General features: G+C 58.4%; 44 protein-coding genes (1 of these 44 cut by a window edge). 21 read left to right on the top strand and 23 right to left on the bottom strand.

Features of this window, described 5'->3' with window-relative positions:
- Nucleotide 1 precedes the first annotated feature (1 nt).
- Together DNI29_RS07300 and DNI29_RS07295 are read right to left on the bottom strand one after the other, a co-directional pair.
- Nucleotides 2-979: an electron transfer flavoprotein subunit alpha/FixB family protein gene (locus DNI29_RS07300; protein WP_110977443.1), complete on the bottom strand. Its 978-nt coding sequence runs from the start codon at nt 977-979 to the stop codon at nt 2-4.
- A 129-nt stretch (nt 980-1,108) separates the two neighbouring features.
- On the bottom strand, nt 1,109-1,846 hold the full coding sequence (locus DNI29_RS07295) for an electron transfer flavoprotein subunit beta/FixA family protein (RefSeq protein ID WP_110977442.1): 738 nt from the start codon (nt 1,844-1,846) through the stop codon (nt 1,109-1,111).
- 74 nt (nt 1,847-1,920) lie between these two features.
- Here DNI29_RS07295 and DNI29_RS07290 point away from each other — a divergent pair, with 74 nt between their 5' ends.
- The 8 genes from DNI29_RS07290 to DNI29_RS07255 all read left to right on the top strand — a co-directional run bounded on the left by DNI29_RS07290 (nt 1,921) and on the right by DNI29_RS07255 (nt 14,435).
- Entirely contained in the window at nt 1,921-2,262 is a 342-nt protein-coding gene (locus DNI29_RS07290) for a tetratricopeptide repeat protein (RefSeq protein WP_110977441.1), read from the top strand.
- 105 nt (nt 2,263-2,367) lie between these two features.
- Nucleotides 2,368-3,045, top strand: coding sequence for a response regulator (locus DNI29_RS07285; protein ID WP_110977440.1), 678 nt, complete (start codon nt 2,368-2,370; stop codon nt 3,043-3,045).
- 82 nt (nt 3,046-3,127) lie between these two features.
- The gene (locus DNI29_RS07280; RefSeq protein WP_110977439.1) at nt 3,128-4,477 is read left to right on the top strand and encodes a HAMP domain-containing sensor histidine kinase; all 1,350 of its coding nucleotides are present in this window, start codon (nt 3,128-3,130) and stop codon (nt 4,475-4,477) included.
- Nucleotides 4,478-5,001: 524 nt separating this feature from the next.
- Entirely contained in the window at nt 5,002-6,288 is a 1,287-nt protein-coding gene (locus DNI29_RS07275) for a TolC family protein (protein ID WP_110977438.1), read from the top strand.
- A gap of 122 nt (nt 6,289-6,410) precedes the next feature.
- Nucleotides 6,411-7,505, top strand: coding sequence for an efflux RND transporter periplasmic adaptor subunit (locus tag DNI29_RS07270; protein ID WP_110977437.1), 1,095 nt, complete (start codon nt 6,411-6,413; stop codon nt 7,503-7,505).
- A gap of 66 nt (nt 7,506-7,571) precedes the next feature.
- Nucleotides 7,572-10,736: an efflux RND transporter permease subunit gene (locus DNI29_RS07265; protein WP_110977436.1), complete on the top strand. Its 3,165-nt coding sequence runs from the start codon at nt 7,572-7,574 to the stop codon at nt 10,734-10,736.
- Between the two features lie 184 nt (nt 10,737-10,920).
- Nucleotides 10,921-13,392 carry a M1 family aminopeptidase gene (locus DNI29_RS07260; protein WP_110977435.1) on the top strand — a complete coding sequence of 824 codons (2,472 nt, stop codon included), beginning with the start codon at nt 10,921-10,923 and terminating at the stop codon, nt 13,390-13,392.
- A 197-nt stretch (nt 13,393-13,589) separates the two neighbouring features.
- Nucleotides 13,590-14,435: a transporter gene (locus DNI29_RS07255; RefSeq protein WP_162303541.1), complete on the top strand. Its 846-nt coding sequence runs from the start codon at nt 13,590-13,592 to the stop codon at nt 14,433-14,435.
- 190 nt (nt 14,436-14,625) lie between these two features.
- On the opposite strand, the gene DNI29_RS07250 is transcribed toward DNI29_RS07255, so the two are convergent.
- The gene (locus DNI29_RS07250; protein ID WP_162303540.1) at nt 14,626-15,909 is read right to left on the bottom strand and encodes a M20/M25/M40 family metallo-hydrolase; all 1,284 of its coding nucleotides are present in this window, start codon (nt 15,907-15,909) and stop codon (nt 14,626-14,628) included.
- A gap of 200 nt (nt 15,910-16,109) precedes the next feature.
- Between DNI29_RS07250 and DNI29_RS07245 the strand changes: the two genes are divergently transcribed.
- Nucleotides 16,110-16,514, top strand: coding sequence for an META domain-containing protein (locus DNI29_RS07245; RefSeq protein ID WP_162303539.1), 405 nt, complete (start codon nt 16,110-16,112; stop codon nt 16,512-16,514).
- A 65-nt stretch (nt 16,515-16,579) separates the two neighbouring features.
- Here DNI29_RS07245 and DNI29_RS07240 read toward each other — a convergent pair whose 3' ends face one another.
- A complete protein-coding gene (locus DNI29_RS07240) occupies nt 16,580-17,323 on the bottom strand; it encodes a hypothetical protein (RefSeq protein ID WP_123823109.1) in 744 nt (247 codons plus the stop codon).
- A 58-nt stretch (nt 17,324-17,381) separates the two neighbouring features.
- Nucleotides 17,382-20,831: a pyruvate carboxylase gene (locus DNI29_RS07235; RefSeq protein WP_110977430.1), complete on the bottom strand. Its 3,450-nt coding sequence runs from the start codon at nt 20,829-20,831 to the stop codon at nt 17,382-17,384.
- Nucleotides 20,832-21,032: 201 nt separating this feature from the next.
- Here DNI29_RS07235 and DNI29_RS07230 point away from each other — a divergent pair, with 201 nt between their 5' ends.
- Together DNI29_RS07230 and DNI29_RS07225 are read left to right on the top strand one after the other, a co-directional pair.
- Entirely contained in the window at nt 21,033-21,746 is a 714-nt protein-coding gene (locus DNI29_RS07230; protein WP_110977429.1) for an SDR family NAD(P)-dependent oxidoreductase, read from the top strand.
- 99 nt (nt 21,747-21,845) lie between these two features.
- Nucleotides 21,846-23,171, top strand: a complete 1,326-nt coding sequence (locus tag DNI29_RS07225) for a cryptochrome/photolyase family protein (RefSeq protein ID WP_110977428.1) — start codon at nt 21,846-21,848, stop codon at nt 23,169-23,171.
- Nucleotides 23,172-23,304: 133 nt separating this feature from the next.
- On the opposite strand, the gene DNI29_RS07220 is transcribed toward DNI29_RS07225, so the two are convergent.
- Complete coding sequence (locus DNI29_RS07220) at nt 23,305-25,398, bottom strand: DUF8696 domain-containing protein (protein WP_162303538.1); 2,094 nt, start codon at nt 25,396-25,398, stop codon at nt 23,305-23,307.
- Between the two features lie 209 nt (nt 25,399-25,607).
- Here DNI29_RS07220 and DNI29_RS07215 point away from each other — a divergent pair, with 209 nt between their 5' ends.
- From DNI29_RS07215 to DNI29_RS07200, 4 genes are all read left to right on the top strand, one after another.
- On the top strand, nt 25,608-26,243 hold the full coding sequence (locus DNI29_RS07215) for a TetR/AcrR family transcriptional regulator (protein WP_110977426.1): 636 nt from the start codon (nt 25,608-25,610) through the stop codon (nt 26,241-26,243).
- Nucleotides 26,244-26,378: 135 nt separating this feature from the next.
- A complete protein-coding gene (locus DNI29_RS07210; protein ID WP_110977425.1) occupies nt 26,379-27,692 on the top strand; it encodes an ABC1 kinase family protein in 1,314 nt (437 codons plus the stop codon).
- A 133-nt stretch (nt 27,693-27,825) separates the two neighbouring features.
- Nucleotides 27,826-28,686, top strand: coding sequence for a dienelactone hydrolase family protein (locus DNI29_RS07205; RefSeq protein ID WP_238388036.1), 861 nt, complete (start codon nt 27,826-27,828; stop codon nt 28,684-28,686).
- A gap of 219 nt (nt 28,687-28,905) precedes the next feature.
- Nucleotides 28,906-29,391: an Mpo1 family 2-hydroxy fatty acid dioxygenase gene (locus DNI29_RS07200; RefSeq protein ID WP_110977423.1), complete on the top strand. Its 486-nt coding sequence runs from the start codon at nt 28,906-28,908 to the stop codon at nt 29,389-29,391.
- A gap of 183 nt (nt 29,392-29,574) precedes the next feature.
- Here the strand turns inward: DNI29_RS07200 and phhA are convergent, their stop codons facing one another.
- From phhA to DNI29_RS07180, 4 genes are all read right to left on the bottom strand, one after another.
- Entirely contained in the window at nt 29,575-30,333 is a 759-nt protein-coding gene (phhA, locus tag DNI29_RS07195; RefSeq protein WP_238388035.1) for a phenylalanine 4-monooxygenase, read from the bottom strand.
- A 323-nt stretch (nt 30,334-30,656) separates the two neighbouring features.
- Nucleotides 30,657-31,391 (bottom strand): phenylalanine 4-monooxygenase, encoded by a 735-nt coding sequence (locus DNI29_RS07190; protein WP_110977422.1) that lies wholly within the window; start codon nt 31,389-31,391, stop codon nt 30,657-30,659.
- A 242-nt stretch (nt 31,392-31,633) separates the two neighbouring features.
- A complete protein-coding gene (locus tag DNI29_RS07185; RefSeq protein ID WP_110977421.1) occupies nt 31,634-32,953 on the bottom strand; it encodes a gluconate:H+ symporter in 1,320 nt (439 codons plus the stop codon).
- 18 nt (nt 32,954-32,971) lie between these two features.
- A complete protein-coding gene (locus DNI29_RS07180; RefSeq protein ID WP_110977420.1) occupies nt 32,972-33,481 on the bottom strand; it encodes a gluconokinase in 510 nt (169 codons plus the stop codon).
- A gap of 517 nt (nt 33,482-33,998) precedes the next feature.
- Between DNI29_RS07180 and gnd the strand changes: the two genes are divergently transcribed.
- The 4 genes from gnd to pgl all read left to right on the top strand — a co-directional run bounded on the left by gnd (nt 33,999) and on the right by pgl (nt 38,417).
- A complete protein-coding gene (gene gnd, locus DNI29_RS07175; RefSeq protein ID WP_110977419.1) occupies nt 33,999-35,498 on the top strand; it encodes an NADP-dependent phosphogluconate dehydrogenase in 1,500 nt (499 codons plus the stop codon).
- Nucleotides 35,499-35,600: 102 nt separating this feature from the next.
- The gene (gene uraH, locus DNI29_RS07170; protein ID WP_110977418.1) at nt 35,601-36,014 is read left to right on the top strand and encodes a hydroxyisourate hydrolase; all 414 of its coding nucleotides are present in this window, start codon (nt 35,601-35,603) and stop codon (nt 36,012-36,014) included.
- A gap of 149 nt (nt 36,015-36,163) precedes the next feature.
- On the top strand, nt 36,164-37,678 hold the full coding sequence (gene zwf / locus DNI29_RS07165) for a glucose-6-phosphate dehydrogenase (RefSeq protein WP_110977417.1): 1,515 nt from the start codon (nt 36,164-36,166) through the stop codon (nt 37,676-37,678).
- Nucleotides 37,665-38,417 (top strand): 6-phosphogluconolactonase, encoded by a 753-nt coding sequence (pgl, locus tag DNI29_RS07160; RefSeq protein ID WP_110977416.1) that lies wholly within the window; start codon nt 37,665-37,667, stop codon nt 38,415-38,417. The genes zwf and pgl overlap by 14 nt, the downstream gene beginning before the upstream one ends.
- Nucleotides 38,418-38,591: 174 nt before the next feature.
- On the opposite strand, the gene rpiA is transcribed toward pgl, so the two are convergent.
- The 13 genes from rpiA to DNI29_RS07095 all read right to left on the bottom strand — a co-directional run bounded on the left by rpiA (nt 38,592) and on the right by DNI29_RS07095 (nt 52,137).
- A complete protein-coding gene (rpiA, locus tag DNI29_RS07155) occupies nt 38,592-39,341 on the bottom strand; it encodes a ribose-5-phosphate isomerase RpiA (RefSeq protein WP_110977415.1) in 750 nt (249 codons plus the stop codon).
- Between the two features lie 475 nt (nt 39,342-39,816).
- Nucleotides 39,817-40,035 carry a hypothetical protein gene (locus DNI29_RS24085; RefSeq protein WP_123823107.1) on the bottom strand — a complete coding sequence of 73 codons (219 nt, stop codon included), beginning with the start codon at nt 40,033-40,035 and terminating at the stop codon, nt 39,817-39,819.
- 330 nt (nt 40,036-40,365) lie between these two features.
- Nucleotides 40,366-40,776, bottom strand: a complete 411-nt coding sequence (locus tag DNI29_RS07145; RefSeq protein ID WP_123823105.1) for a hypothetical protein — start codon at nt 40,774-40,776, stop codon at nt 40,366-40,368.
- Nucleotides 40,777-40,897: 121 nt separating this feature from the next.
- Nucleotides 40,898-42,148, bottom strand: a complete 1,251-nt coding sequence (locus DNI29_RS07140) for a helix-turn-helix domain-containing protein (RefSeq protein ID WP_110977412.1) — start codon at nt 42,146-42,148, stop codon at nt 40,898-40,900.
- A gap of 89 nt (nt 42,149-42,237) precedes the next feature.
- Entirely contained in the window at nt 42,238-43,251 is a 1,014-nt protein-coding gene (gene aroF / locus DNI29_RS07135; RefSeq protein WP_110977411.1) for a 3-deoxy-7-phosphoheptulonate synthase, read from the bottom strand.
- A 152-nt stretch (nt 43,252-43,403) separates the two neighbouring features.
- Nucleotides 43,404-44,183, bottom strand: coding sequence for a tryptophan synthase subunit alpha (trpA, locus tag DNI29_RS07130; RefSeq protein ID WP_110977410.1), 780 nt, complete (start codon nt 44,181-44,183; stop codon nt 43,404-43,406).
- 121 nt (nt 44,184-44,304) lie between these two features.
- Nucleotides 44,305-45,501 (bottom strand): tryptophan synthase subunit beta, encoded by a 1,197-nt coding sequence (gene trpB / locus DNI29_RS07125; protein WP_110977409.1) that lies wholly within the window; start codon nt 45,499-45,501, stop codon nt 44,305-44,307.
- A gap of 104 nt (nt 45,502-45,605) precedes the next feature.
- Nucleotides 45,606-46,235, bottom strand: coding sequence for a phosphoribosylanthranilate isomerase (locus DNI29_RS07120; RefSeq protein WP_110977408.1), 630 nt, complete (start codon nt 46,233-46,235; stop codon nt 45,606-45,608).
- Nucleotides 46,235-47,050 (bottom strand): indole-3-glycerol phosphate synthase TrpC, encoded by an 816-nt coding sequence (trpC, locus tag DNI29_RS07115; protein WP_110977407.1) that lies wholly within the window; start codon nt 47,048-47,050, stop codon nt 46,235-46,237. The genes DNI29_RS07120 and trpC overlap by 1 nt, the downstream gene beginning before the upstream one ends.
- Nucleotides 47,051-47,191: 141 nt before the next feature.
- Entirely contained in the window at nt 47,192-48,205 is a 1,014-nt protein-coding gene (trpD, locus tag DNI29_RS07110) for an anthranilate phosphoribosyltransferase (RefSeq protein ID WP_110977765.1), read from the bottom strand.
- 98 nt (nt 48,206-48,303) lie between these two features.
- A complete protein-coding gene (locus DNI29_RS07105; protein ID WP_110977406.1) occupies nt 48,304-48,870 on the bottom strand; it encodes an anthranilate synthase component II in 567 nt (188 codons plus the stop codon).
- 155 nt (nt 48,871-49,025) lie between these two features.
- Nucleotides 49,026-50,441 (bottom strand): anthranilate synthase component I family protein, encoded by a 1,416-nt coding sequence (locus tag DNI29_RS07100; protein WP_110977405.1) that lies wholly within the window; start codon nt 50,439-50,441, stop codon nt 49,026-49,028.
- A 286-nt stretch (nt 50,442-50,727) separates the two neighbouring features.
- Nucleotides 50,728-52,137 (bottom strand): alpha/beta hydrolase-fold protein, encoded by a 1,410-nt coding sequence (locus DNI29_RS07095; protein WP_162303537.1) that lies wholly within the window; start codon nt 52,135-52,137, stop codon nt 50,728-50,730.
- 699 nt (nt 52,138-52,836) lie between these two features.
- Here DNI29_RS07095 and DNI29_RS07090 point away from each other — a divergent pair.
- Together DNI29_RS07090 and DNI29_RS07085 are read left to right on the top strand one after the other, a co-directional pair.
- Nucleotides 52,837-55,437, top strand: a complete 2,601-nt coding sequence (locus DNI29_RS07090) for a cellulase family glycosylhydrolase (protein ID WP_110977403.1) — start codon at nt 52,837-52,839, stop codon at nt 55,435-55,437.
- A 3-nt stretch (nt 55,438-55,440) separates the two neighbouring features.
- Nucleotides 55,441-57,671, top strand: the 5' portion of a protein-coding gene (locus DNI29_RS07085) for a glycoside hydrolase family 2 protein (RefSeq protein ID WP_202910391.1). The gene runs 181 nt beyond the window's last position; only the first 2,231 of its 2,412 coding nucleotides appear in the window; it begins with the start codon at nt 55,441-55,443; the stop codon falls past the right edge of the window.

Genomic DNA, 57,671 nt, shown 5'->3' with positions numbered 1-57,671 from the left:
TCTAGCTGAGTTCTTTAACTGCTTGGGTCAGCTTGGGCAGCACATCAAATACGTCGCCCACAATGCCGTAATCAGCAGCCTTGAAGAAGGGAGCCTCCGGATCTTTGTTAATGACCACAATCACCTTCGAGGAGTTCACGCCAGCCAGGTGCTGGATAGCGCCCGAAATACCGCAGGCAATGTAGAGGTTCGGCGAAACGGTGATGCCCGTCTGGCCTACGTGCTCGTGGTGAGGGCGCCAGTCTACGTCCGATACAGGCTTGGAGCAGGCCGTAGCCGCGCCCAGGGCCTGAGCTAGGTCCTCGATGAGGTTCCAGTTTTCAGGACCTTTCATGCCACGGCCACCCGATACTACCTTGTCGGCCTCGGGCAGCAGAATACCGCCCGCCTGATCCTGCATTACTACCTGCTTGGGAGCGTCAGCAAAGTCAGCGTCGGTCAGCTGGGCCGAGAATGATACCACCTCGGCGGTTTTGCCGGCCTCGTGCAGCGCCTCAATAGAGTTCTTTTTAACGGCAATGATTTTCCGCTCGCCGTCCAGCTTCACGTCGGCAAAAGCCTTGCCCGAGAAAGCGCCACGCTTCACCGTGAAGGAACCGCCTTCCGTTTTGGGCAGCTCTACCACGTTGGTAGCCAAGCTGGCCTGCAGGCGCACCGACAGGCGCGAACCTACGGCGGCGCCAATGTTGGAGTTAGCCAGCACAATTACCTTGGCGTCTTCCTGCTGAGCAGCCGCAGCAATCAGCTTGGTGTAGGCACCGTTCACGAAATCTTTCAGACGGGGCTCATTGTCGTAGAGCACTTTGGCAATGCCCTGCTCACCCAGCTTGGCCAGGTTGGCTTCGGTAGCCTCGCCCACAGCCACAGCCGTAGCCGACGTGCCGAGCAGTTGCGCTACCTGGCTGCCGTAGGAAGCTACTTCCAGCGAGGATTTTTTCACCTCGCCACCATCACATTCAACAACTATTAATACAGACATTTCTTCTTTTAGAACTTAGAGGTGAGAGCGTAGAGCTTAGAGTATTTCACGTTGAGAACAAATAGCGTAGCACTGCCATTCCATTGGTAAGCGGCTAAGCGTTGAGTTCTAGTGCCTAAGCTCTCCAGACTAGATAACCTTGGCTTCGTTGCGGAGCAGCTTGATCAGCTCGCCGGCGTTTTCGGCCGGAATGAGCTTCACACCTTGCTTGGCGGGGGGCAGCGCGTAAGCAGCTACCTCCGTGCGGGCACCTTCGCCGGTGGGCTCTACCACTTTCAGGGGTTTGGTGCGGGCCGTCATAATACCGCGCATGTTCGGGATGCGGGGCTCACACATGGGCTGCTGGCACGAAGCCACGAAGGGCGTGCTTACTTCCACGATTTCCTTGCCGCCCTCAATTTCACGCTCCAGGGTAGCAGTGTTGCCGCTCATGTCCAGTTTCATAGCCGGGGCTACCGTCGGGATGCCGAGCAACTCGCCTACCATGCCGTGCACCTGGAAACCGTTGTAGTCGATGCTCTCCTTGCCCATCAGAATCACGTCGTAGCCGCCATCTTTAGCAATGGCTGCAATCTGCTGCGCCACGAAGAAAGCATCCTTCGGGAAGGCGTTAACCCGGATGGCATCATCGGCGCCAATGGCCAAAGCCTTGCGGATGTTGGGTTCGGTATCGGCCTCGCCTACGTTCAGCACCGTCACGGTACCGCCCTGGGCTTCCTTTAATTCGATGGCGCGAGTGAGTGCATACTCATCCCAAGGATTAATCACGAACTGAACACCTGCCTTGTTAAACTCCTTATTATCAGGAGTAAAGGTGATTTTAGTGGTCGTGTCGGGCACGTTACTTATGCAAACGAGAAACTTCATCTACGGCTACTTATATGAGAAGAACACGGGGAAAGTCCCAAATTTGGGGCGAAGATACTTAAATATGCCGCCCCATGGAAACGACACCAAGCCGCTTACAGCAACTCCTAGCCTTCTACCAGGATGATCCAACGGATCCGTTCACGATTTACGCCTTAGCCACCGAATACCGGACCACGGAACCGCTGCGGGCCATGGAGTACTACCAAAAGCTGCTGGATGAGCATCCGGAGTACGTGGGTACGTACTACCACGCCGGTAAGATGCTGCAGCAGCTTGAAAAGCCCGAAGAAGCTGAAAAGGTTTACCGCACCGGCCTTACCGTAGCCCGCCGAGCTGGCCAGCTGCATGCCGCCAGCGAGATTCAGCAGGCTCTCAACCAGTTACTCGGCCTCGACTACGAGGATGAAGACTAAGATGGGGGTAGTACGATAAAAGTACTACCCCTTCTTTTCGGGCTAACCTCGGCTAAGTAATTAATCACCCGCCTCGCACTGCTTACTCTTGCGTCACTTTCGGTTATGAAAATATTGCTGGTAGAAGATGAGCCGAAGGTGTCCGCATTTATTCGGCGTGGGCTGGAGGAAGAAGGCTTTGAGGTAGAAGTAGCCTACGATGGGCGCTTTGGCCGACAACTCGCCCTGGCTCACGCCTACGACCTGATTATTCTGGACGTTATTCTACCCTACTTCAGCGGCCTGGAAGTACTGGAAGCCCTTCGGGCTCAGGACCAGGAAACGCCGGTGCTCATGCTCACAGCCCTTGGCACCACCCAAGATAAGCTTCTGGGCTTTGGCAGCGGGGCCGATGACTACCTAGTTAAGCCCTTCGATTTTCCGGAGCTGGTGGCTCGGGTGCGCGCCCTCACCCGCCGCCGGGGCCAACAGACCAAAGGGGCCGTGCTTTCGTTCGAAGACCTAACCCTGGATACCGCCGCCAAAACCGTAACCCGCGCTGGTCAGCCTGTGAAGCTTACGGCCCGGGAGTTTGGCCTGCTGGAGCTGCTGATGCGCCACCCAGGCCGGGTACTTAGCCGCGCCGAGCTGGCCGCTGATGTATGGGAAGACTCCTTTGATGCTGGCTCCAACGTGGTAGACGTGTACATCAACTACCTGCGCAACAAGGTGGACAAGGCCTTCCCGCAGAAACTGATTCATACCGTAGTCGGGATGGGCTACGTGCTACGGGTGCAAGAGTGAACTTGTGGAAGGTGAAGTTGTGAGCCGGATACTCTACTTCGCCTAAAAGCCTTTTATTATTTCACTCACCACTTCATTATACATGACCATCCGCAACCGTCTGACGTGGCTTTTTCTGGGGCTGGTGGCCGTGATTTTGCTCGCGGCCATGACGACGGTGTACATTCTGCAGACCGACTACACCCACGAGGAATTCCGGCAGCGCCTACGCGACCGGGCCGAGGTGACAGGCTACGTATTTCTGGAGCAGGACGAGCTGCGGGCCGAAGCGTTCCGCGACTTCCAGCGCCGCTATATGCGTACCCTCACGGAGGAAGTACTGCAGATTTATGACAGCAACCTGCAGCCCCGCTTTATTGAGCAGGACGTGCGGGTGCGAATTTCGGACCGCATTCTGGCCCGGATTCTACTGGAAAAGGAGGTGTACTTCGAGATTGGGTCGCGCCAGGCCGTAGGTATTTTCTACAGCGACAACCAGGGCAAGTTCATTATTGTGGCGGCCGCTCAAAATCGCTCAGGGGCAGCCCGCCTGGAATATCTGGGCCTGATTCTGGTCTGCATTTTTGTGGGAAGCTTGGTGCTGATTTATGTGGCAGGGCGCGTATTTGCTGGCAAAGCCCTGGCGCCCATTGCCGCCGTGAACGACCAGGTGGACCGCATTACGGCTCAGGACCTGCACCTGCGCGTAAACGAAGGCATCAGCCACGAGCAGGACGAAATAACCCGCCTAGCCCGCACCTTCAACCGCATGCTGGAGCGCCTGGAAGATGGCTTCGAAACCCAGCGCACCTTCGTCAGCCATGCCTCCCATGAGCTACGCACGCCCCTCACGGCCACCATCGGCGAGCTGCAGGTGCTGCTGAACCGGGAGCGGGACCCGGCGGCCTACCGCGAGGGGGTAGCCTCGGTGCTGCACGAGCTGCAACAGCTCAAGCTCCTGATCAATAACCTCCTGGAGCTAACCCAAACCAACCCCGGCGCTACCGACGACGTTCGGCTGGATGAGTTGCTGTGGGAGGCCCGCGAAGCTGTTGCGCCCGCCCAGCGGCCCCGCCTGCACATTACGTTGGGCAACCTACCCGAGGAGGCGGAGCAGTTGGAAATCAGGGGTAACCGCCAGCTACTCAGCCGGGCCCTGACCAATCTGCTGGATAACGCCTTGAAATACTCTGCCCCCGAGCAACCTGTAGAAGTACGCCTGGATTATGATGAAGGCCGCCGCCTCATACAGGTGCAAGACCATGGCATTGGCATCAGCGACAAAGCGCTACCCCATATTTTTCAGCCTTTCTTCCGCGCCGATAATGCCCGCGACGTGGTAGGTCACGGCGTTGGGCTGCCGCTGGCCCGCAAAATTATTCAGCTGCACGGCGGTCAGCTACACATTTCCTCTCAGTTGGGGCAAGGCACCTTGGCCAAGGTTATCTTATAAATAAGTACCCGTACCCCCTTAGGGGTTCAAGCAGTAAGCAGGGGTAGGCAGAAGTGGTACCGGGACTTCTCGGTGGATTTATGAGCCGTAGCAAAGGCTATGTATGATGTATTGGTAAGAAACTCATCTTTCTAATGCGTTTCTAATGGGGCTCTAACCGGGCTCTAATAGCAAGGACGTAGGCTTGCAGAATACCCTGCCTACTTGCAGTATCGGCAGGTTCATTGTCGGGCGGCAGAAGCCATTTGGCAAACGCTCGCAGCAACTTACTCTACCATGCCCTGCCCTACCCCTACTACTTGCCACTGGATGTACCTGGCTATGACTACCTCTGTGCGCGAACTGCAACTACCGGCGGCATCTGGCCCAAACTCGCGACCCAGCCGGACCACAGACAGAGGACGCTCGGGGCCGCAACGGGCTTTTTTAGAGAAATATTTCTGCTCTAATCCGTTTCTAATCTACCTCTAATTCAGGCCTAATATGGGGGGCGTACTCTTGCATATCCTTACCCCTCACCGGATATGCAACGTCCTTTTTTCCTGCTGCTGGCCGCCTGGCTGCTCAGCTTTTCCGCTCATACCACTTCGGCCGCCCCGCTTGGCGCCGATACGGTACGCCTAACGCTTTCGGAAGCCGAACAGCGCTTCGTCAGTAACAACCTAAGCTTGCTGGCTCAGCGCTACAACGTATCGGCAGCGGAAGCCCAGATTACCCAGGCCCGCCTCTGGGACAACCCTACCATTTCGCTGGAGCAGAACGCCTATAACCAGTACACACGCAAGGTGCTGGATGTGACAAAAACCGGCAACTCCATTGTGCAGGTAGAGCAGCTGTTTGCCCTGGCTGGTCGCCGCAAAGCGGCTACCAACGCGGCCCGGCAGAATGCGCTGGTAGAGCAGTTTACCTTCGAGGACATGCTGCGCACCCTGCGCTTTCAGCTGCGCACCACGTTCTACGACCTCTACTTCAAGCAGCAGAGCGTGGGCGTGTACGATATGGAAGTAGCCAGCTTTCAGCGCACCGTAAACTTATACCAGGGCCAGTACCAGCGCGGCAATATTGCATTAAAGGAAGTAGTCCGGCTGAAGGCGTTTCTGTTTCAGTTGCGCAACGAGCGCCAGGCCCTGCTCAGCGACATTGCCGCTGAGCAAACCGATTTGCGCACGCTGATGCGCGACACCACCGGCACCTACTACCTGCCCACCGCCGACCCTAACCGACTCCGCGCCCTAAACCTGAGTGGCCGCACCGAGCAGCAGCTGGTTGACTCAGCCCAGACCAACCGCGCCGACCTGAAGGCCCGCCAGGCCGCCGTGCAGGCACAAGCCCAGAACCTGCGGCTGCAGCGGACCCTAGCTACCCCCGACCTGGCCGTGGGCTACACCTACGACCGCGCCGGCAACTACATCCAGAACTATAACGCCGTCACGCTGGGCATTGCCGTGCCCATTTTCAACCGCAACCAAGGCAACATTCGCACGGCCCAGAACCAGGTGGAAGTCAGCAAGGCACTACTGGGCCAGCAGCGGCTACAGGTGCAAAACGACGTGCAGGAAGCCTGGCGCCTGGCTGGCCAGACGGATGCGCTTTACCAAAGCACCGACCACGGCACCTCCGACTTCGACCGCCTGATGCAAGGCATTGATGAAAGCTACGCCAAGCGCAACCTCACGGTAGTGGAGTTCCTGGATTTCTACGAGAGCTACAAAAACAACCTCGTGCAGCTCAACAGCCTTCGGGCCAGCCGCTTGCGCGCCTTTGAGCAGCTCAATTACGCTGTAGGCCGCCCGGTGTTCAACGCCGAATAGGTCATCTGCTACCCCTGCTGCCGGGCTGAAGCCTGCCGCACCCCAAAGCCCCCTGCCTTACCTAATACGCTAGCCTTGGCCTGCTGCCTGGGCCTCCGCAAGCCTTTACGCACTCAACCAATATGAACCGCATTGCCGCTTTCCTACCCCTGGCCCTGAGCGCAACCCTGCTGGGCTGCTCGAAATCAGAAGATGCCGCTGAACCCCAGCAAGCCAAAGCCAGCTTTTCGCTTTCCGATCAGATGCTGCGGGAGCTGAAAATTGACACGGTACGCAATGAGCCCGTGCGCAACGAGCTGACTCTTTCGGGCCAGATTGCCACCAACGGCGACAAAACCGTGAAGGTGTACCCGCTGGTGGGCGGCGTGGTGGAACAGCTCACGGTAGAGCTTGGTGACCACGTTACCAAAGGCCAAGTGCTGGCCGTGATACGAAGCGGGGAAATTGCCGACCTGCAAAACCAGAACAGTACCGCTGGCACCGACCTTGATATTGCTCGCAAGAACCTGCAGGTGCTGGAAGAACAATACGCCGCGGGGCTGGCCTCAGAGCGCGATGTAACCTTGGCCCGCAAGGAGCTGCAAAAAGCCGCCGGCAACGTGGGCAAAACCCGCAAGCAGATGAACGTGTACGGCGTATCGGCTGATGGCACCTACACGTTGCGCGCTCCTATTTCGGGCTTTATCACGGAAAAAAACGTGACCGACCACATGCAGTTCAATGCCGATAATGTGGGCAACCTGTTCACCGTGTCAAACCTCGAAGATGTGTGGATTATGGCCAACGTGTTCGAGTCGGATATCAGCAAAGTAAAGGAAGGCTACGCCGCCGACGTAACGACCCTCTCCTACCCCGACAAGCACTTCCAAGGCCGCATCGACAAGATCTTCAACGTGCTCGACCCCGAAAGCCGGGTGATGAAAGTAAGGGTGCGCCTGCCTAATCCGGGTTACCAGCTAAAGCCCGAGATGTACGCCCAAATCAAAATCAGGAACACTGAAGACCAAAAGATGCTGGCCGTACCCGCCAAAAGCGTGGTGTTTGCCAAAGACCGGCACTTTGTAATGATTTTCAAGGACCGCCAGCACATTGAAACCCGCGAGGTGCAGGTGGCCAAAACCGTCGGCGACGTGAGCTACGTGGCCTCGGGCCTGCGCGACGGGGAGCGTATCATCTCCCGAAACCAACTGCTGGTGTACGACGAGCTGAACGATTAGCGCCAGCGCTAGCTCTCCTTGTCAAAATCCAGCTTCTAGCTACTGCTTCCCAGCTTTTCCAAAGCCATGAATAAATTCATCCAGGGCATTATTGCCTTTTCGCTCAAGAACCGGGGCTTTGTGTTCCTGATGACGTTGGTCGTGATTGTGGCCGGGGTCATGAGCTACCGGAACACGCCCATCGAAGCCTTTCCCGACGTCACGAACACCGAAATCACCATCATCACGCAGTGGCCCGGCCGCTCGGCCGAGGAGATTGAGAAGTTCGTGACGGCTCCCATTGAAATTGCCCTGAACCCGGTTCAGAAGAAAACCAGCATCCGGAGCACTACCCTTTTCGGGCTGTCGGTAGTGAAGGTAATTTTCGATGACGGCGTGGACGATGCTTTTGCCCGCGTACAGGTCAACAATTTGCTTGACCAGGCCGACCTGCCCGAGGGTGCCGACCCCGATGTGCAGCCGCCCTACGGCCCCACCGGCGAGATTTTCCGCTATACCCTCAAAAGCAAGAACAAAACCACCCGCGAGCTGAAAACCCTGCAGGATTGGGTGGTGGAGCGCAACCTGAAAGCAGTGCCCGGCGTGGCCGACGTAAATAGCTTCGGGGGCGAGGTGAAGGACTACGAAATATCGGTAAACCCTGGCAAGCTCCAGGCCCTGAGCCTTACCCCCCTGGACCTGTACAATGCCATTCAGCGCAGCAACATCAACGTGGGCGGCGACGTGATAAACGCGGGTCAGCAGAACTATGTGGTGCGCGGCATCGGCCTGCTCAACAACATCGGCGACATCAACAACACGGTCATCAAGAACGTGAACGGCGCCCCCATTCTGGTGAAGGATGTGGCCTTGGTGCATGAGTCGGCATTGCCGCGCCTGGGCAAGGTAGGGCGGGGCCTGAACGACGACGTGCTGGAAGGCATTGTGGTGATGCGCAAGGGCGAAAACCCCTCGGAAGTTATTGCCCGCCTCCAGGAGAAAGTGGCTCTGCTCAACGACAAGATTCTGCCTTCTGATGTGAAAATTCAGAGCTTCTACGACCGGCAGCAGCTTATCGACTTCTCCACCGAAACCGTCATTCACAACCTGCTGGAAGGCATAATCCTGGTGACGGTTATCGTGTTCGTGTTCATGGCCGACTGGCGCACCACGGTTATTGTGTCGGTGATTATTCCGCTGGCCTTGCTCTTTGCCTTCATCTGTCTGCGCCTCAAGGGCATGTCGGCCAACCTGCTCAGCATGGGCGCCATCGACTTCGGCATCATCATCGACGGGGCCGTGGTGATGGTGGAAGGGCTGTTCGTGGCCCTCGACCACAAGGCCCACCGCCTGGGCATGGAGAAGTTCAACAAGCTCGCCAAGCTGGGCCTGATCAAGAAAACCGGCCGCGAAATGGGCAAGGCCATCTTCTTCTCCAAAGCCATCATCATCACGGCCCTGCTACCCATCTTCTCCTTTGAAAAGGTAGAGGGCAAGGTGTTCTCGCCCCTGGCTTGGACGCTGGGTTTTGCCTTGCTGGGGGCGCTCATCTTCACGCTTACGCTGGTACCGGTGCTCACGAGCATTCTGCTGAAGAAGAACGTGGTGGAGAAGGATAACTTCTTTGTGCGCGGCATCAATCGGGGCTCCGAGCGGTTCTTTTCCTTTACCTACGCCCGCAAAACGGCCAGCCTGCTGTTTGCTACCGTCACGGTAGTGCTGGGGCTGGGCTGCTTCCACTTCCTGGGCTCCGAGTTCCTGCCCGAGCTGAACGAAGGCTCCATTTACGTGCGGGCCCAGCTGCCGCTAAGCATTTCCCTGGATGAAAGCAACAAGCTCTGCAACGAGATGCGCCGGGTGTTCCTGTCGTTTCCGCAGGTAGGCGACGTAGTAAGCCAGACCGGCCGCCCCAACGACGGCACCGACCCCACCGGCTTCTATAACAACGAGTTTCTGGTGCAGCTCAAGCACACGCCCGAGGTGCAGGCCGAAATGAAGCACAAAGAGAAGCGCACGGCCCTGATTGAGCATATGAAGGAAAAGCTGGCCCGCTTCCCCGGCGTAAATTTCAACTTCTCCCAGCCCATCACCGATAACGTGGAGGAAGCCGCCTCGGGCGTGAAAGGCTCCATTGCGGTGAAAATCTACGGGACTGACCTGAAGCTGATGGAAGAAAAGGCCCGGCAGGTGTACGGGGTGCTACGGAACATCAAAGGCATCGACGACCTGGGCGTGCTGCGCAACATTGGCCAGCCGGAGCTGCATGTAGAGCTGGATGAGCAGCGCATGGCCAGCTACGGCGTAAGCAAAGCCGACGCTAACGCGGTGCTGGAAATGGCTGTGGGTGGCAAGCAGGCCTCCCAGATGTACGAAGGCGAGCGGAAATTCCCCATTCGGGTGCGCTACCAGGAGCAGTTCCGCCAAACCCCGGAGCGCATTGCAGCCCTAATGGTACCTACCCAAAGCGGCAAAACCATTCCGCTCTCCGAAATTGCTACCATCGGCACCGTAAACGGCCCCAGCCTTATCTACCGCGACGACAACCAGCGCTTTGCCGCCGTGAAGTTTAGCATCCGGGGCCGCGACATGGGTAGCACCATCGAAGAAGCCCAGAAAAAGGTGGAACAAGTGGTTAGCCTACCCAAAGGCTACAGCATGAAATGGACCGGCGACTTTGAAAACCAGCGCCGCGCTACGGAGCGCCTGGCCCAGGTAGTGCCCGTATCCCTGGCCCTGATTTTCTTTATCCTGTTCATATTGTTCGGCAACCTGAAAGATGCGGGGCTGGTGCTGCTGAACGTGCCGTTTGCCATTATTGGCGGCATAGCGGCCCTGCTGCTCACGCACACCAACTTCAGCATCTCGGCCGGTATTGGGTTTATTGCCTTGTTTGGCATCTGTATTCAGAACGGGGTAATTCTAATTTCGGTGTTCAAGCAGAACATGGCCCGCAAGCTCAGCCTCGACCGGAGCATCCACGAGGGTGTCACCAGCCGCGTCCGCCCCGTAGTGATGACGGCCCTGATGGCAACCATCGGGCTGCTGCCCGCGGCCCTGAGCACCGGCATTGGCTCCGAAACCTCCAAGCCCTTGGCTATTGTGGTCATTGGCGGCCTGATTACCGGCACCATGCTGACCCTGTTCATCTTCCCGCTCATCTTCGAGAAAGCCTACCGCGCCGAGCATTCTCGGTACGCCGACGACCTTACGCTCCACCCCGAGCGGCACCAGCCAGCAGTGCTGGTGCATTAAGGGGTAATTGGTTTAGTGGATAAACAAGAGTCGGCTTTTGGCCGGCTTTTGTTTGTTTAGGGGGGTAGGAGTCTTTTTCGTCTAAAGCATCTGACAAGCTTTGCCGGCGTGCAACTAAGCCGATTTCCGGCGCATCTGTGCTGAAAAGTTTGCAACTAGCAGCCCAATCCTTGCTTCTTATTTCATGACGAAAGCTTTCCTGCTGAGCCTCGGCCTGCTGGGCGCCCTTCCTGCCCTGGCCCAGTCGCCCACGGCCCGGCCCGACTCCGCCGCTACCCTCCCCTACCGCGAAACTGTCCGCAAAGTCAACGCCCTGGTGCACACCAAGCTAGATGTGCGCTTCGACTACGCCAAGCGCCAACTGTTGGGCCGCGAATGGGTGACCTTGCAGCCCGTAGCCTACGCTACGGACTCCCTACGCCTCGATGCGAAGGGCATGGACATCAAATCGGTGACCATGGTGAACGGCACCGACACCAAAACGCTGAAGTTTGATTACAACCAGGAGCAAATGCTGGTGCACCTGGATAAGCTCTACACGCCGGGCCAGCAGTACACCGTATACATTGAGTATGTGGCCAAGCCCGACGAGCTGAAAACCAAAGGCAGCGAGGCCATTACCGACGCCAAGGGTCTGTACTTCATCAACCCCGACAGCACCGAAGCCGGCAAGCCCCGCCAGATCTGGACCCAGGGCGAGACGGAAGCCTCCTCGGCGTGGTTTCCTACCATCGACAAGCCCAACCAGAAAACGACGGCCGAAATCAGCATGACGGTGCCGGCCCGCTACGTTACGCTCAGCAACGGCGCCCTGACTAGCCAGAAAAACAACCCCGACGGCACCCGCACCGACACCTGGAAGCAGGAGCTGCCCCACTCGCCCTACCTGTTCATGATGGCCGTGGGCGACTTCAAGATTACCAAAGACACTTGGCGGGGCAAGGAAGTAAGCTACTACCTCGAACCCAAGTACGCGCCCTTCGCCAAGCAGATTTTCGGCAACACGCCCGAAATGCTGGAGTTTTTCTCCCAGCGCCTGGGCGTAGACTACGCCTGGAATAAGTACGCTCAGGTAGTGGTGCGCGACTACGTGAGCGGCGCCATGGAAAACACCTCAGCCACCTTGCACGGCGAATTCCTACAGAAAGACGCCCGCGGATTGCTGGATGCGGAGTACGCCAACGGCGAGTCGGTTATTGCCCACGAGCTGTTCCACCAGTGGTTCGGCGACCTGGTAACGGCCGAAAGCTGGAGCAACCTGACCGTGAACGAGTCGTTTGCCGACTTCAGCGAAGCGCTGTGGGCTGAGTACAAGTACGGCCAGGACGCCGGCGACGCCCACGCCTATATGAACATGCGCAACTACCTGCGCAGCCCCGCCGATGCCCAGAAGCACCTCGTGCGCTTCCACTACGCCGACAAGGAGGACATGTTTGACTTGGTGAGCTACCAGAAGGGCGGCCAGATCCTGAACATGCTGCGCAACTACCTCACCGACGACGTGTTCTTCGCCGGCCTGAAAAAGTACCTCACCGACAACAAGTTCGGCAACGGCGAAGCGCATCAGCTGCGCCTGGCCCTGGAAGCTGTGTCGGGCCAGGATCTGAACTGGTTTTTCAATCAGTGGTACTTCAACTCCGGCCACCCGGTAGTTACCATCGACTACGCCTACGATGCCGGCCGCAAGGAACAAGCGGTTACCATCAAGCAAACCCAACCCGGCCAGGTGTTTCAGCTGCCCATGGCCGTAGATGTGTACGTGAACGGCAAGGCCCAGCGCCACCAGGTAGTGATGCGCCAGGCCACTCAAACGTTCCGCTTCCCGGCCGCCAGCAAGCCCAATTTGGTGAACGTGGATGCCGATAAGGTGCTGCTGTGGCAGAAAACCGATAACAAGCCCTTCGCCGAATACGCCTACCAGTACAAGAACGCGCCCCGTTTCGTAGACCGCCGCGAGGCCGTAGCGGCCGCTGCCCAGCTACCCCCCACCGATGCCGCCGCCCGTCAGCTCCTGCTCTCCGCCCTCAGCGACAAGTACGCTGGCCTGCGCCTCTCGGCCCTCTCGGGTCTGAAGCTGGATGAAAAAGCTGTGCAGAAAGCAGCCGCGCCCGCCATCCGCAAGCAACTGGCCCAGGAAAAGAACACCAACAACCAAGCGGCTATGCTGCTGGCCCTGGGCGAGCTAGGCGACAAAAAGGATACGAAAGCCTTCACGCAGGCGCTCAACAGCCAGTCGTACGCGGTGCAGGGCGCGGCACTGCAGGGCCTGGCTTCTGTTCAGCCTAAGCAGGCTCTGGCGAAAGCGCAGGCGCTCCAGAAAGATGCAAATGGTACCGTTGCTGCTGCCGTAGCAGCCGTGTACGCTGAGCACGGCGACGCCAGCACCTGGGCCTACGTCCGCGACCAGTTTGATGCAGCTGGCCCCCAGGGCAAGTTTCAGATGTTGGAAAGCCTGGTAGGCTTCATGTCGCGCCTGAACGACGCTACCGTGCTGAACGAAGGCGTAGACCGCCTGCAGAAGCTAGCCGTGCAGTACAAAAAGTACGGGGTAGATGAGCCCATCCTGGCCATGCTGGACAAGGTGCAGCAAAACAAACCCGCCGACCAGAAAGCCAAAGTGCAGGCCGCCATGCAGGCTATTAAGCAGGCGCAGTAAGCCCCTGATTTTTCTTGATTTTTTCAAAAAGGCCGGAACAATATTCCGGCCTTTTTATTGACCACTTTTCTCAGAATAGTGCTTCTACGAGGCTGTTTTCAGGGTAGCGGGTTATCACGTAAATAACCCAACAGAGTTACATCATCTTTGTAAAATCGAACTATTCTGGCGTGGCTGGCGTCGGAGTAAGCATGCGAATGACCACTCTGCTGACCGCTGGCACGCTGCTGCTTGCCGGCCCGGCCTGCACCCTGGCCCAAACCACTGACCCCAACCTCGGCAATGAGGAGTCGCCGTTTGTGCGCCTCATCCGCCCCGACCGGCCGGGTCAAACCATCACCACCAACATGCTCTACCCGGGCCAGTTCCAGCTCGAAACTGGCCTTACCCGCTACGATGGGGGTAGCAGCGTGGGCTACGCCGGGCGCACGGCATGGGGTAGCACCTTGCGGGTAGGTTTTTTCAACCACATTGAGCTGCGCGCCACCCAGAATTATCTGCTTACGCCCACTACGCGCCCCCTCACTGTAGAGGGTGCCCCTACTCCATTTGCCGGACCAGTCGGCTTTGCTCCGCTGAACTTAGGTGCTAAGTTTCTGGCTTCCACGGTGCAGAATGCCCGCTCCCAGGTAGTCGTGCTCTTCGATATGAACCTGCGCAACGGCGACGCTTCGTTTCAAAACAAGCAATTTGAGCCCGGCGCTCGCCTGTTGGTGTCGCAGCAGTTGGGGCGGCGGTTTGGGCTGGAAGGCAATCTGGGCTTCCGGCAGCAGGGTTTCAAAGCCGAAGGCACCAAGCAGGGCCAGTACCTGACGACCCTGGCCCTCAACGGCCCGATTTCGGCTAATAACCACATAGGCTTTTTCGCGGAAACCTACGCCACCTGGCAGCGGCAACAGGGTTGGCGGCCGGGCCTCACCTCGGGCCTGTTCTTCCGCCCTACCCCCGGTCTGCGCCTGGATGTCACGGCGGCCCACGGCCTGACGCCGGCCGCGGGCGGCTTCAACGTAGGCGCCGGCCTGAGCATGCGCTTGGGGAAATAAGTTAGTAAATGAGGAAAAACGCCTTAGCAGAATTGCTTGGCGCCACTTTTTTTGCTCTCTTCCTAAAGCCGTAAAACAGGCAAGCCCTTACCTCTATGTTGGAGGTAAGGGCTTGCTTTATTTCTGGGGGTAGGGCGCAGGTAACCAAGGAAGGCGGCTCCTATCTCGCCCCACTACCTCACTCGCTCATCTATTGCTTTACCGATTCTGGGGCGATGCGCGAAGGAGTTTGCTGGCCGCTGATGATGCCGGCAGCGCTGCGGCCGATAGCCGAAATAACGTTGGTCATGTTTACCAGGTCCAGGCTTTCCACTTCATCGTCCACGCTGTGGTAGCGCTTGTCGTCCGGAATCTGGTCGGTGCTGATGGTGTGGGCGGGCACGCCTAGGCGGGCCAAGGTGGCATTGTCAGAACGGTAAAACAGGTTTTGCTCGGGGTACGGGTCGGGCTCGAAGCGGAAGGTAGTGCCCTTGGCCCCCTCCTGCAGTAGCTTGCCGAAGTCCGACTTATCAAAGCCCGTGATAAAGGCTGAGTTGGGGCCGAACTTCGCTTCCTTGCCAATCATTTCAATATTGAACATGGCCACTACCTGCTTAGGATCAAGCTGCCGGGAAAAATAGCGTGCCCCAAAGCCCCCAATTTCCTCGGCCACAAAAGCCACGAAAACAAGGGAACGGGCATTGTCGTTTTTCTTTTTGAAGTACTCGGCAAGGGCTACCACAGCCGAAGTGCCGCTGGCGTCGTCGTCGGCGCCATTGGCGATAGAGTCGCCCTGCACGGCAGGCAGAATCCCGATGTGGTCGTAGTGGCCGCTGAAGACTACCTGCTCGGCAGCGCGGGCATTGTTTTTACCTGGCAGCATGCCCACAATGTTGCGTAGCTCCACTGTTCGGATGGTAGTAGTGGCCGCCACCCGGAACTTCAGGGGCGAAGGCGGGGTAGCGCCCAGCACAAACAGGGTGGTAAATGGAGCGGGTTTGTCGGGGCGCAGGCCGCCGCGCTGCAGGTAGCCGGCAAGGCGCGTGAAGGCAGTAGCCTGGGCAGGGTCAACAAAAACGATGGTATTCTCGCGGGGCTCCAGCAACGGGCGCGCTTCGCGCAGCAGGTTGCCATCGGCCCCTACGGTTACAATGCGCGGCGCGGGCTCGTCGGCCTCGGTCCAGTTCAGGTGCTCCTGGCCCGATACCAGCAGCATCTTATCGGGGCTGATGTTGGTGCCGTTGATGGAAACAAAAGCTGCCGCTGTGCGCACCTCATAGGTAGGGAAGCTTTGCTCGTAGCTTTTCAGCCCCGGCAGAGGCTGCAGCCCGATGCGCTGAAACTCGGCGGCCAGAAATTGGGCCGCTTTTTGCCCACCAGGTTTACCAGAGGCCCGTCCCTGCATGTCATCGGCAGCCAGGGCGCGCACCACGCGCTCTACCGTAGCAGCAGATACGCTAGCTTTCTGATTAGAAGCCAGCTTCTTCTGCCCCATTGCGGTGTGGGCGCAATAGAATAAAAGGGAGATTAAAAGAAAATTTCTCATGGCCCAAAGTAGCCATTTTTGCTTCAACCACCGTTACCCCTTCACCACCTACTCTTCAGCTTCTCATTAAAATATTCATGCGTAGTTCAGTTGTATGTATTGCCCTGCTTGGTAGCTTCAGCCTGCTGCTGCCTTCCTGCCAATCCAAAATGTCACCCACTTCGCCTACCCCCGCCGCAACGGCCAACCCTAGCGGCACTTCTATAGCTGCATTGCGCGGCACGCACTGGAATCTGCTTCAGCTTGAAGGCCAGCCTATTGCAGCAACCCCAGAAAAGCAGATCTATCTGCAGTTGAACCCCACGGAAGATTCGGCGGAGGGCCAGGCTGGCTGTAATCGTTTCCGCGGTAGCTTCACGTTGTCCGGCGCAGACCAACTGCAGTTTGGGGCGCTGCTTTCAACCAGAATGGCCTGCCCCGATTTAACCACCGAAACGGCTTTCCTCTCGGCCCTTCGTAACTCCCGCCGTTACCGCATCAGCGCCGACACCCTGTATCTACAAGGAGAATCGACGGCTACCCCTCTGGCCACTTTGCAAGCCCAGAAGCAATAAAAAAGCCTTTGAGGGCTGCCGCAGCAGTTGCGGCAGCCCTCAAAGGCTTTGCTTTTACCCAAAGGCTATTTATCAGCCGCCGCGAAAACGGCTCCCCACTCGGCATCGGTTTTTGCCGAAGAAGACTTGGGAGCAGCTTTCAGGGCGCTGGCTAGTTCGGGAGCCGCCGCCTGCAAGGCCTTAAGCGTCAGCTTTACAGGCTCCACGGAACCATTGGGGCGGCGCAGATAGTACGTGGGCTTGTCCTCTATTTCATCGTAGCGCCGGTCGGTGCTATAGGCACCCTGGAAATCGGCTTTGCGCAAGGACTTGGCGTAGCGCTTCAGCAGCGCGTATTTGCCTTCATGCAGCACCTCTACATACTCAGCCCGTTGCGTTGGCACGGGCGCTTCATTGAAGCGACGAAATACTCGTTTGCGGGTACCCGTGGCCGTAAGGGCAGGCTCCTCTAGTTCAAAACCGGCCAGCAGACGGTCGTTTAGCTGCAACGAATCGTTGGGGCGGTTAATGGGGCGCATGAGCAGGCGCTGGTTGAGCACGTCATACTTCAGCGGCACGGGTGCCAGCGGCACATTGTTGGTCATGCGCAGCCGGGCCGGAAGCCAGCGGTTATCAGCATACGGCGAGCCTTTGGTGGGCTCCAACGAGCCACGCGGCACCACGGTAGGCGAGCCATTGACCAGGGCATTGAGGTTAGCCTGAGCCGCAGCTCCTACCTGCTCAATATGAGGTTGTTGGGCATATGCCGTTTCAACGGCGGCCATGGGCAATGCCAGCGCCAGCAATATTGTAGAAAAGCGAAAGGACATGGATGAAATAAGAGAATAAATTCTTTCCTCCAATCTACTGATTTTCTGTAACCTCCCTCTACCCCAGGGTCAGCACCAAATCGTCGGCATTCACCAGGGTACCTTCGGGGAGGTTTACGGCCTGCACGGTGGTGTCATCCTGGGCCGTGATAGTGGTTTCCATCTTCATGGCTTCGATGATGAACAAGGGCGAGTTCTTGCGCACCTCCTGCCCCGACTCGACCAGCACCTTGGAGAGCAGGCCTTGCAAAGGAGCCCCGATCTGCTTCTGGTTGGCCTTGTCGATTTTCGGGTTCTGCACCTTCTTCACCTCTACCGAGCTGTCGCGGATTTCCAGGTTGCGGCCCTGGCCGTTGAGGGTAAAAAACAGGGTGCGGCAGCCGTCTTCGTTTACCGGCCCCACGCTCTGCAACCCCACAATAATGCTCTTGCCGCGGGCAATGTTGATGATGGTTTCCTCGCCCAGCTGCAGGCCGTAGAAGAACACCGGGGTAGGCACCACCGATACGTCGCCGTACTGCTGCTGGTGCTGCCAGTATTGCTCGAACACCTTGGGGTAGAGGAGCCAGGAAAGCACATCGGTGAACTTGCCGCGCTGCCCGAATTTCTCCTCGAACCGCTGCCATTCCTGGTCGAAGTTGATTGGTGCGAGGTGCTCGTTGGGCCGGTCAGTAAAGGGCTGCTCGTCTTTCAGAATGGCCTTCTGCACCTCTTGGGGCCAGCCACCTTCGGGCTGCCCAATGTCGCCGCGGAACAGTTCCCGCACCGATTCGGGGAAGTTCAGCGTGGGGCCTTTTTCCAGCACATCGGCCGTGGTCAGGTTGTTGGAGACTAGGAACAGGGCCATGTCGCCGACCACCTTCGAAGAAGGCGTCACCTTCACAATGTCGCCGAAGAGCTGGTTGACATCAGCAAACGTGTGCTTGATGGTTTCGAACTTATCCAGCAAGCCCAGGGCCGCCGCCTGGGGCCGCAGGTTGGAGTATTGCCCGCCCGGAATTTCGTGCTGAAACACCTCCGAGGTTCCCGCCTTCAGGCCCGATTCGAAGGGGTAGTACTGTTCGCGCACCGTGTCCCAGTAGTTGCTGAACTCGTTGAGCGACTCCTGCTCAAACTCGCGGTGGCTCTCCTGCCCCCGCAGCATTTCCACGATGGAGTTGAAATTGGGCTGGGACGTGAGGCCCGAGAGGCTGCCCAGGGCCACGTCAATCACATCCACACCGGCTTCCACGGCTTTCAGGTAGGTAGCAGCCTGCAAGCTGCTGGTGTCGTGGGTATGCAGGTGAATGGGCAGGCTGATGGTGTCGCGCAGGGCGGTAATCAGCTCGGTAGCGGCGTAGGGCTTCAGCAGGCCCGCCATGTCCTTGATGCAGAGGATGTGGGCGCCAGCGTCCTCGATTTGCTTGGCCAAGCGCAGGTAGTAGTCCAGGTTGTACTTCTGGTTGCGCTTGGGGTCCAGAATGTCGCCGGTGTAGCAGATGGCGGCTTCGGCCAGGCGGTCCGTCTTGTTGCGCACGAAGCCGATGCAGGCTTCCATACCGGGCATCCAGTTCAGGGAGTCGAATACGCGGAACACATCGATGCCGGTTTCGGCGGCCTGCTGCACGAAGCGTTCGGTGAGGTTGTCGGGGTAGGCTTTGTAGCCCACGCCGTTGGCCCCCCGAATCAGCATCTGGAGCAAGATATTGGGCACGGCGGCGCGCAGCTTGGCCAGCCGCTCCCAGGGGTCTTCGTGCAGGAAGCGCAGGGCCACGTCGAAGGTAGCACCGCCCCAGCACTCCAGGGAGAAGGTTTGCGGATGCTGGCGGGCGTAGCGGTCGGCCACTTTCAGCATGTCGTAGGTACGCATGCGGGTAGCCAGCAGGCTCTGGTGGGCGTCGCGCAGGGTGGTGTCGGTGTAGTGAATCTGCTTGTCCTGGCGCAACCACTGAGCAAAGCCGTCGGGGCCGAGTTCCGTGAGCTTTTGCTTGGTGCCGGGGGGCGGCGGTGTTGTCAGGTCGGCTTCCGGCAGCAGGGGCTTGCGCAGCTCGCGCTTGGGGTCCACGTGGCCCTTCACATCGGGGTTGCCGTTCACGATGACGTTGCCGAGGAAGTTAAGGACTTTGGTGGCGCGGTCCTGGCGGGTTTTGAACTTGAACAGCTCGGGGTGGTCCTTGATGAAGTCCACGTTGGCCTCGCCGGCCATGAACACGGGGTGGGCAATGATGTTCTGCAGGAACTGGATGTTGGTGCTCACCCCGCGCACCCGGAACTCATCCAGCGTACGGGCCATCTTGGTGGCGGCACCTTCCAGGGTAGGCGCCTGAGTCGACACCTTCACCAGCAGGGAATCAAAAAACGGTGAAATCCGCACCCCCGTGTACACCGAGCCTTGGTCCAGCCGAATCCCGAAGCCGCCGGCCGAGCGGTAGGCCGTGATGGTGCCGTAGTCAGGCTTGAAGTCCTGCTCGGGGTCTTCGGTAGTAATGCGGCACTGAATGGCTACCCCTATTTTGGGCGGCTTTACGTCGGGTCCCAGCCCAATTTCGGGGTCGGTGAGGCGGCGGCCATCGGCTACGTGGAGTTGGGTTTTAATCAAATCCACGCCGGTAATCATTTCCGTTACCGTGTGCTCCACCTGAATGCGCGGGTTCACCTCGATAAAGTAAATCCGGTCGTGCTCGGGGTTCACCAGAAATTCCACGGTGCCCACGTTGTTGTAATTCACGGCCCGGCCCAGACGTAGGGCGTACTCATACAGGAGGTGGCGCATGTGGTCGGGCAGGTTAAGCGAGGGCGCTACCTCCACTACCTTCTGGTACCGCCGCTGCACCGAGCAGTCCCGCTCGTAGAGATGGGTGAGCCCCCCGTAGTTGTCGGCCACCAGCTGCACCTCAATGTGCTTGGGCTGCTCCACAAACTTCTCCAAAAACACTGTATCGTCGCCGAAGGCTTTTAGGGCTTCGTTGCGGGCTTCGAAGAAGCCTTTTTCCAGCTGCTCATCATCCCGAATCACGCGCATGCCCCTACCCCCTCCGCCGGCCGCAGCCTTCAGCATCACGGGGTAGCCAATGCGGTGGGCTTCCGTGCGGGCCACCTCAAAGTCGGTAAGGTCTTGCTGGCTGCTTTCAATAATGGGCACCTGGCACTCCACGGCCACTTTCTTGGCCGCCACCTTATCACCGAGGGCTTCCATGACTTCCGGCCGCGGCCCCACGAAGATGATGCCTTCCTCGCGGCAGCGCCGGGCCAGGGTAGCATTTTCCGAGAGGAAGCCATAGCCGGGGTGAATGGCATCGACGCCGTTTTCCTTAGCCGTGCGAATTAGCCCTTCGATGTCGAGGTAGGGCTTCAGCGGCTCATCATCGCGCCCAATCTGGTAGGCTTCATCGGCTTTGTAGCGGTGCAGGGAGTACCGGTCTTCGTAAGTGTAAACAGCAACCGTTGTAATGCCCAACTCGGTAGCGGCGCGCATAACGCGAATGGCAATTTCGCCCCGGTTGGCGACCAGCAGTTTGCGGATGTTCATCGTGGAAAGCGGTGTAAGGAGTAGAAGTGGAAGGCGTGGTGCAAGCTACGGAACGAACACTGGAATATTCAGCGAATTTTTGCTAAAAGTAAAATTTTCGCTGTCATGCACTTTTGTGGCTGTCGCCATAAGAAAGGAAAATATTCCTAAACCTTCATGCCACAGTTCAGTTCTGCTACAACATCTACTCCCTACCTGCGCATGGAATTTGCGAACAAAAACATCCTCCTCGTGGGGGCTTCCTCCGGTATCGGGCTGGCTACGGCTCAGTTGCTTCAAAAGCTGAACGCCAGCCTGTTCACGGCCTCGCGGCACCTGTCTCCGGAGCTTGCTGAGCTGAACACTACCTTCTTAGAGCTGGATGTAACCCAGCCCTTAGGCACTGCCCTCGATGGCTTGCCTGAGGTATTGCACGGGGTAGTGTACTGCCCCGGCAGCATCAAACTGCGTCCCTTCGAACGGATTCCGGCTGATGACTTTCGGGCCGACTTTGAGCTGAACGTACTGGGAGCAGTGCAAATCCTGCAGGCTACCATGAAGCGGCTAAAAAAGGCCAATGGCGCCTCCGTGGTGCTGTTTAGCACCGTGGCCGCCGAAACCGGCATGGCCTTCCATGCTAGCATTGCCACGGCAAAAGCGGCCGTGGAGGGCCTCACCCGCGCCCTAGCTGCCGAGTACGCCGCCAGTGGCATTCGGGTCAATGCCGTGGCTCCTTCCCTGACCAACACGCCCTTGGCATCAGCCCTGCTCAGCACACCCGAAAAAGTAGAAGCCGGGGCTAAGCGCCACCCCCTGCAGCGCATCGGCGAGCCGCAGGACCTGGCTTATATGACGAGCTTCCTACTCTCCGACCACAGCTCCTTTATCACCGGGCAAGTGCACGCCGTAGATGGCGGCATGGGGCGGTTGAAATAAATTTCTGGAATAGCCCAGAATGTTATTTCTACCGGCGCTTCCTACCCGTGCTCTGGGCCACAAACCGGCGCTTTAACTTCTACTATCACGCTCAACGCTATGCCGATTACCTTGTTCTGGCACCGGCGCGACCTGCGCCAGCACGATAATGCCGGCCTCGCGGCGGCCCTGCAAAGCGGGCATCCGGTGGTGTCCTTGTTCATCTACGACCGAGAAATTCTGGATTTGCTGCCCTCCCGCCGCGACGCCCGCGTAACCTTTATTTATGATGAGGTAGAGCGTCTGGCCCGGCAGACTGAGCAGCAGGGCGGCACTTTTCTCGCGTTTTTCGGGCGGCCGATGGAGGTTTTCGAGCAGTTGCTGACCCAGCACGAGGTAGCGGCCATCTACACCAACGAGGACTACGAGCCCTACGCTACCGAGCGGGACACGGCCGTGGCCGCGTTGGCGGCCCGCCACGGGGTAGCGTTTCATGCGCTCAAGGACCAGGTCATTTTCGCTAAGAATGAGCTATTAGGCAAGTCGGGGAAGCCGGCGCGGGTGTTTGGGGCTTACCGCAAGGCTTGGCTAGAAGCTCTGCGCGACGAGGACCTACAGCCCTACCCCTCCGCCGAGCTATATACCGCCCCGCACCTGGCCCAGTTGCCCCAGGCCCCGCCGCGCCCGAACCTGACGAGCATGGGGTTCCAGGAGTTTCGGCAGGAAGTACCGGCCAACGAGCTGCCGCCCGAGGAGTTGGTGCGCAACTACCACCTTACCCGCGACTCGCCGGGCCGGGTGGACAGCAGCACCCGCCGCTCGGTGCACCTTCGCTTCGGCACCCTGAGCGTGCGGGAGCTGATGCGCCAGGCCCGCGACCTGAACCCCAAGCTGCTGGCCGAGCTCATCTGGCGCGACTACTTCATGATGCTGCTCTGGCACTACCCCTCCACAGCCACCGAAAGCTTCGAGCCGCGCCTGCGCCAAGTGCTCTACCGCAACAACGAGGCAGAATTTCAGGCCTGGTGCGAAGGCCGTACGGGCTACCCCCTGGTAGATGCCGGCATGCGCGAGCTAAACCAAACGGGCTACATGCCCAACCGGGCCCGTATTGCCGCCGCGGGCTTTCTGGTGAAGCACCTGCTCATCGACTGGCGCTGGGGCGACCGGTATTTTGCCGATAAGCTGCTCGACTACGACATGGCCCAGAACGTGGGCAACTGGCAGTGGATGGCCGGTACCGGGGTAGTGGCCGCCCCCTGGTTTCGGGTGTACAGCCCCCAGAGCCAACAAGAGCAGTACGACCCTACCTTCGCCTACGTGTGGCAATGGGTACCCGAGTTCGGCACCTGCGACTACCCCAAACCCATCGTCGACCACAAGTTTGCCCGGGAGCGGGCCATCGAAACGCTGCGCACTGCCTATCGGGCGGCGGGTACATTATAAAAGGGCATGAATTTGAGCAGATGCGCGGCAGGAACGCAAACTAATTTTCGTAACAACTGTGCTTTAACATAATCCCCTCCCAGACTGTGTGCAGAAAGGGCATTATGTTAAAGCACCTGCTGCATATAGTTGGCTATTCCTTAACCAGACGCTTTGTGAAGTGCTGTCCGTTTACTTCAACCTGTACAGAATACACACCTGCGACCAGTCGGCGAATATCCACTTCCGCACTTAAATCACTATGCTTGACTGCTTTGTTGCAGTTTATCACTACCTGCCCCAGCGCGTTACGCACCTCCACGCGAAGGGCTTTGGCCGCTGAGCCAGAAGGAAGAGCAAGCTGGAAACTCTGATGAGCAGGATTTGGGTAAAGCACTAGGTGAGTAGCCGCTTCAACTGCCTGAGTAGCTGTGACCAACTGAATAGCTATGACAACAGAGTTGCTGATATTCAGTTGCTGGCAGGCTCCGGAGGTCACTAGCCGCCGGTAATAGGTTGTCTGACTCAGCACCGGCGGATCATAGCTTTGCTCCGTAGCTCCGTTGATACTGGAGAAGGTAGTGTTGTTCAGAGAGCTTTGCCACTGGTAGCTGTAGGAGTTGCTGCCTCCGGTAGGCTGGCTACCGATGATTATGCCAGGGTCAGCGGCGGCAGTGAAGACAGCCGGAACAGGCGCAACCAGAGTATTGCCGGCCACTGCCGTCTGTACAGCCAGGGTCACTGTGTTGCTGGTAGCCACTTGGCCAGCTGAGGTAACCAGCCGCCGGTAGTGCGTGGTCTGGCTGATAACCGGCGGGTCATAGCTTTGTCCGGTTGCCCCGATAACAGGGGTGAAGGTGATGTTGTCTGGTGAGCTTTGCCACTGATAGGTGAAGGTGCCGTCGCCACCCGTAGGCTGTTGCCCGGTTATGATACCTGGGTTGTCACTGCCGCAAAACTCGCTAGGGGTTGGGCCGCTGATGCTGTTGTTGGCAATAGCCGCTACGGTAACGGTGAAGTTAGTCGGGGACGTAGCCGTGCCATTGGGTGTGGTTACGCTCACGGGGCCCGTGGTAGCTCCTACCGGCACTACTGCCGTTATAGTAGTTGCTGATGCAACCGTGAAGGAGCTAGCAGCTACCCCATTGAAGCGCACCGCAGTAGCCCCCGTAAATCCGGTACCGGTAATGCTCACGCTGGTGCCAACACTGCCGTTATCAGGCGTCAGGGCAGTTATGCTGGCTGAGTTTGCGTTCTGGTAGCGGTACACCTGCAAGAATCTACCGTCAACGAGCACGTACGCGTAGCCATCGGTGGCCACTAGGTCGTAGCATATTTCAGTTATTGAAACAGTACCCCGCAGCACCGGGGCCGCAGGGTTGCTGGTATCAACTACATGCAAGGTACTGGTGGTAGTAGAGCCCGTGCCGGTGTACAACACATACACCACTCCCGGGCCAGCAGCCAACAGCGCCGACCCAGCTCCTGCCGATAGTTGAAGGGAGCTTAACAGCACGGGCTCCTCGGGGGTGCTTAAATCATACACCTGCACCCCTCCGTTCTTCGTTCCATAGCCCGTTGCGCCGCTAATAGCGCTGATGGAGGTGGTAGTGCTGGTATGGCGCAACGCCGGCTGGCGCGGGTTGCTCACGTCAAATACCTTCAGGGCACTCCCATCTTGCACGTAGGCCAGCGGGCCCTGTACAACGGGTCGGATAGGCCCACCAACTGCTTGTAGCTCCACCGTGGCGGCGGGGGTCAGGTCTGGCGTGAAAACCTGCAAATTGTTGGTATGCGTACTGTTGTTAGTGGTGACAGCACACACCGCTACTTCACTGGCCCCGATGGTTAATGGATTGCCGGTAATGTTGACAATAGAAGGCGCCGCCGGGTTGTTGGGAGTTTGCAGCCCGAACGCTGTAATGGAGCTGCAGCAGCTGGTGCCTACCCCATAATTGGCTACGTAAGCTGTATTGCCTCCTACTACTACCCTACGCGCCCGGCCACCGGAGTTGGCCACCACGCTTCTCGATACCGGAGTAATAGGATTGCTGATATCCAGCGCCTCTAGGGTGTTGAGACCGAAATTAGCTAGGTACAGTGTGTTGCCCTTGCGGGCTATGCCGGTTGGAGAGGCCGGAGTAGTCACCTCCCCTACTTTCACCAGGTTCTGTGCTTGCCCAAAGTGAAGGCCGACGCAACACACCGACACGATGAATGCAAGTAAATAGGGTACTAATTTTCTCATATAGATGACGATAAGCAGAACAGTAAACAAAGCTTTCAAGCAGCAAAATCCGCAAGGATATGCGCGTCCAAATCTACGAATATGAATATAGAACAGGTAAAAAACCTTGGTCTTGTTTATGGAAGCGTATACTAGTCCAGACCGCTCTGACACGTGCATACCCACCGGACTATCAACAACTAAATAGTGGAACTACTGGTTATACAGGCATGGAAAAGGACCACATTAAACAAGCCTACCTCGATTACGTGTTGCGCAAGGGTATGCCCCCGGCGTCGGTGTTCAAGCTGACTAAAAAGCTGGGCCTGCCGGAGCAAGAATTCTACCGCTACTACGCCAACTTCGACGTGCTCGACAGGGAACTGTGGGCTGATTTCGGCCGCGAAGCCTACGACATTGCCTCCAAAGAACCTGTGTGGGCAGAGTACGGCGCCCGCGAGAAGCTGCTGGGCTTTTACTACACCCTGCTCGAAGTGCTGAAGCGCAACCGCAGCTTTGCCCTACAGGCCCTGCGCCGCTCCCTGCACCGGATGCCCGGCCTCACCCCACGCGTGCTCGATGGGTTACGCCAGGAGTTTGAGGAGTTCGTGACAAATATCCTGCGGGAAGGACGGCAGAGTGGGGAAATTGCTACCCGCCCGCTTATCGAAAATGCTTACCCCCGCTTCTTTTGGCAGCAGTTGCTGTTCGTGCTGGGCTTCTTCGCCCGCGACGAGTCCGTGAACTTTGAGCGCACGGATGCTGCCATTGAGAAGGCTGTTACGCTAAGCTTCGATTTAGTGGGCCGCAACACCTTTGATTCGGCCACCGATTTTGTGCGCTTTCTAGTACAGAGCCGTCGCTAATTACAAGCCCGTACCTAACACGGCTGGCCCCGTTTTCTATTCCTTGTTTCATCGGACTGTTGAGGAATTCTTGACTGACAAGATCATTTTTCAGTCTGACTTCCTGCCTGCCAGCTATCCACTGGCCGCTTTTCTATGGCTGATTCCGCCGAGAACACCCCGCTCAACTCCCTTCCTACCACTAAAGTCGCTCGGGCGGCCCGCTTCGCTAAAACTGGCCTGAATGTGGGCGCCAACTACGTGAAGCACTACGCCAAGCGCGCCGTGGGGGCCGACAGCTCCACGGCGGACCTGCACCAGGCCAACGCGGCGGAACTTTACGGCGCTCTGAGTGAGATGAAAGGCTCGGTGCTGAAAGTGGCCCAGATGCTGGCCATGGAGAAGAACATTCTGCCCACGGCCTACGCCGAGCAGTTTGCCCAGGCCCAGTACCAGACGCCACCACTGTCGGGGCCGCTGGTGGTGAAGGCATTTCGGGATGCCTTCGGGAAGTCGCCGTTTGAGGTGTTTGACACCTTTGACCTGAACGCCCGGCAAGCCGCCAGCATTGGGCAGGTGCATCGGGCCGAAAAAGACGGCCGCACCCTGGCCGTGAAGGTGCAGTACCCCGGTGTGGCCGACAGCATCCGCTCCGATATCCGGCTGGTGAAGCCCATTGCCCTGCGCGTATTGGGCCTCGATGAAGCCACCGTGCGCCCTTACATGCAGGAAGTAGAAACCCGGCTGATTGAGGAAACCGACTATGTCCTGGAGCTGCGGCGCGGCCAGCAGATTGCGGCCGCCTGCGCCCACCTGGCCAACCTGCAGTTCCCGCAGTACTACCCCGAGTTGTCCGCCCAACGTATCCTGACCATGGACTGGCTGCCCGGCCAGCACCTCAAAGAGTTTCTGGCCACCAACCCCAGCCAGGAGGTGCGCAACCAGCTGGGCCAGGCGCTCTGGGACTTCTACATGTTCCAGCTGAACACTCTGCGCCAGGTGCACGCCGACCCCCACCCCGGCAACTTCCTGCTGCAGGCGGATAACGGCGGGACGGTGGGCGTGCTGGATTTTGGCTGCGTAAAGGAAATTCCGGCCGATGTGCACCAACTCTTTACGGCCCTACTTGCCCCCGAAACCCTCGCCGACGAAGCCCGACTAACCGCTTTGCTGACCCAGGCGGGGGTAGTAAAACTCCAGGATCCGGAAGCGCAGCGCACTTTCTACGTGCGCACCATGCAGGCTTCCCTGGAGCTGGTGGGTCGCCCGTTCCGCCAGCCCACCTTCGACTTCGGCGACCCGGCGTATCTGGAGAGCCTATACGCCCTCGGCGACGACCTCATGCAGCAGCCCGAGCTACGGCAGCAGCGCGAGCCCCGCGGCTCCGAGCACTTCATCTACCTCAACCGCACTTACGTAGGCCTCTACGCTTTGCTGACCGAGCTGCGCGCTTTCGTACGAACCGCTTAAATAGAGTCCGATAACCTGCTTATCATTCCGAAACCAAACGGCTCCGTAGCAGTTTAAGCAGTCCGGCGGCACTTATGTAGTTACATAAGTGCCGCCGGACTGCTTTTTTATTACAATTTCCTTCCCCTCATTCATGAAAAAACTTTGGACTCTTTGTGCCGCGCTGCTGAGCGTGGTGTCCATGGCTTCGGCCCAAACCCTGAGCTGCTGCGCTAAACCTTCTACCAGCCCCAACGCCACCGAGGTATTTGCCATGCTGGCTTCTGATGAAGACTTCTCGGGTGGTCACGATGCGCCCCTACCCTTCACCTACCAGGGAACCGGCGAAATGGTGGAGATTAAAACCACCGATGGCCAAAGCAGCAAAGCCTTTGAAATAAAGAGCAACATCCGCTCTGATAAGTACTTGTTGGTGATACATGAGTGGTGGGGTCTCAACGACTACATCAAGCAGGAAGCAGCCCGCTTTGCCAAGGAAATGCCCGGCGTCAACGTCATTGCCCTTGACCTCTACGACGGCCAGGTAGCCACCGATGCCGATCAGGCTGGCAAGCTCATGCAGGGTATCAAGACCGAGCGCGCCCAGGCCATCATCAAAGGTGCTTTGCTCTACGCCGGCCCGAAAGCGCAGGTAGCCAGCATCGGCTGGTGCTTCGGTGGGGGCTGGAGCATCCAGACGGCCCTGCTGGCCGGCCCCAAGGCCAAAGGCTGCGTGGCCTACTACGGCATGCCTGAAAAAGACGTAGCGAAGCTCAAAACCCTGAACACCGACGTGCTTTTCGTCTTCGCGAAGCAGGACAAGTGGATCAACCAGGAGGTAGTAACCCAGTTCGAAAAGGACATGGCCGCCGTCAAAAAAGGCCTCACCGTAAAAGCCTACGACGCTGACCACGCCTTCGCCAACCCCTCCAACCCCAAGTACAACAAGCCCTTCGCCGAAGACGCTCACGCCGCCTCCGTTGCCTACCTCAAGAAAAACCTCAAACTCAAGTGAACCGCGGATTAAGCGGATTGCGCTGATTTCATTCAGCGTTAGAAAGGCGGCCTGCACAGGTCGCCTTTTTTTATGTCCTTCCGAGCGGGAACAAAGAATCTGGGTCAGTCACATGAGTAACTTATGTTCTTAGCTCTTGCTTGGAATGATGGGTTAGGTAGAGTACGTAAACCCAACCAAATCTGTATCTTTTACCTACTCAACCTTGCCGCCTGTCCTATGGAAATCCCTACCCCCTCTCCGGTCCAAAGCCTACTCGATGAGTACGGCGAAAGCCACCAGAACCCCACTAACAAGGTGGTGCACTGGGTATGCGTGCCCCTGATTATGTTCTCGATTCTGGGGCTGCTCTGGTCAATTCCGGTGCCGGAGGTGCTGCGGGCGGTAAGTCCGTGGCTGAACTGGGCTACCGTGGTGATGGTGCTGGCCGTGGCATACTACCTACGCCTTTCCGGCCGATTGGCGGTGGGTATGGTGCTGGTATGGGTGGCAATGGCGGCTACTCTTCGGGTAGTGGATGCGGCGGCTGTGCTACCTCTCTGGGCCGTGTGCCTGCTGGTGTTCGTGCTGGCCTGGATTGGGCAATTCTGGGGGCACAAAGTAGAGGGCAAAAAGCCTTCCTTCCTGAAAGACGTGCAGTTTCTGCTCATCGGTCCGCTCTGGCTTCTGCACTTCATCTACCGCCGCTTGGGCTGGCGCTACTAAGTGGTCGGCGCATGAAGGTAGTATTCTAGCGAAGACTCCAAACGAAGTCAGCTTTCCTAGTCCACTTCCTACCGCCGATAAAACAACAAACCTTTGGCGCTGGTACCGACGCCAAGGGCTTGCTTTTTAACCAGGCTGACAATGTAGCGTTGCTCGCAATGACAGCCCGGCTACTTTATTCACTTACTCTACCAGCCGGGCCAGGAGTTGCTGCAGAGCTTGGGGTAGCTGCTCCAGGTCGCTCAGCACGAAGTACAGTTCCTGAAACTTATCCTTCTCGAAGGCCGTGTTAAGTACCCCGTCCAGCGTGAACGGCAGGCGGGTGGGCTGCTCACCCAGGCTGAACTTCACTTCTCCGTGCGATGACAACAAGCCTGCCCCGTAAATGCGCAGGCCCTCGGGTTGCTGCACCAGGCCGAACTCGGCCGTAAACCAGTACAGGCGCGTGAACAGCTCCAGGTTGCCGGGCCAGCGGTTGGCATGGTGCTGGGCCGCCTCACCCAGTTGCTGCAGAAACTGCGCAAACCCTGGGTTGGTCAGCAAGGGTACGTGCCCGAATACATCATGAAACATATCGGGTTCTTCCAGGTAATCGAGCTGCTCCAGCTTGCGCAGCCAGGTAGTAGCCGGAAACTTGCGTTGGGCCAGCAGCCCAAAAAACTCCGTGTCGTCCACTAGGCCGGGCACTACTACCAGCTCCCAGCCCGTCAGCTCCCGCAAGCGCGGGTTTATCTCTCGGAAATCCGGTATGGTGTCGCGGGTAAAGCCAATTTGCTTTACCCCTTCCAGAAAGGCATCGGCGGCGCGGCCGGGTAGCAGGGCCATCTGCCGGTCAAAGAGCAGTTGCCATACGTGCTGGTCGGCGGCGGTGTAGCGGCTATAATCTTGGGTCAGGAGGGGCAGGGCGGCGGAAGCAACGGGAGCAATCAGAGAAGTCATCATCTGAAAAGAAGAAAGGGGTGAAAAAGAAAAAGCCTGCCTCCGCACGAAGCGGGAGCAGGCTTTTGAAAAGTGTCGGTAGGGGAAGTTGCTATCCTCGCTGACACGCCACGGCCGCTCCGCTCCGGTGGGGAGCGTAATAAGCGTAGGCATAATAGCGGGAGGTCAATAGCATAAGCGCAAATGTAAGACAGGAAGCGGAGCGGACAAATCCGAGGAAAATTCAGCAAAGCAGTAGTTACAGCAGACAGCTAGCTTCTGTATGACGCGTGCTTGCGTTACTGAGTACAACGCGCAAACCCCTACCCCCTTCAGTTTCCCTGGACCTACTCCACGGGCTGCAATTCCCAGCCGGAGGAAAGCAAGGCAGCCAGCTCGGCTACGCTTTCGGTGAGCTGGTCCCAGCTGTTGAGCACGAAGTACTGGTCTTGCAAGTGCGCTTCACTGTACGGCGTATGCAGCACCGTAGCCAAATCAAAGGGGTGACGGCGGGTAACATCGCCGATGCAATGATGGATTTCGCCGGAGGAGGAAAGCAAGCCAGCGCCGTACATCCGGGCTTCGCCCCGCTCCATCACCATCCCGAACTGCACCGTGAAGCCATAGAGCCGCTCCAACCGGGCCAGGGCCACAGCATCGTGGAGGTGCTGAGCAGCTACGTGGCCCAGGAAGTGCAGGAAATCGGCAAAGGCGTGGTCCATCAGCAGGGGTACGTGCCCGAAAACGCCGTGGAACAGATCGGGCTCTTCGATGAAATCGAACTGCTCCATAGACCGGATCCAGACGGTAGCCGGAAACTTGCGCTGGGCCAGCAGCCCAAAGAAGTCAGCATCATTCAGCATGCCCTGCACCGGCTCCAGCTGCCAGCCGGTAGCTTTCTGCAGGCGCTGGTTTACTTCCTCGAAGTTGGGAATAGCGTTGCGGTGAAAGCCAATGGCTGCCAACCCCTGCCCAAAGGCGGTGCAGGCGCGCTTATGCAGCAGGGCCGTTTGCCGGTCGAACAATACCTTCCAAACCAACTGGTCCTGGGCGGTGTACTGGTCGTAGTGTTGCTGTACCATGAGAATGTGCCGGTTATAGGGCAGAAAAAAAGCCCGGCTCCTGTTTCGGAGTCGGGCTTTTGCTTGATTTTCAGAGAAGTGTCATGCTGTGCTGCTACCTTCTATGTCCGCAAAGTGGCCCGACCTCGCCCTGCACGGGGCGAATATTCATCAGGTTAAAGTACTTCGCGGTTAGGTTCAGCATGATGGTACAAATATATATTATTTCAGAAATAACTAGCACAGCCTGAGCCTGGTTTTTATTAAGTGGCCAGAATCCAATCGAGTAGAAGCACCCCTACCAGCCCCACCACCGACACGATGGTTTCCATCATGGTCCAGGAGCGAAACGTGTCGCGGGCACTCAGGTTGAAGTACTCCTTGAATAGCCAGAAGCCTGCATCATTTACGTGGGACAGCACCAAACTGCCCGCCCCAATGGACAGCACCATCAGGTTAGGATTAACGTGGGCCTGCGCTACGGTGGGCAGCATAACCCCGGCAGCCGTGAGGCCGGCAATAGTAGCCGAGCCCAAACACACCCGAATGACGGCCGCAATTAGCCACCCTAGCAGCAGGGGCGGCAACCCGGTGCCCTGCAACCCGGCCGCCAAATCGGCGCTGACTCCGCTGGCTACCAACACCTGCTTCAGAGCTCCCGCGCCGGCAATAATGAGCAGAATCAGCGCTACGTCTTTAATAGATGCCGAGTACGCCTCCATTACGGCCGGCAGGGGTTTGCCCAGTGCCGTGCCCAGGCTGAAAGTTGCTACCCCCACCGACACCAGCATAGCTACTGCCGGCTCAGCCAGAAAAGCCAGCGCGGGGGTTAGAGCATTATGGCGGGGTAGCACGGCTTGTAAACCCAGCACAACCACCAGCAACAGCACCGGCAGCAACGAGGACAAGAAACTATTCAGCTTGCCGGGCAGGGCACTTTCCGGCAGGGCTTCTACCTGAAAGCTGGCCAGGGGTACCGACACAATGCCACGCAGCGTGCGTCCGTACACAGGGCCGGCCAGAATAATGGCCGGAATAGCAATCAGCAGGCCATACAGAAAGGTCAGGCCCAGGTTGGCGTGGAATTGAGCTACCAGAGCGGTTGGCGACGGGTGCGGGGGTAGGAAACCGTGCATCACCGACAAAGACGCCAGCATGGGCAGCCCCACGTACACGGCCGGCAGCCGGTACTTGTACACCACCGAGAAGATGAGCGGAATCATGAGCACGAATCCCACATTGTAGAACAGGGGAATGCCGATGATAAAGCCCGCTACCATCATCGTCCATTGAATGTGGCGAGTCCCGAAGGCAGAAATCAGGACGGCGGCAATCTGCTGGGCGGCGCCGCTTTCGGCCACCAGCTTGCCCAGCATAGCTCCCAGCACAATGACGAGCAGCACCGAGCCCAGCGTATCGCCCAGGCCCTGGTAGATGGCCGCCATCAGTGGGCCGGGCGCCAACCCGAAGGCCAGCCCTACCCCTATCGTGACCAGTAAGAACGCCAGAAAGGCGTGCACTTTGGCCCAGCTGATAAGCCCAATCAGTACTAGAATAGCTACCAGAAGAATCAGGAACGTCATGTGGCGGTCAGCTTCCGGTTAGCGGGTAATGCCCTTTTCCTGCTCTAAATAAGCCACTATCTGGCTGACCAGATCCGGAGGCGTATCCTCAATGGGCAGGCGCAAACCATAGGCGGGCCGTTCCAGCGCGGCAAACTGGGAGGATAGCAGCGCCGAGCCCATGTAGTGGCCTTCCCGGCTGGTGAGCCGCTGCCGCACCAGTTCCTCGGTGCCATCCAGAAAAATCCAGGTAATAGGGCCTCCAGCCATCAGTTGCTGCCGGTAGCTTTCCTTTAGGGCCGAGCAGGCCAGCACTGCCCCACCGCTCTGGCTCCACTCCCGAATGCCAGCCGATAAAGCCTCCAGCCACCCCTTGCGGTCTTCATCGGTGAGGGGGGTACCGCCAGCCATTTTGGCGATGTTGGCCGGCGAGTGAAAATCATCGGCATCATGAAAAGGCAATTGAAGCTGCCGAGCCAGCAGAGAGCCCACCGTGGATTTGCCCGAGCCGGACACCCCCATTACAATGATAACCTGAGCTATAGACATAGAAGAGTTGGAAGAATTGAAGCGGAGAGGCACTACCAAAAAGCATCTAGGCTCTTACGGCATCTCAACAGTAATAGTCGTGTTGGGCGAATACAGACCCGGAAGCGCAGGCTAAGGTAGCCAAGTTGCGGAGCTATGCTAAAGCTAATTCTCCTCCTTGTATAAAGGACAGGTAGGAAGGGTTGATGGGGTAGTGCAGTTTCTAGAGCTAAGCCTAGCAAATGTTCAATGATGGATCAACAACCCCTACCGCCTCCTCATCTGCGGAAGGAAACCCGCTTGAAACTGCGCCGCAAGTCAGGCCAGGACAGGTCTTGCTTGGTGAAGGGGGTAGGCGCCGCCCGCATCAACATTTGGCGATGTGCGCCCGAAGCAATCTAGGCGGAGTAGGATAAAAAGCATAACCTTTGACGCGGGTTTAAGTTGAGCTAAATAAATCCTGGGCAGGTAGCCATTCGGGCGCCTGCTTTCCTGCTCTTCCCTTAATTGAAGCCTTCACCCTGAAAACTACCGTACGATGAGCGCAACGCCAACTACTTATTCGTTTGGCATGATTGGCCTGGGCACCATGGGCCGCAACCTGCTGCTGAACCTGGCCGACCATGATTTTGCCGTGGCTGGCTACGACAAGGACGCCAGCAAACTCAGTCTGCTTTCGGAGGAAGGCGCGGGCCTACCCGTGCGCGGCTTCGCGGAGCTGTCGGATTTCGTGCAGAGCCTGCAGACGCCCCGGTCCATTATGCTGCTCGTGCCGGCCGGTAAAATTGTGGACAGCGTAATTGAGGAGCTGCGGCCCCTGCTCGCGGCCGGCGACATCATCATCGACGGAGGCAACTCTCACTTCACCGACACCGACCGCCGCGCGGCCGCGCTGGAAGCGGCGGGGCTGCACTTCTTCGGCATGGGTATTTCCGGGGGGGAAGAGGGTGCCCGCTTTGGCCCCAGCATGATGCCCGGCGGCGACCAGCAGGCGTATCAGGTAATGAAGCCCATGTTCGAGGCTATTGCTGCTCAGGTAGGTGGGGAGCCTTGCGTTACCTACATTGGCCCTGGCGCGGCGGGTCACTTTGTAAAAATGGTGCACAACGGTATTGAGTACGGCCTGATGCAACTCATTGCCGAGACCTACGGAGTGCTCAAGCAAGGCTTGGGTCTTGATAACGATGCCATAGGCCAGGTATTTACGCAGTGGAACGCCGGCCGCCTGCAGTCCTTCCTACTCGATATCACCAAGGATATCTTTGCCTTCCGGGCACCGGGCACCGACCACCTGCTGCTCGACGATATTCGGGACGAGGCCCGCTCCAAGGGCACTGGCAAATGGACCTCCCAGGTAGCCATGGACCTGGAAGTGCCGCTTTCTACCATTGATACGGCCGTGGCTCTGCGCAACCTTTCCAAGTACAAAGCCCTCCGCGAGAAGCTGGCTGCGCAATACAGCACCATGCCCCAGCCCCTAGCAACAAACCAAGAGGCTTTTCTGGCCCAACTGGAGGAAGCTTTCTACTTCAGCATGGTGATTACCTACGCCCAGGGCATGCACCTGCTCTCCAAGGCCTCGGAGGAATACGGCTACGCGCTTCAGCTCGCCGGCATTGCCCGCATTTGGCGCGGGGGCTGCATCATCCGCTCTGGCTTCCTGAACGATATCTACAACGCCTACCAGCAAACGCCTGAGCTGGAACACTTGCTGCTGGATGAGCCGGTAGCAAAACTGGTACAGCAGGCTGTGCCCGGCGCCCGCACGGTAGTAGCAGGGGCCATAACGGCTGGCTTGGCCGTGCCCGCCTACGCCGCCTGCCTCAGCTATTTCGACTCCTTCCGCACCGCGCGCCTACCCTCTAATCTGATTCAGGCCCAGCGCGACTTCTTCGGGGCCCACACCTACGAGCTGATTGGCAAAGAAGGCCTGTTCCATACCCAATGGACGCCTGAGCACGAAGACGCCGCCAACAAGCAGGACATCCATGTAGGCGAAGAAAACAAACAGGAGCGGCAGGTGCAGCCCAATCAATAAGGCCTGCACTTCCTTGATTTTTTCACCGCTGGGGCCTGCGCCGCATGAACGCCGAAAGGCCATTACTGGGCTTCAGGCTGCTCTTTCTTTTCGTTTCTACTTGTGAAGACGCTCCTTATTTGCCTGCTTAGTCTGCTGCCCTTACTGGGCTTTTCTCAGGCCCCGGCTTACCAGCTTAGCACCCACATTCTTGATATCAGCGCTGGCTCACCGGCCTCCGGCGTGACGGTGCGCCTGGAAAAGTATGATGACGCCAAAAAGTCTTGGACAGTGGTTGGAGAGAAGAAAACGGACGCAGCAGGCCGCATCGGCGACTTCCTACCCACAAGTACTTCCAAAACCGCGCATATCGGTATTTACAAGCTCACGTTTCTGACCCAGCCCTACTTTGCGGCCCGCCAGCTCAAGTCCTTCTACCCCTACATCGACGTGGTATTTGAGTTGAAGGATGGGGCGCATTATCATGTGCCCATTACTCTCTCGGCTTACGGCTACTCTACCTACCGCGGCAGCTGAGCCGGCCTTACCATCAGGTTGCTGAAACCGGGCTTGTGCTATCCGAGAACAGGCTCTTTTCAGGAATAGAAAACAAGCCGGATTGGCAGATACCACCAACCTTATAAGGCTCTGTTTTCTGATTTATTTACTTCTGTGACCTTCTTCGCATGAGCGCTAAACAGCAGCTTTCTCCTACCGTTTTTGTCATTTTTGGCGGCACCGGCGACCTGAACGCCCGCAAGCTGGCCCCGGCCCTCTACCACCTGTTTCTGGATGGATGGCTGCCCGAGCAGTTTGCCATCATCGGGACGGGACGCACGGAGCTTTCCGATGAGCAGTTCCGCACCCGGCTTTTGGAAGGCATCAACCAATTTTCGCGCACCGGCAAGGCCGATAAAAAGACTTGGGCCGCGTTTGCTGAGCATGTGGTTTACCAAGCTGCCGATGTAAAAGACGCCGCTACCTACCAGCAGTTCGACAAGCGCATCAGCGCCTACCAGAAGGAGTGGGGTGCGCCCGCTAACGTCATCTACTACCTGGCGGTAGCGCCCGAGTTCTTCCCCATCATTGCCGAAAATATTGCTCAGAGCGAGCTGGCTGCCGATGCCGACCGCACGCGCATCGTTATTGAAAAGCCGTTCGGGCATGACCTGGAGTCGTCGCGGGAGCTGAACCAGCTGCTGAGCCGTAGCTTTACGGAGCGCCAGATTTACCGTATCGACCATTACCTGGGCAAGGAAACCGTGCAGAACATCATGGCCTTCCGGTTTGCCAATGCCCTGTTCGAGCCCCTTTGGAACCGCAACTACATCGAGCACGTGCAGATATCGGTGACGGAGCAGCTGGGGGTAGGCGAACGGAGCGGCTATTACGACGGGGCCGGTGCCATGCGCGACATGATTCAGAACCACCTCCTGCAACTGCTGTGCTTGGTAGCTATGGAGCCACCCGTCGATTTTACCGCCGATGAGGTGCGCAACCGCAAGGTGGATGTGTTGCGGGCCATGCGCCGCTTCGCGCCCGAAGATGTGCGGGAGTCGGCGGTGCGAGGGCAATATGGAGCTGGTTGGATAGAAGGCCAGCAAGTTCCGGGCTACCGGGAAGAGCCCGGCGCTAACCCCACTTCCAACACTGAAACCTTCGCGGCCGTTAAGTTTTTCGTGGACAACTGGCGCTGGCAGGGCGTACCCTTCTACGTACGCACCGGCAAGCGTATGCACCGCTCGTCCTCTGTTATTACCATTCAGTTCCGCGACGTGCCCCACCGCATCTTCCCTTCCGAAACGGCGGAAAGCTGGCAGCACAACCGACTCATCATCAGCATTCAGCCCGAAATGAGTATTCGGCTGCAGGTACAAACTAAGCGCCCCGGCCTGGATATGATGCTCAATACCGTGGATATGGTGTTTGACTACCAGGGCACCTACACCAACCAAGCGCCGGAAGCCTACGAAACCCTGCTGCTGGACACCACGCTCGGCGACCAGACCCTGTTCATGCGCGGCGACCAGGTAGAGGCCGCCTGGGACCTGATTATGCCGATTTTGAACTCCTGGCAAAACCGTACCAGCCAGAACTTCCCTAACTACTCCGCCGACTCCTGGGGCCCAGAAGTGGCCGAGGCCCTGATTGCCCGCGACGGATTTCACTGGTTTACGCTCCCACTCCATGGCAAGAAATAACAGCCCACAGCTTCATATTTTCCCAACCCCCGCAGAAGGCCTGAACCACCTAGCAGACTTCTTTGTGGAGCTGGCCGCGCGGGCTACGCAGGCACACGGCCGCTTCTCTGTGGCGTTGTCGGGCGGCAGCTCGCCCAAGAAGCTCTACGAGCTGCTGGCTTCTGAGAAATATCGTAGTCAGGTAGCTTGGGAGAAGGTGTTTTTCTTCTTCGGCGATGAGCGTTACGTGCCGCATACGGATGCAGACAGCAACTACCGTATGGCCCGCGAGGCCATGCTGGAACCACTAGAAATTGCTACAAATCAAGTATTTGCTGTAGACACAGCACTGCCGCCGGCCGAAGCAGCCCAGCAGTACACGCAGGCCATTGAGCAGTTCTTTGGCCAGGGGGAAGCCCGCTTCGATTTGGTGTTGCTAGGCCTGGGGGATAATTCTCACACGGCCTCCCTGTTTCCGCACACCTCCGTGCTGCACGATGCCACCGTAGGGGCCCGGGAAGTATTTGTGGAAGAGAAGCAGGCTTACCGCATTACCCTTACTGCCCCTTTGCTGAACCTGGCCCAGACAACCGTATTCTTGGTGTATGGAGCTGATAAGGCCGCCGCGGTGCAGCACATCCTGACTGATGAAGAGAATATAGAGGAATTTCCGGCCCAGCTTATTGCCCCGGTTTCGGGCGAGCTGCACTGGTTTATGGACGAAGCCGCCGCTTCCCGCCTACCCCCCGACAACCGCTGAACCATGGGCTTGATAAAGCAATTGCACAACTCAATAGCTTAAATATCTCTGACCGTCATTCCGAGCTGGTCGAGGAATCTCGCGTGCTGATGTATGATTACCATTACAACATCAGCACGCGAGATTCCTCAACTTCGCTCGGAATGACAGTTTTTTGTCTATTGATTACAAGCTTCAAGGAAGCTCTGTAAACTCGGCTATATTTCGGGGTGCCTCACCGGGTTTGTACACCAGTACTTGCTCTCCTTGCGCTACCAGGGCCGTATGAGCCACGCCCAGAAACAGACCGTGTTCTACTACCCCCGGTATGGCTTCCAACTGCCGGGCCAGCTGTGCAGGGTCCGGGAACTGATTGAAATGGCAATCCACCAGCACGTTGCCTTGATCGGTACGGGCGGGCTCAGTAGGATTTTGGCGGTCTGAGCGGAGCACTGAATTTGCTTGAAGCTTCTCCAATGTGTCCAGCACCCAAGGTAATGCAAACGGTACCACTTCCAGGGGCAACGGAAACCGGCCCAGTTGCGGCACCACTTTCGAGGAATCGGCCAAGATAAGTACGTGGCGAGAAGCTGTGGCCAATATTTTCTCCCGCAAGAGGGCTCCTCCCCCACCCTTGATGAGACGCAAATCAGCGTCTAGTTCATCGGCACCATCTACGGTTAAATCCAGGCGCGTGCCCTTTCGGGGTTCAAACAGCGGAATTCCGGCCTGCCTTGCCAAAGCTTCGCTAACTAAAGAGGTAGCAACTGCCTGCACCCGGAGCTGTCCGGCGCCCATGGCTTCTCCTAATAAGCTAATAAAATACGCCGCAGTGCTGCCGCTTCCCAGCCCCACTTGCATACCGTCCTTGACCCAGTGCAGAGCCGTCGCGGCGGCCAACTTCTTTTCTTGGTCTTGCTGTTGGGAAGAGGTAGGGCTTTGCATAAGCGTTTGCTAAGAAATACAGTTCTGATGGCTTTTCTGAAAGCTTACACCTTGCAATACGACCAAACCAAGCGGGAGGCTATTGAAGCTAGGTGAGAACTTCGCCGCGCCGGTTTGTCGTGCTGAGGTGAAACATGTCGCCTTCTTTTCCAGATCGGAATGACGGTCTAGTGGAACTCCCATCCAGTTTCATATAAACTCTAAACGCAACACGCCCCGCATCACAACCAAATTGTGATGTGGGGCGTGTTGCAGCCAAAACCGAGGGCTATTCAAGCTCCTGGCGCAGGGCATACACCTTGCGCAGGTAATGCCACGTTTAACCAGCACCGGCTTTGCGACCCCGCCCAGCTTATTGCCCCTGCTTCCGGCGAATTGCACTGGTTTCTGGACGAAGCTGCTGCCTCCCGCCTACCCCCCGGCAGCCGGTAAATCCGCTGCTAGAAAGTGCCGCGTAGACAAATCAATTGGGTTGCTAACGGGCTAGTAACTCAGCAAACTCCTGATCTGATTGTGCTGCTTGTGTATTACGCCCGCGAGCCGTGCGCTTCCAGATTTGGTAGTCGATGGAGTAGCGGCCCCCGCCTACCCCGGTTACCAGCACGAAGGCCCAGAACAAGAGCTGCTGGTAGTACATTCCTAACAGGGGCTCTGGCTGCTCGTACCACAGGAACGCAATAACCAGAAACTGCACCGCCAGCTGAAAGGCGGCCAGACGGGTACCAAGCCCCAGCGCAAGCAGTATAAGCCGCCCGCAAACTCGCCCCAGACCGCCAGCACCGCCCAGAAGTAGGCCGAAGGCAAGATGAACCCCAAGTCTGCCACCTGCTGCACAAACCAATCGGGCGGGCTGCCGGCGCTGGCCTTCTCAACCACCTTTTCCGCCTCGGTAGCGGTAGTCAGGTTTACCAGCTTAGACCAGCCGGCCCCACGGCAATGGACTGCCCCAGGTGCAGTCGGAACAACAGCTAGGTAACATCGGCGGCGCGGGAAGAAAGCGGGGTAGCCCCCAATAGCAGCTTTTTCATGGCTTACGGACTGCTTCACGGGTACCATTAGGCTCGTAGCCCATACTCAGGCGGGTGTCGCCGGTAACGTGCAGGTTCAGGTTAGCAGTCTGGGCGGAAGGGTTGAGCAGCAAAGCTGAGGAGCCGGCCAGGAACCGCAGCGTAGCGCGCTGACCGGGCGCCAACGTCGCCCGGCCGAAGATGCCGCCACCGCGGGGACGCTCCTTAAACTCAACGGGTACTTTGCCCACGTTGCGGGCTTCTACCTTGAAGGCCCCTGGCTGCTCGCCCCCAAGCACGAATTGTTTGCCGGGTTCAATAAACAAATTGGAGTGCAGGCCCGGATGCCGGAAGGCCAGAAGACCCGTTACGAGTAGTAGGCCCGTCAGGAGCGGAGGCCACGACCCAGGATGCTTTGGGGTGCGCATGGTGGTAGGGGTTAGGTGAAACGATGGCTCAAAGAAACCTACCTGCTACTCCTAAATCGACTCATTTTGCTATTTGACACGCCCCAACTTATAGTTTGACACCTTCCAATTGGGCGGCCATTTAGGGCTGCCGCGCCACTTCACTGGGTGTGGCGCCCCGCAGCTTTCTGAATACGCGGTTAAAAGTGGATTTTGAGTTGAAGCCCGACTCCAATGCAATTGCCAAGAGGGTGTAGCGCCGGAATTGGGGGTCGCGCAGGCGGCGCTCAGCTTCCCGCACCCGATACTCATTGATGTAGTCGTTGAAATTCTGCCCACATCCCGTGTTTATCACCCTGGACAGCCACGAAGGATTGGTTTGCAACTGGGCCGCTAACTCGCCCAACGTCAGCTCTGGAGCAAGGTAGGGTCGGCTGGTAGCCATGTGCTGCTTCAGGCGCTCGGTCCAGCGAAGCAGCTCCGGCTCTGGCACTTGGGTAGGCTGGTTTGCTTCGGCGGGCAAAGCGGCATTGGCGGCGGGGGTAGGCGCAGCTAGTGCCTCCGCCGCAACGGAAAAAGCAACAGGTGGCGCAGGCTGAAATTGCAAGGCCCGGAGCCGGTGGTTGGTGAGTAGGCCCGCAATGCTGAAGTAGTAAATCAGCAGGCCGGTAAACAGGTAGTCATACCAAACTTGGTAGTAGCTGAGCGGCGTTATTAACGCGTCCACGAGGTGAAACCCCAGGGTCACGGCCGTACCAATAAGTTCGGCCATCAGCACGTCGCGCAGCCACCGAAACCGCATTTGCTCGGTATCCGAGAAGTTGTTGTTGAGGTAGAGTGAATACGCGCGGTACTCCCGCAGCGTCAGCCAGGCGTACGCCGCCACCGAGAGGTACCCCAGTAAGGTCACCCAATCATCAACGGCGGCAGCGCTGGCCTGACAGGCCAGCGCCCCTTTCGTGTTGAAATGGCACGGCAACGACTGGTCCTGTACCCCGTGCAGCCATCCTACGTCCATGCCGAACACGAACAGCTTCCACCCCAGATAAACCAAGGCCGGTACGAAATGCCGGGCAGCCTGGCGGCTAAACTGAAACTCCTGGTTGGTGAGGCTCCGAAAATAAAAGTAGAACGCGGGCCCTACCGCCAGCCAGTTGCGGAAGGGGAAGTAAAACATGAAGGTGGTTGTGGCATCGTGAGCATCGTACCAGCCCGCGAAGCCCAGCATCCACTGCGCCAGGCGCACCGCATGCAAGAGCAGCAACAAGGCCAGCCACCCATCAGCCGCCTCCTCTTCCCGGTGCCGGCGCACCAGCATTACCACGCCCACTACCATTCCCTGCAAAAAGAACGGCAGCAGCAAACTGCTGTACAGGTTGAATGTGAAGGCCATGACCTAAAGCTACAGGTAGAACGCGAACCGCCCCGCACTCCCCCTTCCGAAAGGGCAGTGCGGGGCGGTTCGGAACAGAAACCCGGAATCTACTCTAGCTCCTGACGTAGGGCATACACCTTGCGCAGATTGCGAATCAGGCGGGCCGACTCCTGAAAATTCAGGGTTTGGGCGCCGTCGGAGGCAGCTTCTTCGGGCTTCTCGTGGGCTTCGTAGATGATGCCGTCGGCACCGGCCATTACGGCGGCCAGGGCCATGGAGGGCACGTAGTCGCGGATACCGATGCCGTGCGAAGGATCCACGATGACGGGCAGGTGGGTTTTCTCCTTCAGGATGGGCACGGCGTTCAAATCCAGCGTATTGCGCGAGGCCGTTTCGAAGGTGCGGATGCCTCGCTCGCAGAGAATCAGCTTCTCATTCCCGCCCGAAAACACATACTCCGCCGACGACAGCAGCTCCTCAATGGTGCCGGAAATACCGCGCTTAATCATCACCGGCTTATCTACCCTGCCCAAGGCATCGAGCAGGTTAAAGTTCTGGGTGTTGCGGGCGCCCACCTGGAATACGTCCACGTAGTCGTGCATCTCCTCCACCTGCGACACCTGCATTACTTCCGTGATGATCTTAATGCCCCGCGCCCGCGCCATTTGGTGGAACAGCTTCAGGCCGTCCATTCCCAGGCCGCGGAAGGAGTACGGCGAGGAGCGCGGCTTAAACACGCCCCCGCGCATAATGCGCACATCGTTGTCCACGAGGTGCTGCATAATCAGCTCCATCTGCTGCTCATTCTCGATGCTGCAGGGCCCAGCGGCCAGCGTGAGGCTGCCCTCCCCTACCCGCACTCCGTCGCCAAGGTCGAGCACGGTGGGGCGCACGCGCCACTTACGCGACACCAGTTGGTAGTCGTCGGATACCTGATGAATGTCGAGGATGCCCGGCAGCTGCCCAATGGTGCGCAGGTCCACGTCGGCTTTGCCGATGGCCACGAGGTAGTGAGCCCGCTGGGTTTTAACGTCGGTGACTTTGTACTTAAGAGCCTTAATGTGGTCTTCGATGGCCTGCTGGGCCGCCTCGGAAATATGGGAGTCGAGTTGGATGATCATGTGGGGAGGGGGAATCGTTTGTCATCCTGAGCGGGAGCGAAGGACCTCTACTGAGGGTAATTACTACCCCAAGTAAGCGGTAGAGGTCCTTCGCGCTGCTCAGGATGACAAGTAGTGGTAGAAGGCTAATTAGATAACCTCTCAGTTCCGTTTTATTTAAGCACCGACTGCACAAACCGGGCAGCGGCGGCGGGCGCATCGTCGGTGCCTTCCAGGGCCCGAATCAGAGCTGAGCCGATGATGGCGCCCTCGGCGTACTCGCAGGCACGCTGGAAAGAAGCTTTGTCGCCGATGCCGAAACCGATGAGGCGTGGGTTACGCAGGTTCATGGCTTCAATACGCTCGAAATACGCTTCCTGCACCCCTTCGGCCTGGGTGTTGGCGCCGCCCGTGGTTCCGGGGCCCGACACGAGGTAGAGAAAGGAATCCGTCAGCTCATCGATGCGGCGGATGCGCTCCGGGGCCGTTTGGGGTGTGATGAGGAACACCGGCCGCAGGTTGAAGCGGCGGAACATTTCCTGATACTCGGCCACGTAGTCGTCCAGGGGTAGGTCGGGCAGAATCACGCCATCTACGCCAGCTTCGGCAGCTTCGCGGCAGAAGTTCTCCACCCCGAACTGCATTACGGGGTTGAGGTAACCCATGAGCAGAATGGGCGTTTCGGGTACCTCGTTGCGGATGCCTTCCAGTTGCCGAAACAGCACCCGCATATTCATGCCGTTCTGCAAGGCCGCCGTGCTGCTGGCCTGAATCACGGGACCATCGGCCAGCGGGTCAGAGAACGGCATTCCGATTTCAATGAGGTCGGCACCGGCCTGGGTCAGCGACTTAATGAGCGGCACCGTGTCGTGCAGGCTGGGGTAGCCGGCAGTAAAGTACACGTTGAGCAGGCCTTTCTGCTTTTTCTCAAAAACGTTTTTGATTCGGTTCATATCATCAATCCTGTCATCCTGAGCGTAGCGAAGGACCTCTGCCGCTTCGTTGTTACCTCTATTGAGTTAGCTAGAGGTAGAGGTCCTTCGCTTCGGCTCAGGATGACAGACGGTTTGCGCTTTACAGAATGGTGTCGGCGTACTTGAGGTAGGTTTCCAGGTCTTTGTCGCCGCGGCCTGAGAGGTTTACTACTACCACGTCGTCAGGGCCGGCGCCTAGTTGGCCCAGGGCGGCCAGGGCATGGGCGGTTTCCAGGGCCGGGATGATGCCTTCCAGGCGGCTCAGTTCGGCTACCGCCTTCAGCGCGTCCTCGTCCTCAATGCTGATAAACCGGGCCCGACCCGAATCGGCGAGGTAGGCGTGCAGGGGGCCGATACCGGGGTAGTCGAGGCCGGCCGACAGGGAGTAGGGCTCGGTAATCTGGCCGTCCTCGTCCTGCATGAGCAGGGTGCGCGAGCCGTGAATAATGCCCGGCTTGCCCAGCACCGACGTAGCCGCCGAGTGCCCCGAGTTGACGCCGTGCCCGGCCGCTTCCACCGCCACCAGCTTCACCGACGGCTCTTCCAGGAAGTGGTAGAACGCGCCGGCTGCGTTGGAGCCGCCGCCCACGCAGGCTACCACGTAGTTGGGCAGCTCGGAGCCGGTTTTTTCCAGCAGCTGCTTGCGCATCTCCTCACTGATAACCGCCTGCAGCCGCGCCACCAGATCGGGGTACGGGTGCGGGCCCACTACCGAGCCGATGATGTAGTGGGTATCCACGGGGTTGGAAATCCAATCACGGATGGCTTCGTTGGTGGCATCTTTGAGGGTGCGGCTGCCGCTCATGGCCGCCCGTACTTCGGCCCCTAGCAGGCGCATACGGTACACGTTCGGCTTCTGGCGCTCCATGTCAATTTCGCCCATGTACACGATGCACTGCATGCCCATGAGGGCGCACACCGTGGCCGTAGCCACGCCGTGCTGGCCGGCGCCGGTTTCGGCAATGATGCGGGTTTTGCCCAGGCGCTTGGCCAGCAGAATCTGCCCCACGGTGTTGTTTACCTTGTGCGCCCCGGTGTGGCAGAGGTCCTCGCGCTTGAGGTACACGCGGGTGTTATACTTCTCCGACAGGCGCTTGGCCTCGAACAAGGGGGTAGGCCGACCCACGTAGTCGCGGAGCAGTTGCTGGTACTCCTGTTGAAACGCGGGGTCAGCCAGGATGTCGAGGTACTGCTGGCGCAGCTCTTCCACGTTGGGGTAGAGCATTTCCGGGATGAAGGCGCCGCCGAACTGGCCGTAGTAGCCGCGCTCCGTGGGTTGTTGATAGGTAGTAGGCATGAGGTTTCTCGCAAGTTTCGGGGTAGGAAGCGCAGAGTTTCACAAGGAAGGACCACCGCGAAGTGCGGCGTTTTTTCCATTGCAAGGCTCTGCGCGAAATTTCATCAGGCTCGTAACTGACTAAACATCTGGCGCAGCAAATCGGCGTCTTTCAGACCGGGCTCCGTTTCAAATTTGCTGTTCAGGTCCAGGGCAAACAGGCCAGGGAGCTGCAGGTTGCGTAGCGTGTCAGCGTGTTCCAGGGCCAGCCCACCGGCCAGGAAATAAGGCACTGGCAAGGCGTAATTCTGCAGCAGTTTCCAGTCGAAGGCGGTGCCGTTGCCGCCGGGCTGGGCGCCGGCTGTATCGAAGAGGAAGTAGTCGACTACCCCCAGGTAGGGCCGCAACCGCTCGAAGTCGAACTGCTCTCCCACCGCAAACGCCTTGATAACCGCTACCCCCGCGGCGCGCAGCAACCCGCAGGTTTCGGGCGTTTCGGAGCCGTGGAGCTGCACGGCTTGCAAGCCGTACTCGGTAATACGCTCCTGAATGACGGCCGTGTCCTCATCCACAAACACGCCTACCTTTTGAATACCGGCAGGCACCGCAGCGGCAGCGGCGGGCGAGAGCGTGGGGGCGGCGTAGCGCCGGGACTTCGGGTAGAAGATGAAGCCCAGAAAGTCGGGGCGTAGGGCGGCTACCGCCCGCAGGTTGTCGGGCCGGGCCATGCCGCAGACTTTCAGGCGCACGCTCATTAGAGTAGAGTTACGGCTTCGGTAGCGCGGAGCTGTTGCACCAGGGCGGCGCAGGCTTTCTCGGGACGGGAGTGGCGCATAAACGTCTCGCCGATCAGGAAGCCGCGGTAGCCTACCTGGCGCAGGGCCTCAATGTCGGCAGCCGAGGTCAGGCCGCTTTCCGTCACTTTCACGAACTCGGCGGGGATGCGCTGGGCCAGTTCGCCGGAAGTATCCAGGCTCACGCTGAAGTCGTGCAAGTTGCGGTTGTTCACGCCTACCAGGCTCACCGCGTCGGGGTGCAGGGTTTTGTCGAGCTCCTCGGCGTTATGGATTTCGAGCAGCACTTCCAGGCCCAGGCTTTTGGCCAGGCGGCCCAGGCGCAGCACTTCCTCCCCCGACAGTACAGCCGCAATCAGCAGCACGGCATCGGCACCAATGCTCTTGGCTTCCAGAATCTGGTACTCATCCACCACGAAATCCTTGCGCAGGATGGGGCAGAAATTGAAGCGGCGAGCCGTAATCAGGTCCTCGTTCTTGCCCCCAAAAAACTCAGTATCCGTCAGCACCGACAGGGCCGAAGCGCCGGCCTGCATGTACCCCAGCGTAGTGCGCTCTACCGGGGCGTGGGGGTTGATGAAGCCCTTGCTCGGCGACTTGCGCTTGAACTCCGCAATGATGCCGCTTAGGTCGTCGCGCAGCAGGTAACGACGCAGGCTCAGGGGCTGGGCCGGCATGTAGAGGCTTTTTTCCAGCAGCTTTACCGGTACTAGGCTTTGGCGGTCGGCTACTTCCTGGCGCTTGTGGGCAATGATTTGGTCGAGAATCGTAGGCATTGGCGGGCCGCCGATGGTGTGCGGCGGGGTTTGAAGGTGAATTCCTACCTAGCGGCTTGGAATTGGGTGAACAGCATTCAGGAGAAAAGAGAGCCAGCTACCACGTATTTCGGTGGATTAGCGGCTACCCCTTGTCAAGACTTATAAGGTAGTAGCGTGACTGTGCGTGACGGACACCAGCTTGCGCAGGGCCTGCCGGGCCCGACCAGAATCCAAAGATTCCTGGGCGGCGGCCAGGGCCTCGGCAAAGCTGAACGTGGGCTCCAGGCAACCAATGGCCAGGGCCGCGTTGGCCGTTACCACGTCGCGCTGGGCGCGGGTGGCGCGGCCTTCTAGCACCTGCAGGAACAGCTTAGCCGATTCCTGCGGGGTGCGGCCGCCTGCCAGCTCTTCGGGGCGGGTGGCAGTCAGGCCCAGGTCAGTGGCCGAGAGGAGTTGCTCGCCGGCGGGCGTAGCCAGCTTGGCGGCCCCGGTCAGGGAGAGTTCATCGTAGCCATCGAGGGCGTGCACCACGGCGTAGCGGGTTTCGGTTTGCTGCAGCAGGTAGTGGTAGAGGCGCAGCAGCTCCAGGCTGAACGTGCCGGCTACTTGGTATTTCGGGCGGGCGGGGTTAATCAAGGGGCCCAGGATGTTAAAGAAGGTGCGCACCCCCAGTTCGCGCCGCACTGGCCCGGCGTAGCGCATGGCCGGGTGAAACGACGGAGCGTGCAGAAAGCAGATGTTGGCCTGCTCCAACTGCTGCTTCAGCACGTCGTTTCCTACCCCGAAATCAACCCCCAACTGCGCCAGTACATCCGACGACCCACACACCGACGACACCCCAATGTTACCGTGCTTGGTCACCTTGTAGCCGGCGCCCGCCACCACAAAGCAGGCCAGCGTGCTGATGTTGAGCGTGTCTTTGCCGTCGCCGCCGGTACCCACAATATCTACCGTGTCGTGGGTGCCTAGCTCCGGGTCACGGCTCAAACTCAGCAGGGCCTCGCGGAAACCGGCCAGCTCCGGCACGGCAATGGGCCGCATGCGGTACACCGTCATGAAGGCCGCCATTTCCGAGGCGTTGGCCTCGCCCTGCCCGATGCGCAGCATGGCCTCGTGCGCCTCGGCGTGGGTGAGCTGCTGCTGGTCGAAGAGTTGATTCAGGATCTGTTTCACGTATGAGGGGTAGCTGGCGGCCATGAGCGTTCAGCTGTTTGGGTGGGAATCGAAAGAAGAGCAGCGGCGGAGGTCGGGCAAGCGCCTACCCCCATGGGTTAGGCCAACCAGTTGGCCAGCATCTGGTGGCCGTGCTCGGTCAGAATAGACTCGGGGTGGAACTGCACACCGCGCACGTCGTACTCGCGGTGACGGAAGGCCAGCACTTGGCCGTTGGCATCCACGGCCGTTACTTCCAGCGCCGCCGGTACCGACTCCGGCAGCACGCTCCAGGAGTGGTAGCGCCCTACCTTGAATTGCGGGGGCAAGCCGGCAAACAGGCGGTCCTCGGCCGTTACCTGGGCATCGGTAGCCAAACCGTGGAGCACATCAGGCATATTGTATAGCTCGCCGCCGAAGCTCTCGGCCAAGCCCTGGTGGCCCAGGCACACACCCAGCATGCGCTTGGTGGGAGCGTATTGGCGAATGATTTCCGGCATCAGCCCGGCATCAGCTGGTACACCCGGACCGGGGGAAAGCAGCACGGCATCGTAGCCGGCTACGTCTTCCACCGCCAGCTTGTCGTTGCGAATCACCGTGACGTTATCGGTATGCCCTAGCTCCCGCAGCACCTGCACAAGGTTGTAGGTGAAGGAGTCGTAGTTATCAATGACGAGGATTTTCATTTGGGGGGTGGTACTCGGGTGTTTAGTATTCTATTAAACCGTCATGCTCAGCACAGTTGAAGTAGTTCTACCGCTTCGTTGCCATGTCAATTGGTTAACCAGAGGTAGAGATGCTTCGACAAGCTCAGCATGACACTACTTCCTTTCTTTTCTCTCTAAACTAACTCGGCTTCTTTCAGGGCCTTGCGCAGAGCAGCTAGTTTGTGGTGTACTTCGTTGAGTTCGGAGTTGATATCGGAGGCAGCTACTACCCCCGCACCGGCCTGGAAGTAGAGCTGGCCGGCCGTGCTCAGGAAGGAGCGAATCATGATGGCGTGGTTGAAGTCGCCGTTGAAGCCCAGGTGGCCGATGGCCCCGCCATAGTAGCCGCGGGCGGTGGGCTCCAGCGAGTCGATAATCTGCATGGCGCGGTGCTTAGGGGCGCCGGAAAGCGTACCAGCCGGGAAGGTATCGGCCACTACCTGCAAGGGGCTGGCTTCTGCCGCTAGGCGGGCCGTCACCTCACTGACCAAATGGATAACGTGGGAGTAGTACTGGATTTCGCGGAACACCTTCACTTTTACCTCGTCGCCGTGGCGGGCCAGGTCGTTGCGGGCCAGGTCCACGAGCATGACGTGCTCGGCGTTTTCCTTGGGGTCGTCGGCTAGTTTCTGGGCCAGGGCAGCATCTTCGGCATCGTGGCCGGTGCGGCGGAAGGTGCCGGCAATGGGGTACAGGCTGGCCTGGCGCCCTTTGATCAGCAGCTGGGTTTCGGGCGAGGAGCCGAAAATCTTGAACGAGCCGTAATCGAAGTAAAACAGGTAGGGCGAGGGGTTGATGGAGCGCAGCGCCCGGTACACGTTGAACTCGTCGCCGCTGAAACCCTGCTGAAACCGCCGCGACAGCACAATCTGGAACACATTGCCGCGGCGGCAGTGCTGCTGCCCTTCGGCCAGCACCTTCAGGAACTCTTCGTCGGTCTGGTTGGTCTGCTCCTCGCCTACCGTCTTAAACTTGAAGTCGGGCAGGGACGGGTTCCGGATCAGATTCACCAAGCGGGTAAGGCCATCTTCGTCCAGCGTTTGCCCGGCCAGCGTGTGCTCAAACACATACAACTCGTTGCGGAAGTGGTTGACGGCAATAACGTAGCGGTAGGTGCTGTACAGGATGTCGGGAATCTGGCCGGCAGCAGCCTTTTCAGAGTTCAGTTCCAGGTCCTCGAAATATTGCACGGCCTCGTAGCCCAGGTAGCCAAACAGTCCGCCCGTGATGAAATCGTGGCCAGTATCTTCAGTCTGGAAGCAGCCGGCAAACTCCTGCAAGCGGGCCAGAGCCTGCCGGGGCTCGGCCAGGACTTCGGTTTCGGTGCTATCGTCGGGGTAGGTCAGGGTCAGCTCAGAGCCGCTCAGCTCGAAGCGGGCCAGGGGGTCGAAGGCGAGGTAGCTGAAGGCATTTTGCTGGCCGTGGTAGTCGGAGCTTTCCAGCAGCAGGCAGTTGGCATACCGGTCGCGCAGGCGTAGGTAGAGGCCTACGGGGGTTACCGTATCGGCCAGAACGCGCAGGAAGCGGGTATGCAGTTGGAAGGTTTTCATCGGCTGGTTGTGGAGAATGGAGGGTGACCAGCGCCGGGAAATAAAAAAAGCCCGGCGGGGCGGCCGGGCTTTTGAGCTTTTGCGAAGGTAGTGGTTCAGTTGACCTTAGCGCACGCACATGCTGTCCCGTCCGGAATTTCCGTAGGGCCACCACCATGCTTGCTGCGTCATTGAGAAGGTCATTGCCGAATAGGTTTGGGCGTTGAACGGGGCAAAGGTAAGCTGAGTTGAATTTTTCGCAAGCACAGGCCCGAATTTTTTATCCGCTGGTTCTCACGCCCGGCATTTAGGGTTTCCGCAGGTACTGCCGGCCCTGCTGCCGGTCGGCGCTAACCCGTATTTCGTAGCTGCCGGGGAGTAGGCGGCGCATATCCACGGCGCGGCGGCTTTTCACCTTCTTGGCCAGGACTACCTGCTTCTCCGAGTTCAACACCTCTACCCTACCCTTCTCATGATCCTGAGGCAGGTACACCTCCAGCCGGTTCTGCTCCGGATTCAGGTAGGCACTATAAGCCAGCGGCTCCGGGTTTGCATCATCTTTTCGCCCATACAGCCACTGGTAAGCCGCCGGAAACTCCCGCTGCCAGAACCATTCGGCGTGTTTGCCATCGGCGGGGATAGTGTATTGCAAACTGACCTTAGCTCGCGCCAGGGTGTCGTGCACAGCCTTCATCAGGGGCACCATCGTTTCGCTTTCCGTCGTGCCGCTTACGAAGTAAAACCGGGTGCCGGGCTGCGGGCGGTGTTGCTGCAAGTATCCAAACAAGGAATCCTTGGCAAACCAGAACGCCGGCGAAAACACGCCCACTTTGCTGTACACCTGCGGGTATTTTAGGGCTGCGTAAGTCGAAATCAGCCCGCCCATGCTGCTGCCCGCAATGCCCGTAAACTCCCGGCCCGAGAGGGTGCGATAATGCAGGTCGATGTAGGGCTTCAGAGTCTGCACCAGAAAATCCACGTACTGGTCGCCTTGCCCGCCGCCGTACTCGAGGTTTTTCCAAGGCGAGAGTTCATTCATCCGTTCCGAGCCGCCGTTGTCCACGGCCACCACGATGCAGCCCACCGCGTCTAGGCCCTGCTGCTGCAATTGGCTCAGGGCTTCATCTACCCCCCACTCGCCCGAAAAGCTGGTGCAGGCATCAAACACGTTCTGGCCGTCGTGCATGTACAGCACGGGGTAGCGTTTGGCAGTATTAGCGGCATAGTCGTTGGGCAGATACACCCACACGCGACGGGTGCGGCCCAGCTGGGGCATGGCAAACTCCGTGCTGATGACCTGCACGTTGGGCCGCCGGGCGGTGCTTTGGCAGGCGCGGGCCACGGGCTTGGCCGACAGGTCCTTCCAATTCAGCACGGTAAGCGTAACTTCTCCTACCCCCTGGCCAGCCGTAAACTCCCGGTTCGGCACGTCGTTGCCGGCGGCATCCGTTTCCACGGTTTCCCAGGAGCCGCGGGTTATTTTGTACGTGAGGTTTCCCGTCACGGAGGCAGGTAGGGTCAGCTGGTAAGTGCCGTCGTTGGGGTTGCGGTTGAAAGCGTACGTAGGGCTACCCGGCTGCCAGTTGTTAAACGAGCCGGCCAGATACAGGGTAGCTCCCGCGGGTGTACAGGGTGGCACCTGGGTCAGCTTAAACGTGGTTTGGGCATGCGCCCCGCTCATCCACAAGAGCATGCCAAGCAGGAAAGAAATACGCATAGCAGATGAAAAAGCAGGAATTAACATTCAGATAACGAAGATAAACGCACGCTGTTCAGCACCCTTTACTCCCTCCTTCTTCCGTATAAATTTTACCGTACGGCCACGGCGCCCGGTAACAGTTCCCGGTTACTGACTAGCAGCGACATACTGCCGGAACAGTGGGGAGCTGCAGTTGCTCGGCTCCCGAGTACCGTGCTGCATATGGCAGCTCTTGGCGTCTCTCATACAGCACTTCAGGATATTTTTCGGCCACGCCTCGGGGTAGTGATACACCCCGATAGTCATCATATTGGCAGCCGGGAAGCAGTCAGGCGCGATAACATGGCGCGGGCTACCTGAGCCTTGGTAAAAGTTGGACTGAACATCTTTAGGCGGAGCGCTGGAGTAAATGTTGAACAAGACCTTGGCGCATAATCAACTTAGCTATTACGAGAGCAACACAATCGAATGCGTAATAATTAATCTAGGGTGAGATTGACAGAGTATATTGAAAAAATAAAACTCAGGATTTATAATCCTGATCATAGCCGCAAAATGGCGTAAAAACGCAGTAGAATACATTTTACGAGTTTTTTCGCTCGCTCTAGCAGCCGTGAGACAAAGCCTACGAACAGTGCAAACGTTTGCGTAAAACAGAATAATAGCCTATTTTTCGGCGGCCCTGTATCACCGCACTTTTCCTTTCGCTTTCCACCTATGTTGAACCGCTTACCGCTTCTGCTTTCTTCTATTTTTATTTCGGGCGTGGCGGCCCTATCCCCTGCCGCGGCCCAAACCTCTAAGCAACAGCCCACCGGCGACGTGTTCGTGGATAAGCAAGGTGTGCTGCGCTGGCAGAAGGGCAAGCAAGAAGTGTCGCTGTTCGGGGTGAATTATACCGCGCCTTTTGCCCACGCCTATCGTATGCACCAGCGGTTAGGGGTTAATTTGGAGCAGGCCATTACGCAGGATGTGTATCACATGTCGCGGCTGGGCCTGGATGCCTTCCGAGTACACGTCTGGGACGTGGAAATTACTGATACACTAGGCAATCTGCAGGAAAACGAACACCTACGCTTACTCGATTTTCTGATAGCCCAACTGAAGCAGCGCGGCATTAAGGTCATATTGACGCCGATTGCTTATTGGAATAATGGCTACCCCGAGCAGGACACAGGTACAGGCTTTTCTAGCATCTATTCCAAAACAGAGGCCTATACCAATCCGCGTGCTATTGAGGCCCAGGAGCGCTACCTGACGCAGTTTCTCAACCACCGTAATCCCTACACCAAGCAGCTCAACCGCGAAGACCCTGACATCATTGCTTTCGAGGTGTGCAACGAGCCCCGCTATAACAAGCCCGAGACCCAGGTGACGGCCTTCGCCGACCGCATGTCCCAAGCCATTCGGGCCACGGGCTGCCGCAAGCCGGTATTCTATAACGTGTCGGAAAATCCGGAGGTATACGAGGCTATTCTGAATGCCAAAGTGGACGGGCTCACGTTTCAGTGGTACCCGCAAGGGCTGGTGAGCGGGCACACCCTGCGCGGCAACTTCCTACCCTACGTAGATCAGTACCCCATCCCATTCCGGCAGGACAAGCGCTTCACCAGTAAGGCGCGCATGATTTACGAGTTTGAATCGGCTGATATTATCCAGCCGGTGATGTACCCGTTTATGGCGCGTAGTTTCCGGGAGGCTGGGTTTCAGTGGGCCACGCAGTTCGCCTACGACCCGATGGCCATTGCCTTTGCCAACACCGAGTACCAGACCCACTACCTGAACCTAGCTTACACCCCGGCTAAGGCTTTAAGCATGTTGATTGCCTCCAAGGTATTTCACCGTGTGGGCCGGGGTCAAACGTTTCCACGCTACCCCCAGGATTCGGTGTTCAACGCCTTCCGAGTCAGCTACCGGGAGGGCCTGAGCGAGATGAACACGCCGGAGGAATTTTATTATACGGCTTCAACCAGCACCCAACCTAAAAAGGCTGGCAGCTTGCAGCACATAGCAGGGGTAGGCTCTTCGAAAGTGGTTCGCTACGGTGGCACCGGCGCTTACTTCCTTGATCGTATAGCGCCGGGCGTGTGGCGGCTGGAAGTGCTGCCCGATGCAGTACCCATCCGAGACCCGTTTGAAAAGGCCTCGCTCAGCAAGCCCGTCACCCAGGTTTTGTGGAATACGCAACCGCTGCGGGTTATGCTGCCGGAGCTGGGTAGCAACTACAGCGTGCGGGGCCTGAACGAAAGCAACACCGTGCAGGCGCAGGCCAACGATGGCAGCACCACCGTGCGGCCCGGCGTGTACCTGCTGGCAGCAGCAGGAAAATCCACTACTAAGTTCACAGCTCAAACTGCTTTCAACCAGATCAAACTTGGGGAGTTTGCCGCGCCGGCCGCTACCAAGCTCGGTCCGCAGGTACGCCATACAGCTCCAGCCCAGGTTTCGGCCGGACAACCCGTGCGGATTAAGGCCCTGCTGACTGGTGCCGAGCCCCAGGACAGCGTATTCCTGGTGGCCCAGCACTACTACGGCAACACCCGCGTGCTGCCCATGACGACTACCAGCTACGCTACCGTAGAAGCCACCGTTCCTACCGATTTACTCTACCCCGGCGAGCTGCGCTACTGGATTGTACTGCGCAAGGGTCAGCAGGCTACCACTTTCCCTGGCGGGCACGCCGGCCAGCCCCGCGACTGGGACTACTATCACCCCGAGCACTTTTCGGTACCTATTGTAGCGGCCGGCACTCCCCTACCCCTGTTCCAGGCTAGTAAGGACCAGGAGCTGGTTGAAGCCCGCAGCATAAGCTCCACTGCCTGGACCGATTATGTGACCACATCAGCCGGCAGTTTGGCCCTGCGCCTAGTGCAGAGCGCCCCGCGCCCTGCTCAGCCTCAGTCAACTACGTCGGCTACTGGCCCGGCGGCCGCTCTGCGTTTGTACTTCGCCGACAGGCTGGCAGGTCGGGCGTCGGAGTTGCACGGATTTCAGGAGGTAGTGCTAAGAGGCCGCGCCAGTCAGGGCGCTACTCCGGTAAAAGTGGTACTGATGACCAAGGACGCCGTGGCATACTCGGCTACTGTGCAGCTGAATCCGGAAATGCAGGAGTTGCGCGTTCCGTTAAGCGCATTCCGGCCTGATGGGCTGCTACTAATGCCCCGCCCCTACCCCGGTTTCTTGCCTCTAACCTATCAGCCTGCTACCCAGCCTGCCTTGCGCCTCCCTGAAACGGAGGTGCTGCAGGTGGTGCTAGATGCGCCCGCGCCCACCACGGGCCAGTTGCACGTTGATCTTGAATCTGTTTTTCTGCGCTAAATCATGCCTGATTTCCGGCCTATTTCAACTACTCTCTCCCGCCTAGGCGGAGGACTGCTGATGGTGGCAGCCCTGGCCCAGTGCGCCCAGCAGCCCAGCCGTTCCGCTGCTTCTCCCGCCGGTAACTTCAACCAAGACTGGCAGTTTGTCAAGGACATTGACACGGTAGTTACGCCCACCTGTTTTGCCAAATCAGCCGGAGCTGCTACTCCCTGGCAGGCAATTTCCCTACCTCACACGGCCCAGCTGGAGCCCGTTGTCACGGATAAGCGCCAGTGGCAGGGCACCTGTTTCTACCGCAAGTTTTTCCAGGTTTCTGCCGCCGACGCCGGGAAGCGGGTGGCCTTGCACTTTGGGGCGGCAATGCACACCGCCGATGTATACCTGAACGGGCAGCGCCTGCAGCGTCACCAGGGCGGCTACCTGCCTTTCACCGTGGACATCTCGCGCCAAGTGAAATTTGGGCAGGAAAACTGTCTGCTGGTAAAGCTCAACAACGAGGATAACCCCGCCGTACCGCCTGGTAAGCCCCTCAAAGACCTCGACTTTAACTTTTACAGCGGCCTTTACCGTTCCGTAGAGCTGCAAGTGCAGGACCCGGTGCATATCTCTGACCCCGTGCAGGCTAATCGGCCGGCAGGGGGTGGCATTCTGTTGCATTATGCGGCGGTGAGCCCTAAATCGGCTACCCTAGAGGTGCAAACGGAAGTGCAGAATGACGCCCTTCAGCCCAGCAATGTGCAGGTGCGCGCTACCCTGCGCGACGCCAAAGGCAAGCAAGTAGGCCGCACGGAAAGCCAGCCCACTTCTGTAACACCCAACAACTTCGGTCGGGTAAATCAGCAGTTGACCATTGCCCAGCCCCAGCTCTGGACGCCCGAGCGCCCCACACTGTATCAACTGGAAGTAGAGGTGCTGCGCAACGGCAAGGTAGTAGACCACCAGACCCTGACCACGGGCGTACGCACCATCCGCTTTGCCAAGGATGGGTTCTACCTCAATGGCCAGAAAACTCGCCTGCGCGGCACTAACCGCCACCAGGAGTACCCGTACTTGGGCTACGCCGCTTCCGATGAAATGCAGTACCGCGACGCCTGGCAGATCAAGGACGCGGGCTTCAATTTCGTGCGCTGTTCGCATTATCCGCCCTCCCCAGCTTTCTTGCAAGCTTGCGACGAGCTGGGTCTGCTGGTGATGAACTCCATTCCGGGCTGGCAGTTTTTCGGTGATGAGGCCTTCCAGCGCAATAGCCTGCAGAACGTGCGCGACATGGTGCGCCGCGACCGGAATCACCCCAGCATTGTGCTCTGGGAGGCTGCGCTCAACGAAACTGACATGAGCAAGTCCTTCATGGAGCAAGCCCATCAAGCTGTACACCAAGAGCTGCCCTGGACTGAGGGCGTGTACACCTGCGGCTGGCTTGACTATGCTTACGACGTGTTTATTCCGGCCCGTCAGCATCTGAAAGCCCCCGACTACTGGCACAAGTACAGCGGCAACCGTCCCTTGCTGCTCTGCGAGTACGGCGACTGGGAGTATTATGCTCACAACGCGGGCTTCAACCAAACGGCCTTTTCTGGCCTGAAAGAATCAGAGCGCACCTCGCGGCAGTTGCGCGGACAGGGCGAGCAAGCCCTGATTCAACAGGCCCTCAACTTCCAGGAGGCTCACAACGACAACTTTATCGGTCCGGCCCTTGGCGACGCTAACTGGCTGATGTTTGATTACAAGCGCGGCTACGCCCCGGATATCGAGTCGTCGGGCATCAGCGACATTTTCCGCCTTCCCAAGTTTGCCTACTACTTCTACCAGAGCCAGAACGGCCCCGTGCCCGATGCTCTTGGGTTCAATAAGCCGATGGTGTACGTGGCCAGCTACGCCCAGGCCAGCCCCAGCCCACACCAAGTGCGGGTGTATAGCAACTGCCAGGAGGTAGAATTACAGCTAGATGGGAAAGCGGTTGCCCGGCAGCGTCCAGACCAGGACCGATACTCCGAGCACTTGCTCCACCCTTCGTTTACGTTTACCGTCCCACCTTTTAGTACCGGTACGCTGCGGGCCGTGGCCTATTTGAACGGGAAAGTGGCCGCTGAGCACTCGCGCCGCACACCGGGCGCACCTCATCACTTGCAGCTTACTTACAGACAAAGTGGCCGCGACCTGCGCGCTGGTCGTCAAGACGCGGTATTCGTGTACGCCTCGGTGGTAGATGCTACTGGGACCGTGGTGCCGGA

The organism is Hymenobacter sediminis, assembly GCF_003231285.1.
In the GTDB taxonomy this organism is placed as follows: domain Bacteria; phylum Bacteroidota; class Bacteroidia; order Cytophagales; family Hymenobacteraceae; genus Hymenobacter; species Hymenobacter sediminis.
This window is presented reverse-complemented; position numbering and strand designations above follow the sequence as displayed.

What these genes read in the sequence shown, in the direction of transcription:
- DNI29_RS07300 (WP_110977443.1), bottom strand. Translation starts at nt 979, where the DNA reads ATGTCTGTATTAATAGTTGTTGAATGTGATGGTGGCGAGGTGAAAAAA.
- DNI29_RS07295 (WP_110977442.1), bottom strand. Translation starts at nt 1,846, where the DNA reads ATGAAGTTTCTCGTTTGCATAAGTAACGTGCCCGACACGACCACTAAA.
- DNI29_RS07290 (WP_110977441.1), top strand. Translation starts at nt 1,921, where the DNA reads ATGGAAACGACACCAAGCCGCTTACAGCAACTCCTAGCCTTCTACCAG.
- DNI29_RS07285 (WP_110977440.1), top strand. Translation starts at nt 2,368, where the DNA reads ATGAAAATATTGCTGGTAGAAGATGAGCCGAAGGTGTCCGCATTTATT.
- DNI29_RS07280 (WP_110977439.1), top strand. Translation starts at nt 3,128, where the DNA reads ATGACCATCCGCAACCGTCTGACGTGGCTTTTTCTGGGGCTGGTGGCC.
- DNI29_RS07275 (WP_110977438.1), top strand. Translation starts at nt 5,002, where the DNA reads ATGCAACGTCCTTTTTTCCTGCTGCTGGCCGCCTGGCTGCTCAGCTTT.
- DNI29_RS07270 (WP_110977437.1), top strand. Translation starts at nt 6,411, where the DNA reads ATGAACCGCATTGCCGCTTTCCTACCCCTGGCCCTGAGCGCAACCCTG.
- DNI29_RS07265 (WP_110977436.1), top strand. Translation starts at nt 7,572, where the DNA reads ATGAATAAATTCATCCAGGGCATTATTGCCTTTTCGCTCAAGAACCGG.
- DNI29_RS07260 (WP_110977435.1), top strand. Translation starts at nt 10,921, where the DNA reads ATGACGAAAGCTTTCCTGCTGAGCCTCGGCCTGCTGGGCGCCCTTCCT.
- DNI29_RS07255 (WP_162303541.1), top strand. Translation starts at nt 13,590, where the DNA reads ATGACCACTCTGCTGACCGCTGGCACGCTGCTGCTTGCCGGCCCGGCC.
- DNI29_RS07250 (WP_162303540.1), bottom strand. Translation starts at nt 15,909, where the DNA reads ATGGGGCAGAAGAAGCTGGCTTCTAATCAGAAAGCTAGCGTATCTGCT.
- DNI29_RS07245 (WP_162303539.1), top strand. Translation starts at nt 16,110, where the DNA reads ATGTCACCCACTTCGCCTACCCCCGCCGCAACGGCCAACCCTAGCGGC.
- DNI29_RS07240 (WP_123823109.1), bottom strand. Translation starts at nt 17,323, where the DNA reads ATGTCCTTTCGCTTTTCTACAATATTGCTGGCGCTGGCATTGCCCATG.
- DNI29_RS07235 (WP_110977430.1), bottom strand. Translation starts at nt 20,831, where the DNA reads ATGAACATCCGCAAACTGCTGGTCGCCAACCGGGGCGAAATTGCCATT.
- DNI29_RS07230 (WP_110977429.1), top strand. Translation starts at nt 21,033, where the DNA reads ATGGAATTTGCGAACAAAAACATCCTCCTCGTGGGGGCTTCCTCCGGT.
- DNI29_RS07225 (WP_110977428.1), top strand. Translation starts at nt 21,846, where the DNA reads ATGCCGATTACCTTGTTCTGGCACCGGCGCGACCTGCGCCAGCACGAT.
- DNI29_RS07220 (WP_162303538.1), bottom strand. Translation starts at nt 25,398, where the DNA reads ATGAGAAAATTAGTACCCTATTTACTTGCATTCATCGTGTCGGTGTGT.
- DNI29_RS07215 (WP_110977426.1), top strand. Translation starts at nt 25,608, where the DNA reads ATGGAAAAGGACCACATTAAACAAGCCTACCTCGATTACGTGTTGCGC.
- DNI29_RS07210 (WP_110977425.1), top strand. Translation starts at nt 26,379, where the DNA reads ATGGCTGATTCCGCCGAGAACACCCCGCTCAACTCCCTTCCTACCACT.
- DNI29_RS07205 (WP_238388036.1), top strand. Translation starts at nt 27,826, where the DNA reads ATGAAAAAACTTTGGACTCTTTGTGCCGCGCTGCTGAGCGTGGTGTCC.
- DNI29_RS07200 (WP_110977423.1), top strand. Translation starts at nt 28,906, where the DNA reads ATGGAAATCCCTACCCCCTCTCCGGTCCAAAGCCTACTCGATGAGTAC.
- phhA (WP_238388035.1), bottom strand. Translation starts at nt 30,333, where the DNA reads ATGATGACTTCTCTGATTGCTCCCGTTGCTTCCGCCGCCCTGCCCCTC.
- DNI29_RS07190 (WP_110977422.1), bottom strand. Translation starts at nt 31,391, where the DNA reads ATGGTACAGCAACACTACGACCAGTACACCGCCCAGGACCAGTTGGTT.
- DNI29_RS07185 (WP_110977421.1), bottom strand. Translation starts at nt 32,953, where the DNA reads ATGACGTTCCTGATTCTTCTGGTAGCTATTCTAGTACTGATTGGGCTT.
- DNI29_RS07180 (WP_110977420.1), bottom strand. Translation starts at nt 33,481, where the DNA reads ATGTCTATAGCTCAGGTTATCATTGTAATGGGGGTGTCCGGCTCGGGC.
- gnd (WP_110977419.1), top strand. Translation starts at nt 33,999, where the DNA reads ATGAGCGCAACGCCAACTACTTATTCGTTTGGCATGATTGGCCTGGGC.
- zwf (WP_110977417.1), top strand. Translation starts at nt 36,164, where the DNA reads ATGAGCGCTAAACAGCAGCTTTCTCCTACCGTTTTTGTCATTTTTGGC.
- pgl (WP_110977416.1), top strand. Translation starts at nt 37,665, where the DNA reads ATGGCAAGAAATAACAGCCCACAGCTTCATATTTTCCCAACCCCCGCA.
- rpiA (WP_110977415.1), bottom strand. Translation starts at nt 39,341, where the DNA reads ATGCAAAGCCCTACCTCTTCCCAACAGCAAGACCAAGAAAAGAAGTTG.
- DNI29_RS07145 (WP_123823105.1), bottom strand. Translation starts at nt 40,776, where the DNA reads ATGCGCACCCCAAAGCATCCTGGGTCGTGGCCTCCGCTCCTGACGGGC.
- DNI29_RS07140 (WP_110977412.1), bottom strand. Translation starts at nt 42,148, where the DNA reads ATGGCCTTCACATTCAACCTGTACAGCAGTTTGCTGCTGCCGTTCTTT.
- aroF (WP_110977411.1), bottom strand. Translation starts at nt 43,251, where the DNA reads ATGATCATCCAACTCGACTCCCATATTTCCGAGGCGGCCCAGCAGGCC.
- trpA (WP_110977410.1), bottom strand. Translation starts at nt 44,183, where the DNA reads ATGAACCGAATCAAAAACGTTTTTGAGAAAAAGCAGAAAGGCCTGCTC.
- trpB (WP_110977409.1), bottom strand. Translation starts at nt 45,501, where the DNA reads ATGCCTACTACCTATCAACAACCCACGGAGCGCGGCTACTACGGCCAG.
- DNI29_RS07120 (WP_110977408.1), bottom strand. Translation starts at nt 46,235, where the DNA reads ATGAGCGTGCGCCTGAAAGTCTGCGGCATGGCCCGGCCCGACAACCTG.
- trpC (WP_110977407.1), bottom strand. Translation starts at nt 47,050, where the DNA reads ATGCCTACGATTCTCGACCAAATCATTGCCCACAAGCGCCAGGAAGTA.
- DNI29_RS07105 (WP_110977406.1), bottom strand. Translation starts at nt 48,870, where the DNA reads ATGAAAATCCTCGTCATTGATAACTACGACTCCTTCACCTACAACCTT.
- DNI29_RS07100 (WP_110977405.1), bottom strand. Translation starts at nt 50,441, where the DNA reads ATGAAAACCTTCCAACTGCATACCCGCTTCCTGCGCGTTCTGGCCGAT.
- DNI29_RS07095 (WP_162303537.1), bottom strand. Translation starts at nt 52,137, where the DNA reads ATGCGTATTTCTTTCCTGCTTGGCATGCTCTTGTGGATGAGCGGGGCG.
- DNI29_RS07090 (WP_110977403.1), top strand. Translation starts at nt 52,837, where the DNA reads ATGTTGAACCGCTTACCGCTTCTGCTTTCTTCTATTTTTATTTCGGGC.